Here is a 57,671-nt window from a genome sequence, read left to right on the forward strand (position 1 = left end):
CTGACCCGGTGACCGTCAGGCCGTTGTTCCGTGTCAGTGGAGGCGCATTATAGGGAGTTTCTGACGGCTGACAAGCGTTTCTGTAAAAAAAACTTCCGACCGTTTCTTTTTTCAACAAAGGAACAATAAACGTACTTTTTAAGGTTATTTAACCCGCAAATTGCCCCGAATTCTCTTTTATATCCATCACAATCACCGGCCTGCCGATGCTATTCTTTTTACTTCGCAGGATTTTCCTGTCGGTAATAACGACTGAGAAGGATGCCCAATGATAAAATCCGCGCGCAGTATGGCCGGACTTCCGTGGATTGCCGCCATGGCTTTCTTTATGCAGGCGCTTGATGCCACGATATTGAATACTGCACTTCCCGCCATCGCCTTAAGCCTTAACCGTTCGCCCCTCGCCATGCAATCTGCTGTTATCAGCTATACCCTGACCGTCGCTATGCTGATCCCGGTCAGCGGCTGGCTGGCGGATCGCTTTGGCACCCGGAAAGTTTTTATCGCTGCCGTTTCTTTATTTACGTTGGGTTCGCTGGCCTGTGCGCTTTCCGGCTCTTTAACTATGCTGGTTCTGTTCAGGATAGTGCAGGGGATTGGCGGCGCGATGATGATGCCCGTGGCCAGGCTGGCGCTGTTAAGAGCCTATCCGCGTAGCGAGCTGTTGCCCGTACTGAACTTTGTGACGATGCCAGGCCTGGTCGGTCCGGTGCTGGGCCCGCTGCTTGGCGGCGTACTGGTCACCTGGGCGAGCTGGCACTGGATCTTCCTGATTAATATTCCGGTAGGCGTTCTCGGTATCTTCTATGCCCGCAAATATATGCCGGACTTCACCACGCCGAAACGCCGCTTTGATTTTACCGGCTTTGTGCTCTTTGGGATTGGCCTGGTGATGCTCTCCAGCGGTATCGAGCTGTTCGGCGAAAAAATAGTCGCCAGCAGCATAGCGCTGGCGGTAACCAGCGGCGGCATTCTTCTGCTTCTTCTTTATATAGCTCATGCACGCCGTCATCCGACGCCGCTGATCCCGCTCCCCATGTTTAAGACGCGCACCTTCTCGGTCGGCATCTTAGGCAATATCGCTTCGCGCCTCGGTACAGGCTGTATTCCCTTCCTGATGCCGCTGATGCTCCAGGTTGGCTTTGGTTATACCGCCATTCTGGCTGGCTGCATGATGGCGCCTACCGCTCTGGGTTCAATCCTGGCGAAATCAACGGTAACGCAGGTGCTGCGCTGGTTCGGCTATCGCAAAACGCTGACGGGGATCAGCGTCATTATTGGCGTGCTGATCGCCAGCTTCGCGCTACAGTCGCCTGCGGCCAGTCTGGCGCTCCTGCTGCTGCCGTTATTTGTGCTGGGAATGGCAATGTCTACCCAGTTTACCGCGATGAATACCATTACGCTGGCAGACCTTAACGACAGCAACGCCAGCAGCGGCAACAGTATGCTGGCCGTCACCCAACAATTGGCTATCAGCTTTGGCGTGGCGGTCAGCGCGGCGGTACTGCGTTTTTATAGCAATTTTGACGGCACCACTGTCGATCACTTCCACGCCACTTTCCTGACGATGGGCGTGGTAACGGTGTTTTCCGGCCTGGTCTTTATGCTGCTGAAGCCAGGCGACGGCCGGCATCTGATTGCCGACCGGGAAAAGCGGAAAAAACGCGCCTAGCGTTCCGCCACCGAACCGCGTTCGATCAGTTCCGGCGTCAGCACCAGCAGCTGCTGGCTGGCGTCGGGATCGGCAAAACGGTGGATCAACGTATCAATAGCCAGTTCGCCCAGTTCGTCTTTGGGCTGGTGAATGGTGGTTAACGGCGGCGTCATATAACGGGCAAGCTCGATATCGTCATAGCCGATCACCGCCATATCTTCAGGCACCGACAGTCCCGCCTGATAAAGAGAATGGTAAACGCCAACGGCCATCGCATCGTTACTGGTGAATACCGCCTGCGGTCGAGGGCTCAATGCCAGCAGCTGATTCATAGCGTGATAGCCGCCCTGAAATTCAAAGTCGCCGCTGACCACATACTCCTCAGGCACGGCTAATTCCGCCTGCTGCATAGCCTGATAAAAGCCGTTAAGCCGCAAACGCGCCGGCGTCTTGTCCTGCGGCCCGGCGATACAGGCAATGCGGGTATAGCCGCGCGAAATCAGAAAACGGGTCGCCAGTTCGCCGCCCAGCAGCGAGTTGTCCTGAATAATGTCGCTGCCGCCTTCAAAGGGCGACCAGTCCATCATCACGATAGGAATAGAAGGATAGCGATTAAGGATCTCGGGAGAGGGAAGATGACTTTCGGTGCACATGATCAGTAAACCGTCGACGCGCTTTTGCAGCAGCGTTTCCAGACTGCGGTTCATTCTGTCCTCGTCGCCTTCGGTGTTGCACAGCACCAGGCTGTAGCCGCGTTCATAACAGCTTCTTTCCACGCCGCGCACCACTTCCGAATAGAAGGGGTTGCTGCTGGCGGTAAGCAGCATCCCTATCGTGTGCGTCTGATTGAGTTTAAGGCTGCGCGCCAGCGCAGAAGGGGCGTAGTTCAGCGCAGTAATCGCCGCAGTAACCTTTTCCTTCACCGCCTCGCTGACGAAGCGGTTTTTGTTGATGACATGGGAAACCGTAGACGTCGATACGCCCGCCAGACGAGCGACATCTTTCATTGTGGGCACGGGCTACTCCTGCTGCTGTAAAAAGCGATCGGTCTCTTCACGCCAAGGCACCGAAGGCTGCGCGCCGGATCGCGTGACGGCAATTGCCGCCGCCGCATGGGCAAAACGCACGGCCTGCGGTAACGGCTTGCCTTCCAGCAGCGCGGTCATCAGCGCGCCGTTAAAGGTATCGCCTGCGGCGATAGTATCGACGGCCTGCACCTTGAATCCTGAGATGCGCTCGCCTTTACCCGCTTCGCTTAGCCATACGCCACGGCTGCCCAACGTAATCAACACGCTGTGGATGCCTTTATCGTGCAGCACCGATGCCGCGCGCGCCGCGTCTTCATCGGAGGCAACGGCCACGCCGGTGAGGATTTCCGCTTCGGTTTCGTTCGGCGTAATCATATCCACCAGCGCCAGCAGCTCGTCCGGGAGCGGCATGGCCGGCGCAGGATTGAGGATGACTTTGGTCTGATGCTGACGGGCGATTTTTGCGGCGGCCAGCACGCTTTCAAGCGGAGATTCCAGCTGCATCAGCAGGGCATCCGCGTTTTCAACGATCTTCCGCTGTTTTTCGACCAGAGCGGGCGACAGCGCGGCGTTCGCGCCAGCATGGATAGCAATGCTGTTTTCGCCCTCATCATTAACGAAGATCAGCGCCACGCCGGTAGATTCGCCAGCGATGACCTCCACCGGCGCAATATCGATATGGTCTTCCGCCAGCTGCTGACGGATACGCTGGCCGATATCGTCGTCGCCCACGCAGGCGATAAAAGCGATATCCGCACCGCTGCGTCCGGCCGCGACGGCCTGATTGGCGCCCTTGCCGCCGAAAGCGATCTGGTATTGCTTACCGATCACCGTTTCACCGGGACGGGGGAAGGAGGTCAGATTAAGAATATGGTCTGCGTTGATGCTGCCGAGCACGGCCAGCCTGCCGGTTTTATTCATGGGAGCGTCCAGAAAAAGGCGCCACCTGCAAGAGGTGGCGCGTGCCATGCTTTTCTTTGATTTATTTAGTGACCAGCTTCAGGTCAACGGGATTGATAGCCTGAACCTGCTGGCCCTTCAGCACTTTATCAGCGGTTTGCACGCCGATAACGCCGATTTGCTCCGGCTGCTGCGCCACGGTGGCAGCGAGTTTGCCGCCCTGCACGGCTTTTACGCCGTCCGCAGTGCCGTCGAAGCCGACTACTACCACATCAGATTTGCCCGCCGTTTGCAATGCGCGCATCGCACCTAATGCCATTTCATCGTTCTGCGCAAACACCGCCTGCACATCCGGATGGGCCGTCAGCAGGTTCTGCATCACGTTCAGGCCCTTGGTGCGGTCAAAATCTGCGGGCTGGCTGGCAAGGATAACAAATTTATGCGCATCGGCTGCCGTTTTGAAGCCTTCGCCACGTTCGCGAGCGGCGGACGTCCCGGCAATCCCGGCCAGCTCAATGATTTTAGCCTGGTCGCCGACGCGTTTCGCAATATAGTCGCCCGCCATTTTGCCGCCCAGGCGGTTGTCGGACGCGACGTGGCTGACGACTTTGCCCTGAGCAGCCACGCGATCCAGCGTGATCACCGGGATATTGGCCTGATTCGCCATTTTTACCGCGTTGCCTACCGCATCGGAATCGGTCGGGTTAATCAGCAGCAATTTTGTGCCGCGCACCGCAAGATCCTGCACGTTGGCCAGCTCTTTTGCCGGATTGTTCTGCGAATCCAGCACCACCAGGTTGTAGCCCAGCTTGTCCGCTTCTTTCTGGGCACCCTCTTTTAACGAAACGAAAAACGGGTTGTTCAGCGTGGAAACTACCAGCGCGAGCGTCTCTTTCGCCATCGCGTTGGCGCTGAGCGTTGCGCCGAGCAGCACGGCCAGCGCCGTCATTTTAGTCATTTTCATTTTCGATTCCTGTAGGGTTATTTTTTGTTATCCACCAGCACCGCCAGCAGGATCACGACTGCTTTAACGATCATCTGGTAATAGGAAGAAACGCCAAGCAGATTCAGGCCGTTATTAAGGAAGCCCAGGATCAGCGCGCCGACCAGCGTGCCCATGATGCGTCCTTTGCCGCCTGCCAGACTGGTGCCGCCCAGCACCACCGCCGCGATGGCGTCCAGCTCGTAGCCGGTGCCCGCCGTAGGCTGAGCGGAAGAGAGTCGCGCCACCTCAATGGTGCCCGCCAGCGCCGCCAACATGCCGCTCAGCGCATAGACCGTGATTTTGACGCGGCTGACGCTGATGCCGGAAAGGCGAGTAGCCGCTTCATTGCCGCCAAGCGCATAGATATAACGGCCCAGGCGAGTATGGTGCAGCATGTACCACGCCAGCAGGAAGGTCAGCGCCATCAGCCAGACCGGCGTGGGAATACCCAGCGGCCGTCCGATACCAAACCAGCCAAACAGATCGGCATTATCGCTGAAGCCGGTATTCACCGGGCTGCCGTTGGTATAAACCATGGTCGCGCCGCGCAGCAGCAGCATCATGACCAGCGTGGCGATAAACGCCTGCACTTTGCCCTTTGCCACTATGGTGCCGGTTATCGCGCCAATCAGCGCCCCCAGCGCCAGCGAGGCCGCCACCGCGACCAGCGCGTTAACCTCTATACCAACCAGCGAAGCACCCACTGCGCCGGTCAGCGCCAGCAGCGACCCTACGGACAGATCGATGCCTGAAGTCAGGATCACCAGCGTCATGCCGACGGCCATAATGGCGTTGACGGAAGTCTGCTGCAGAATGTTGAACATATTGTTCAGGGTAAAGAAATTGGGGCTCTGACTGGCGACGACGGCAATCAGCACCACCAGCGCAATCAGCGATTTTTGTTCCAGCAGCCAGGCTTTGCCGCGGCTGGCCTGTAGGGTTTGAGTACTCATGGTGTGACCAACTCCGCGCTATGTTGCTTGCCGACCGCCGCCGCCATCAGGCGTTCCTGCGTGGCCTGTTCAATGGGGAAATCGCCGCTCAGGCGGCCTTCGTGCATGACCAGCACGCGATCGCTCATGCCCAGCACTTCCGGCATTTCTGAGGAAACAAGAATGATGCTCAGCCCCTCTTGTTTAAACTGATTGATTAACTGGTAGATCTCTTTCTTGGCGCCCACGTCCACGCCGCGCGTCGGCTCATCCAGAATCAGCACCTTAGGCCGCGTCATCAGCCCGCGCGCAATAGCGACTTTCTGCTGGTTGCCGCCGGATAAAAGCCCGATCGGCTGCATCATCGAGGGCGTTTTTACGTTGAACAGCTTGATAAAATCGCTGACCGCCAGCTGCTCTTCGGCATGTTTTAACCGCCCGCCGCCGTGGCTGAAGTAGTCGAGCGCGGTTAAAGACATGTTTTCTTTTACCGACATGCCGAGCACTAGCCCGTCGCGTTTGCGATCTTCAGAGATATAAACGATGCCGTTACGCAAGCCCTCTTCCGGCGTGCGCGTCGTTACCGTTTTACCGTCGAGCGTGACGCTGCCGCCGCTGCGTGGAAAAGCGCCGTACAGCACCTTCATCAGTTCGGTACGGCCCGCGCCCATCAGTCCCGCTACGCCCAGGATCTCGCCCTGACGCAGTGAAAAGCTGACGTGGTTTACGCCCGGCCCGCTAAGGTTTTTCACGGTTAAGCGCACGTCGCCCGGGGCTTTGTTCAGGCGCGGATACTGCTCTTCCAGCCTGCGGCCCACCATCATTTCAATCAGCGCTTCTTCGTTCAGCGTATCGACCGCTCTTTCGGCGATAAACTGCCCGTCGCGAAACACGGTGACGTCATCGCAGATTTCAAAAATCTCTTTCATGCGGTGCGAGATATAAACGATGCCGCAGCCCTGCGCTTTCAGCTCCCGGATAACGCGAAACAGCGAGGCCGTTTCGGTATCGGTCAGCGCATCGGTGGGTTCATCCATCACGATGACTTTTGACTCAAAGCTCAGCACCTTGGCGATTTCGACCATTTGCTGGTCGCCGATCGACAGGTCGCCGACCAGTTTATGGCTGTTGAAACGCAGGTTCAGCCGCTGTAACAGCTTGTCCGCTTCCGCATAAAGCTTTTTCCAGCGGATGCCGCCGAAAGCGTTAACGAATTCGCGGCCTAAAAAGATGTTCTCCGCCACGCTAAGCTGCGGGATCAGATTCAGCTCCTGATGAATGATGCCAATACCCGCTTCCTGCGACGCTTTCGGCCCGCTGAAGTTAACCTCTTCGCCCAGCCATTTAATGGAGCCGGCGTCGCGGGCATAGATGCCGGTCATCACTTTCATCATGGTAGATTTTCCGGCGCCGTTTTCGCCCACCAGCGCCATCACGCGGCCGGGATAAACCGCCAGCGAAGCGCCGGACAGCGCTTTGACGCCGGGAAAGGCTTTTTCAATGCCCTGTAGTTGCAGTAAAGGTTGCATGACGGCCTCAGAAGGTCACGCCAGCGCCAAGGATAATGTTCGCGTAGGGCGAACACTCCCCGCTGCGAATAACCGCATGGCTGCGCTGTGTTAACTGTTTGAACTGTTGATGAGAAACGTACTGAACGGCGATAGTGTTTCCCTGGCGTTGTTGCAGTAAATCGAGCAGTGCGGAAAGTTCGTCGTGGAGCCGTGGATTATGAGATTTGATCTCTTCCGCGATGATGGCGCTCTCGACCTGCATCTCTTTCGTTACGGTTTCGACTACCTGCATAAAGCCGGGAATGCCCTGGGTCAGCGCCAGGTCGATGCGCTCCGGCCCTGAAGGGATGGGCAGGCCCGCATCGCCGATAGTGACGCTGTCGGTGTGGCCCAGGCGGGAAACCAGGGAAGAGATTGCAGAATTCAGTAAGGCGCCTTTTTTCATCTTTCACTCCAGAGCGAAACGTTTCGCTGATCGGGAGTGTAAAAAAACGGCGGCGGAAAACAATCGTCATGATGCGGAACTGTGATCGCCATCGAAACGTTTCGTTAACAAGCTTTGCGCAGGATATGCAACAGGAAAGGAGGAGCGATCGGTCATCAGAACGGTATGAAAAAAGACCGCCTCGTAAGGCGGTCGGCAGGGATTAGTTAAATACCATTCCACCATCGATCAGCAGCGACTGACCGGTCATGTAGTCGGAATCAGGCCCGGCGAGGAAAGAAACGCAGGCGGAGACATCTTCTGGTTCAGACAGGCGGCCCAGCGTAATACGTTTGGCAAACTCTGCCGTACCGTAGCCCAGCGGTTTACCTGCCGCTTCTGACACCTGACGATCTATCTCGTCCCACATAGGCGTTTTAACAATGCCCGGGCAGTAAGCGTTGACGGTAATGCCCAACGGAGCCAGATCGCGGGCGGCGGTTTGCGTCAGGCCGCGTACGGCGAACTTGCTGGAACTGTAGATCGCCAGCTCCGGGTTGCCGACATGGCCCGCCTGCGAACAGGCATTAATGATTTTGCCGCCGTGGCCTTCAGCTTTAAACGCCTGAATTGCCGCCTGCATTCCCCAAATCACGCCTTTTACGTTGATATCGTAAACTTTATCCACCATTTCCGCCGTGATCTCTTCAATTGGCGTAGTTGGCGCAATCCCGGCGTTGTTGACGATGACGTCAAACCCGCCCAGCTCTTTACGAGCCTGTTCCACCGCAGCGATGACCTGGTCACGTTTTGAGACATCTACCGTTACCGCAATCGCTTTACCGCCTGCGCTGGCGATTTCGTCGGCCACCTGACGCGCGGTCTGGCTGTTATAGTCCGCGACCGCCACGGCAAAACCGTCTTTTGCCAGACGCAGCGCTATGGCTTTGCCGATCCCCTGGCCGCTACCCGTGACTAAGGCTACTTTCGTTTTCATATTATCTCCTTGAATACTAAAGAATCTGGCTCAGATGCAGCTGACCCATCAGCATTGGGTTATCGGCGTAATCCACCGGTACGGCGACCACCGCAGGCCCGTTGACGTCCATTGCTTTACGCAGCGTCGGCTCCAGCTCAGCCGCGCTTTCCACCGCAAAGCCCGCCGCGCCGAACGCCTGCGCATAGGCTTTAAAATCAACCGGCCCGAATTTCACGCCGGAAACGCGCTGATATTTCTTCTCTTCCTGCATCGCCACCATGTTGTAGGCCTCATCGACCCAGATGATGTGCAGGATATTGGCTTTCAGCCTGACCGCCGTTTCCAGCTCCATGCTGGACTGCAAGAAGCCGCCGTCGCCGGAAACCGAGATCACTTTACGACTCGGATCCACCAGCCAGGCACCGATAGCCCATGGCAGCGCCACGCCCATGGTCTGCTGCCCATTGGAGATCATGATCTGGCGGGCGCGGAAGCTATAGAGATAGCGAGCGATCCAGATATGGAAGCTGCCCATATCCACGGTCAGCGTGACGTCGTTGTTAATGATGTCCTGCATGGCGCGCACGATCCGCAGCGGATGCAGCGCGAACTGGTTGAGATTTTTGCCCTGCATTGATAACAGCTGACGCTGCTGTTGCCGATCGTCCAGAATGGCTGCCGCTTCTGCGCTGAGCTGTAAAGGCGTATCAATGCGCTCGGCCAGCTTGTCGACGGTGGCGGCAATATCGCCAATCAGTTCCGCATCAGGCAGATAGCAGTTATCGGCATCGGAGGGCAGCACGTCGATATGTACCAGCGTGGCGCCGCCGCTGTTCCACATGGCCGGTTCGTACTCAACCGGACTGTAGCCGATAGTGATAATCAGGTCGGCCTCGCGCAGCAGACGGTCGCCCGCCTGGTTGTTAAACAGCCCAACGCGGCCCGCAAAACGTGAGAAGTGTTCCTGTCTGACCGCGCCGGCGGCCTGATAAGTGCTGGTAACCGGAATGCGGCTGCGCTCCAGCAGGCGATGGATCGCATCGCTGTTTGCCGGCTGGCTGGCCATCAGGCCCAGCAGCAGTACCGGGTTTTTTGCTTTGGCAATTTGCGCGGCAACGGCGGCAATGGCCGCATCCGGCGCAGGCCCCAGCAGCAGCTGGCCTTTACTGGTCAGCAGCTGACCGCGAGCGGGCTGGTCAACGATATCCTGCGGCAGGCTGACAAAGGCGCCGCCGCCGCGACCGTGCTCGGCATGACGGAAGGCGTTGGAGACCACTTCCGCCAGCGCGTTGGAGTCGGTGACCTCGACGGCATATTTGGTGACCGGACGAAACATCGACACGGTATCCATACTCTGATGCACCTGTTTGGCGCTGTCAGCCCGCTTCACCTGTCCACCCAGCGCCACCACCGGATCGCCTTCGCTGGTAGCGGTCGCCATGCCCGTGATCAGATTCGAGCAGCCCGGTCCGGAAGTCACCAGCGCCACGCCCGCGTTGCCGGTCAGGCGGCCCACGGCGGCAGCCATAAAGGCAGCGTTGGCTTCATGACGCACCGGAATGGTCTGGATAGTCGAGTCCACCAGCGAATCAAACATTTTGTCGATCTTCGCGCCAGGAATGCCGAAGACCTGTTTTACGCCCTGCGCCTCCAGCTGTGCCACGACCAAATCGGCGCCGTGCTGCCAGAGAGCGGTTTCGGTTGGGTTTTTCATCTTAATTCCTCAGGATTAGCTTTCAACGGAGCGAATGGCGGAATCCAGATTTTCCGGATTCAGATTGGCCTGCAGAAAATCACTGTCGCCCGGCAGATCGATGACCAGCTTGCTGATCTCGCCAAAGGTCAGCTCGCCCTCTTCCAGCTGGTAATCCAGCAGATGGCCGCCGCCCTGGCGATCGTCGGTAATGAAATGTTCGTGATAGCCCGCTACGTTGATGCCCTGCATATACTGCGGGGTACGGAAACCAATCAGCACGCCGTCGCGCTGGCTGAACCGGAAGGTAGGCTGCTGGCCAAGCACTTCCGGCATAGAACGATAGGGTCGATGCTGGCAAGGTACGGTACGCGTGGAGGCCGCAGAAAAACGACCGTTGATCCGCAGCGCACAAAACTGATTGTCCGAAGTCACCTGGCTGTCGATCAGATCGTGAATAGCCTGACGGCTGGCCGGTGCAGAGAAACGATGGCGGTACTGAGGCTGGAAAAAGGTCATCACGGCAAAAGGCGTTTTCTGCTGCGGATCGGCTTCCCGTGCGCTGCCGTCGGAACGCAGCTGATAAACCTCGCTGTCGAAAGCGATCAGCTCGCCATCGAGCTGGTTAAAGGTGCCTAAACCAAAATCGCCCTTCTTCAGCAGGTCGGCTACGGTAACGTTGCCTTCGTACACGCCGCTGAGCAACGCACTCATCAGAGAGGTTTGATAGATGACGCTTTCTGGTCTTTGCTGACGGAGCCCGCTGACGGTTGAAACCAGCTGTTGCTCACATAAACAGTCGGTTACAGAATGTTTCATAACTTGCCTCTATGCTAAAACAGTTCAGGATTACTAATTGAATGTTGACTCGATTCAGTTATGAATTCCAATATAGAAAGCCCATCACTTTGAGACGAATTAGATATGGAACTCCGCCATCTGCGTTATTTTGTCGCGGTCGCGCAAACGCGCCACTTTACGCGTGCCGCAGAAATGCTGGGGATCTCGCAGCCGCCGCTCAGCCAGCAAATTCTGCGTCTGGAACGGGAAATAGGTACGCCGCTGCTGAGGAGGCTGTCACGCGGCGTGGAGCTGACGGAAGCGGGGGAAGCTTTTTATCAGGATGCCTGCCAGATCCTGGAGCTGACCGGGCATGCGCTGGAGAAAGCCAAAGGGATAGCCCGCGGCGTGACCGGCAAGCTTTCGCTGGGTGTCGCCAGCTCGGTCGCCTTTCATTCGGCGATTTTTGCGTTGATGAAGGATTTTCAGGCTCGCTATCCGTCAATGACGATACTGACACGTGAGCAAAATATGGCGTCGCTAATGCACGACTTGCAGGAGGGCTTGCTGGATGCCGCTTTCGTTCGCCTGCCCTGTGAGAGCAGCAAAGCGTTTAACCTGAAGGTGATAGCCAGCGAAAAGATGCTGGTGGCGCTGCCTGCCAGCCATGCGCTGGGCGCGCAGCCGAAAATTTCCCTGTCGCAGCTGGCTGATGACACGCTGATTATGTTTCCGCGCGAGGTTGCGCCAAGCCTGTATGAACTGGTGATCAGCGCCTGCCTGCGCGCCGGCTTTCAGCCGCATACCGGGCAGCAGTCACCGCAGATTTCCTCGTCCATCGGCATGGTGGCCGCGGGTTTCGGCTTCGCTATCGTGCCGGAATCGCTATGCTGCATCGCGCATCCCGGCGTGGTGTTTCGCCCTGTTGACGATGCGGCGTTAAATACTGATATTGCGCTGGCCTGGCGCCGTTTCGACCGCTCGCCTGCCGTTATGCACCTGTCGATGATGTCGACCTGAGCCGTAGCGAGACCTGCTCAGCCATTGTGAGGCCTGACTGGCTGCCTCAGGGCTAACTTAGCCATTACGGGGCCAGCTTAGCGGTTACGGAAGCCGTTAGCCGCAACCGGGGCAAGCTGCTAAGAACGCGGCCGCCCCGGATCCAGACGCCGCCGAAGGTCGCTTACCCGTCGGTGGCGCAGTCGGGCTGCTGGCCTCACCTTCGGCCAGCCGATCAAAGCTGAATCAGTTCAGCTTGCGGATTTTCTTCACGTCAAGCTCGACGGAATTAAAGTCCTTGTCCAGTTCGCCCTGGATTTCGACTTTGTCTTTTGGCGTGATGTTCTGGCCTTCCCAACGCTTATGATCGATATCCACTTTCATCGTGCCGGTTGCGTCACGAAAGATATAGTCATCATCGCTGACGCGCTTTTCAATGTTGCCGCGCATTGTCACCCAGGCATCGTCCTTCATATCCTGCGCCTGTTTGACCGTGACCACGGTTTCATCCCCGCTGAAACCGCCTTTCTGCACGTTGGCAGTCGGCGCGGTCGGCGCACTTGGGTCGCTGAAGCCGCCGTTCTGAGCAGCGAATACCGGGCCGGAAACCAGAGCGGCAAGGGCAAATAAAGCAGCAGTTTTTTTCATCATAGTCACCTTTATTCCATGGAGTGAGGCAGCTTTCGCTGCGCGATTCGTCGTGTTCAGGGCTCAGTTAAACAAACTTTTCTTAACAGGATCTTAAGAGACATCATCAAATACGCGGTTTGCGAGCCGTACCGAAAAATAGCCTTTTTTCCCGATTTTTGCCTGTACAGCGCCCGTTCCCTTTCGTATAAAGCCGTTAATCACAGAGGAAGTCGCCATGAAAATTTTGGTCATTGAAGACGATCGCCTGATTGGCGACGGGATTAAAGCAGGTCTGAGCAAGCTGGGTTTCAGCGTCGACTGGTTTACCGAGGGCAAAACGGGGCAGGCGGCGCTTTCCGCTACCTCTTACGATGCGGTAGTGCTGGATTTAAGCCTACCCGGCATTGACGGCCTGGATATTCTGCGCGGCTGGCGGCAGCAGGGTCGGGACGAGCCGGTACTGATCCTGACCGCGCGGGATGCCCTGGAGCAGCGGCTTGCCGGGCTGCAGCAGGGCGCCGACGACTACCTTTGCAAACCTTTCGCCCTCAGCGAAGTCGCCGCCCGGCTACAGGCATTAATTCGACGACGTCACGGTCAGCTACAGCCCGTGCTCCGCCACGGCGCGGTTGCGATGGCCTCCGGTTCGCATACGGCCACCCTGAACGACGAGCCGCTCCCCCTGAAGCCGCGCGAACTGGCCCTGCTGGAGCTGTTCTTGCTTAACCCTGGTCGCGTATTGACCCGCGCGCAGCTGGAGGAAAAATTGTATGGCTGGGATGACGACGTCTCCAGCAATGCCGTTGAAGTTCATATCCACTACCTGCGCAAAAAGCTGGGCAGCACGTTTATCCGTACCGTTCATGGCGTCGGCTATACGCTGGGAGATGCGTAATGCATCGACTAAGCCTGCGCCTGCGCCTGATGTTGGGTTTTCTGCTGCTGACGCTTATCTGCTGGGGTGCTGCCAGCATCGGCTCGTGGTGGCAGACGCGGCACAACATCAATCAGCTGTTTGATACCCAGCAGATGCTGTTTGCCAAACGGCTGGCGACCATGAATCCCGAGCAGCTGAGCCACGAACCGTTAACGCTGCCAAAAACTAAAAAGCTGCTGAAGCATCATCGCGGCGAACAGGAGGATGACGCGCTGGCATTTGCCGTTTTCACTGCGGATGGCCGCATGGTGATGAACGATGGCGACAACGGCAAGGATTTTCTCTTTAGTCACAGGCGCGACGGTTTTACCGATGGCAAGCTCCGGGGGGATGACGATTTATGGCGTATGGTCTGGCTACCCACGCCGGACAAACAATATGTGGTGGTGGTAGGTCAGGAGTGGGAATACCGCGACGACATGACCCGCGATATCGTCCAGACCAACCTGATCCCCTGGCTGATCGCGCTGCCGATTATGCTGCTGCTGCTGCTGTGGCTGGTCACGCACGAGCTGGCGCCGTTAAAAAGAATTGCCCGCCAGCTGCGTCTGCGTACGCCCGATGACGGCACGCCGCTGGTGGAAAAGCGGATGCCGAACGAGGTGAAGCCCTTGCTGACGGAGCTGAACGCGCTGTTCTCACGCGTCAGCGAAATGCTGCTGCGCGAACGGCGTTTTACTTCCGACGCCGCGCATGAGTTAAGAAGCCCGCTGGCCGCGCTCAAGGTTCAGGCGGAGGTCGCGCAGCTGGCTCACGATGACGAAACGGTGCGCCGCCACGCGCTGCAAAACCTGGATCTTGGTATCGATCGCGCGACTCGTCTGGTGGATCAGCTGCTTACGCTCTCAAGGCTGGACAGCAAAGCCGATCTGGCAACGGAAAGCCTGGATCTGCGTCAGCTGCTCCAGCAGGCCGTGATCAACCATTACTCACAGGCGCAGGCCGTCGGAATGGAGATAGCGCTGGAAGCACCGCCTTCGCCCGTTATCCGTAACGGTAACGCTTTGCTGCTGTCGCTAATGATGCGTAACCTGGTAGAAAACGCCCTGCGTTACGGCCAGTCAGGAAACCTGGTGCAGCTGAGCATTAATGAAAACGGCCTGGCCGTCACGGATAACGGGCCAGGCGTCAGCAAAGAAGATTTGTGCCGCCTGGGACAGCGTTTTTATCGGCCGCCGGGGCAGGAAAAATCGGGCAGCGGCCTTGGGCTGTCTATCGTTAACCGTATTGCCCGCCTGCATGGGATGCAGATGCGTTGCGCCAATCGTGACGGCGGCGGCTTTGCAGTTATGCTGACATGGTGACGTAGTGGCAAAGTGACATGCTGGTATGTGGTGACACCCTGGCCCGGTTAGATGCCGACAGAACCCGCTAAGCCGCGCCGGAACACGCAGCTCAGTAAGCCGCCGGTTTAGAAATCCGACGTTTCTTTCAGGAGTCGGGATGAGGATATGCCTGGCGGTAAGCAAAACAAAAGGCCGACGATTGTCGGCCTTGCAGGGTCAGGTTTCGGCTTGGGTACCCGGTGCAATAACCCGGCTTGTCAGATTTCGACCTGGGTGCCCAGTACAGTAGCCCGGCTTGTCAGATTTCGACCTGGGTGCCCAGTTCAATAACCCGGTTTGGCGGGATCTCAAACTGGTCAGGGGCGCGCAGGGCGTTGCGCTGTAGCGCCATAAACAGCTTGCCGCGCAGACGCAAATACCATGGCCGCTTGCCGATAATCAGCGATTCATGCGACATAAAGAACGAGGTTTCCATCATCCGGCAGTTCAGGCCTTCCAGCCCGCAGCGGTGGAAAATCTCTTCCATATTAGGCGTTTCCCGCCAGCCGTAGCTCGCCACCACGCGCCAGAAAGTGGGGGAAAGCTGTTCAATAGACACGCGACGCACGTTATGGACGTAAGGCGCATCTTCCGTCCGCAGCGTCAGCAGCACAACACGTTCATGTAACACTTTGTTGTGCTTGAGATTATGCAGCATGGCAAAAGGAATAACGTTCAGCGCGCGCGACATATAGACGGCGGTGCCCGGCACGCGTACCGGTGGCGACTTCTCCAGCGAAACAATCATCGCTTCCAGCGAGTTGCCGTGTTCATGCATCCGGCGCAGCAGACGGAAACGCTCGCTTTTCCAGGTGGTCATAATCACAAACATCACCAGCGCCAGGCTTAACGGCAGCCAGCCGCCGGAGAACACTTTCACCAGGTTGGCCGAAAAGAGCGAAACGTCGATGCACAACATGCAAAGCAGGATAAACAGCACCAGATAGCGGTTCCATTGCCAGTTTTTTATCGCCACGGTGGTGCAAAGGATGGAGGTCAGCACCATCGTACCGGTTACGGCGATACCGTAGGCGGCTGCCAGGTTGCTGGAGTGTTTAAAGCCGACAATCACGATCACCACGGAGAAAAAGAGTATCCAGTTAATGACCGGAATGTAGATTTGACCGGATTCCTCTTCAGAAGTATGCACGATGCGCATAGGCGGTAAATAGCCCAGACGAACCGCCTGGCGAGTCAGTGAGAAAACGCCGGAAATCACCGCCTGAGAAGCGATAACCGTCGCCAGCGTCGCCAGGATCAGCATAGGGATCAGCGCCCAGTCCGGCGCCAGCAGAAAGAACGGGTTCTTGATCGCTTCGGGATTTTTCAGCAGCAGCGCGCCCTGGCCGAAGTAGTTCAGCACCAGCGACGGCAGCACCGCCAGGAACCAGGCCAGACGGATCGGCAGCTTGCCGAAATGGCCCATATCCGCATACAGCGCTTCCACGCCGGTAATAGCCAGCACCACGGCGCCCAGCGCAAAAAACGAGACGGTTTTATATTCAAAAAAGAAGTGCATTGCCCAATAGGGGTTCAACGCGTGCAGCACGTCGGGATTAGCCATAATGCCCCGAGCGCCCAGTATGGCCAGAATGATGAACCATGCCAGCATGACCGGCGCGAACAGTTTACCGACAATACCCGTGCCGTGTTTCTGGATCATAAACAGCAGCGTCAGCACCGCTATCGCCAGCGGCACAATCCAGGCATCAAGGTTAGGCGCGGCGATTTCCAGCCCTTCAATAGCGGAAAGTACCGAAACGGCCGGCGTGATCACCACTTCGCCATAGAAGAAACTGCCGCCAATCAGCCCCATAATGACCAAAACCGCCGTGGCTCTGGCACCGGTATGACGGCCCGCCAGGGACATCAGGGTCAGAATCCCCCCTTCGCCGGCGTTGTCAGCGCGCATCACGTAGCTGATATATTTTAACGAGACCACCAGCACTAATAGCCAGAAAATCAGCGAGAGGAAGCCGAATACCGCATCGCGCTCAACGCCGAAACCGAACTGGCCGGAGAGACACTCCCGCAGCGTATAGAGAGGGCTGGTGCCGATATCGCCATAGACGACGCCTATTGCCGCTAAGGTCACGGCGCCAAGGGACTGCTTTTTATCAGAACTCATAGGAAGATCTTTTGTTGGAGCTGATTGCTGAAACGCGCCCAGCTTATCAAGCCATCAAAAAACGCACAGTATGCACGAATCATTCTGAATGCCTATCCTTAATTGGAGTATGGAAAGCGACTTCAATGGCCTGTGTCACCCTTTGACAAGAAAAAAGCTGACGTATATCAACTCTTTCAAGCATCATAGCCAGTAGTGTTTGCGCTCGCCAGTCGCCCGCTGGCAAGAACGTAGAAAAGGATACTGTTTGATGATGTCCCAGCCTCACCTCCTGGCGGAAAGAATCGCACGCCTCAGCAACGCGTTAGAAAAGGGACTTTACGAACGCCATCACGCTATTCGCCTTTGCCTGCTGGCGGCATTAAGCGGCGAAAGCGTTTTTTTGCTTGGCCCGCCAGGTATTGCCAAAAGCCTGATAGCCCGTCGGCTGAAGTATGCCTTTCAGCATGCCCGCGCCTTTGAATATCTGATGACCCGCTTCTCCACCCCGGAAGAAGTTTTCGGGCCGCTTTCCATTCAGGCGCTGAAAGATGAAGGCCGCTATCAGCGCCTGATCAAAGGCTACCTGCCCGATGCCGAAATCGTCTTTCTGGATGAAATCTGGAAAGCCGGGCCGGCTATCCTCAATACGCTGCTGACCGCCATCAACGAGCGCCGCTTTCGCAACGGCGATTGTGAAGAAGCCATCCCGATGCGGCTGCTGGTGACCGCCTCCAACGAACTGCCCGAAGCCGACAGCGGGCTGGAAGCGCTGTATGACCGGATGCTGATCCGGCTGTGGCTTGATAACGTGCATGAAAAGCAGAACTTTCGCAGCATGTTGACCCATCAGCAGGATGAGAACAGCAATCCCGTCGCGGAGTCGCTCTGCATTACTGATGAAGAGTATAGCGAATGGCAAAAAGGCATTGCGCAGGTTGCGCTGCCGGAAGAGGTGTTTGAGCTGATTTTTATGCTGCGCCAGCAGCTGGAGAACCAGCCGGAAGCGCCTTATATTTCCGATCGCCGCTGGAAAAAAGCGATCCATCTTTTACAGGCCTGCGCTTTTTACAGCGGTCGTAAAGCGATCGCGCCGGTAGATCTGATTTTGCTGAAAGATTGTCTGTGGCACGACGTTGCCTCAATGGCGCTGCTGGATCGCGAGATAGACAACCTGATTACCCAGCAGGCCTGGCAGCAGCAGCCGATGCTGATCAAACTGCAGCAAATCGCCTCACGCCGGCTGAGCCTGCAGCAGGAAAAAAGCGTAGAGCAGGCGATAAGGCTGGAGAAGCACGGCGGCATATTCAGCCGTAAACCCCATTATGAGCTGCCCGAGGCGCTGTCCGCCGACACGCTGACGCTGATGCTGCAAAAGCCGCTGATGCTGCACGACATGCAGGTCAGCCATATCGTGATTGGCCGCGAACCGCTGTACCACTGGCTGCAAAAAGGCGGCGAAGTGCGCGGCAAGCTTAACGGTATTGGTTTTGCCCAGACGCTGGATCTGCATATCGACGGCGCCGACTGCCTGACAGTGCGCGATGTCAGCCTCCAGACTTCGCGGCTGATGCTGCCGGGCCAGCCGCTGGAACACGGGCTGCCGCAGGAGATTGTCGAGGCGCTTGATGAGGTAGAGGCACAGCTGCATGCCCAACGTACGTTGTTCAGTCAGCATCATCGCTGCCTGTTTATCAGCGACGACTGGCTGGCGAAGATCGAAGAGAGCCTGCAACAGGTCGCTGAGCAGCTGAAACAGGTGCGTCGTTGATATCGCTGGATACGCTCAGCGCCTTTCTGGCGGTCAGCGAAGGCGACCTGATTGAAGAGCTGGTGGTGACGCTGTTGGCCAGCCCGCAGCTCGCCCTTTTTTTTGAAAAATTTCCCGGCATGAAAAAGGCGCTGCTGCACGATTTGCCGCGCTGGAAATCGGAGCTCCTGGCGCAGCTGAAACAAACAGCGGTGCCGGAAGCGCTTGCCGGTGAATTTACGCTTTTCCAACAGTGCCAGCCGCTCGCCCATCAGGCATTTTGCCTGAAAATTCCGTCTATCCTGCTTTACCTGGATTCGCATCAGTCGCCGTTTAAAGACAAAGCCCGCGAGCTGGTGGCGCATAGCGTCGCGGGCCAGAGCATGAGCGAGCCGCAGCATACGCTGTTTTTACAGCGCTGGCGACTGAGCCTGACGCTGCAAACCCTGGCGCTGAATCAGCAGCTGCTCGACAGCGAGCGGGAAAAGCTGCTGGCGGAGCTACAGCAAAGGCTGGCGATGAGCGGCCAGCTGGCGCCGGTGCTGTCGGATAACAGCGATGCCGCCGCCAGCCGCCTGTGGGATTTGAGTAAAAGCCCGCTACAGCGCGGCGATTATCAGCTGATGGTCGATTACGGCGATTTCCTGGCGCAGCAGCCGATGCTGCAAAAACTGGCGGAACAGCTGGGCCGCAGCCGCGAAGCCAAAGCGGTACTGAGCGAGCAGGCGCCGCTGGAGGCGTTCCACCAGCTGGTCAGGGAACCTGCCAGCGTGCCGGAAGAGGTCAACGGCATTCACCAAAGCGACGACGTGCTGCGCCTGCTGCCGCCGGAGCTGGCGGCGCTGGGCATCAGCGAGCTGGAACTGGAGTTCTATCGCAGGCTGGTGGAGAAACGGCTGCTGACCTATCGGCTGCAGGGCGAAGCCTGGCATGACAGGGTTTCGCAGCGCCCGGTCAGCCACCAGCAGCATGAAGAACAGCCGCGCGGGCCTTTTATCGTCTGCGTGGATACTTCCGGCTCGATGGGCGGCTTTAACGAACGCTGCGCCAAGGCCTTTTGCCTGGCCCTGTTGAAGGTGGCGCTGGCCGATAACCGTCGCTGCTACATAATGCTGTTCGCGCATGAAGTGGTGGGCTACGAGCTGACCGCAGACGACGGCATTGCTCAGGCGATCCGCTTTCTCAGCCAGCGCTTTCGCGGCGGCACCGATCTGGCAGCCTGTTTGCAGTCGGTGCTGGGCAGGCTCGCCACACCGGAGTGGAACGATGCCGACGCCGTCATTATTTCCGATTTTATCGCCCAGCGGCTGCCGGAAGATCTGGTTAAAACCGTCAAAAAGCACCAGCTCCTCCAGCAGCAGCGCTTTCACGCCGTTGCGCTGTCCGATCATGGAAAACCGGGTATTATGCGCATTTTCGACCATATCTGGCGTTTTGATACCGGCCTGAAGAGCCGTCTGCTGCGCCGCTGGCAGCGCTGATTTTCCCTTTGCCGCTGCCCGACAATCCTCTCCTGCTATAGTCATAGCTACGCTTTATCCCGCCTACGGTTCTCAGGAGTATTACGTGGCACAACATCACCAGGCTTTTTCCCCAGAGTTACCTGCCCCAACTCACACGTTGTTGCTTAGCGGCAGCGACGCAGAACAAAAACGACAGGAGCTTCTTGGCTATTTCCAACAAACGTGGGCGCTCTACGAGAGCCTGTTCGACTGCCTTGCCGATGAGCAGGCTTATTACACTAAGGCGATTTCGCTGCGCCATCCGCTGGTGTTCTATTTCGGCCATACCGCGACTTTCTATATTAATAAGCTGGTAGCGGCCGGCCTGCTCGACAACCGCGTGGACGACCATATCGAAGCGATGATGGCTATCGGCGTGGATGAGATGAGCTGGGACGATCTGGACGCAACCCACTACGCGTGGCCGACGCTTGCCGAGCTGCGCGACTATCGCGGCAAGGTGCGTCATCTTGTCGAAAGCGTCATTAAAGAGATGCCGTTGACGCTGCCGATCGGCTGGGACAGCCCGGCCTGGGTGATCCTGATGGGGATCGAGCATGAACGGATCCATCTGGAAACCTCCAGCGTGCTGATCCGCCAGCTGCCGCTCGCCTGGGTTAAACCGCAGCCGTACTGGCCAGCCTGTCCCGACGCCCGTCACGATCGCCACGCCGTGCCGCAGAACAGACTGATAGCCGTTGCCGGCGCACGCGTCACGCAGGGGAAAACCGACGATACCTACGGCTGGGATAATGAATACGGCACGCTGTCCACCGAGGTGAAGCCTTTTGAAGCCAGCCAGATGCTGGCAAGCAACGCGGAGTTTTTTGCATTTATCACGGCGGGCGGCTATCGGGACGATCGCTGGTGGGATGAGGAAGGTCTGGGCTGGCGCAATTTCGCGCAGGCAACCATGCCGACTTTCTGGGTGGGATCGCCTGAGGAACCTGACCAGTTACGGCTGCGTTTGATGACTGAAGAAGTCGCGATGCCGTGGGACTGGCCGGTCGAAGTCAATCAGCTGGAGGCGGCCGCCTTTTGCCGCTGGAAAGCCGATAAAACCGGCAAGTCCGTTCAGCTCCCCAGCGAGGCCGAATGGCTGCTGCTGCGTGAGCAGGTTGAAGGCGATCGCTGGCTGCAGGCGCCGGGCAACCTGAATCTGGCCTGGTGGGCTTCTTCCTGTCCGGTCGATCGCTTTGCCCAGGGCGAATTCTTTGACGTGGTGGGGAACGTCTGGCAGTGGACGACCACGCCGATAAACGGGCTGGAAGGTTTTAAAGTCCATCCGCTTTATGACGACTTTTCGACGCCGACCTTCGACGGCAAACATGCGCTAATCAAAGGCGGCAGCTGGATTTCCACCGGCAACGAAGCGATTAAATCTTCCCGCTATGCGTTCCGCCGCCACTTTTTCCAGCACGCGGGCTTTCGCTACGTCGTGTCCAACCATCAGGAAAAGAAAATGCTGAATCCGTATGAAACCGACAGCATGGTGTCGCAATACCTGGACTTCCAGTACGGGCCGGGCTACTTCGGTACAGAAAACTATGCGAAGGCGCTGGTGGATATCGCCTGTCGCATGACCGACAAACGAGGCCGCGCGCTGGATATCGGCTGCGCCACCGGTCGCGCCAGCTTTGAGCTGGCCCGCTATTTTGAGCAAGTGGTGGGGATGGATTACTCCGCGCGCTTTATCGACGTGGCGCTCCAGCTGACCAGCGGCGAGGATTTCCGTTATGTGACCCAGGAAGAGGGCGACCTGGTGGAGTATCACCAGGTGCGGCTGAAAGATTTCGGCCTCGCCGCAGAGCAGGCCAGCCGCATTCAGTTTATGCAGGGCGACGCCTGCAACCTGAAGCCGCAAAAGGCGGGTTACGACCTGGTGCTGGCCGCTAACCTGATCGACAGGCTGCGTCAGCCGAAGCGCTTTTTGCAGGACGTCACGAGGATGATCAATACCGGCGGCGTATTGATGCTGTCGTCGCCGTACACCTGGCTGGAAGAGTACACGCCAAAAGAGAACTGGCTGGGCGGCATCCGCGAAAACGGCGAGGCGCTGACCACCTACCAGGCGTTGCAGCGTTTGCTGGCGGCAGATTTCGAAGAGATCGCCGCGCCGCAGGACGTGCCGTTTGTGATCCGCGAAACGGCGCGTAAATATCAGCATTCCGTCGCCCAGCTAACCGTCTGGCGCAAGCGCTAACATCAGATAACCCTCTGGCTATGACCAGGCGGTTGTGTTTTCCTTATAGCGGGTAACGTAAGTTATCCGCTATTTTATTGCCTGCATTTTCACTTTCCTGCACATTATTCCCTGACAAATTATCAAATCCTTAATGACGGAGCCTTTATGCCCGATAATCTGCAACCCGACGATCTCGATCGCGGCATCCTCAATGCGCTGTTGGCCAACGCACGTACCGCCTATGCCGAGCTGGCCAAGCAGTTCAACGTCAGCCCCGGCACTATCCACGTCCGGGTAGAGAAGATGAAGCAGGCAGGCATCATTAAAGGCACGCGGGTGGAAATCGATCCTCGCCAGCTTGGCTATGACGTGTGCTGCTTTATTGGCATCATTTTAAAAAGCGCCAGAGACTATCCGGCCGCGCTGGCGAAGCTGGACGCGCTTGATGAAGTGGTGGAGGCCTGGTACACCACCGGGCACTACAGCATCTTTATTAAGGTGATGTGCCGATCTATCGACGCGCTGCAACAGGTGCTGATCAACAAGATCCAGACCATTGACGAGATCCAGTCCACCGAGACGTTAATTTCCCTGCAAAACCCGATCATGCGGACGATCAAGCCCTGATCTGTGCACAATATTATCCACAAAAGATCGGCGCCTCATTTTTGTTGAAATATCTTATATCGGGTCAGGAACGTTCCCATCCGTCCGGCACGTGGCGCTCGCGGCGTGCTTTCACTTATTTGCCCGCGAAACAAAAGCAGCAGGTAAGCCCGCTCCTGCATTTATTAACCTTACTTACCCACAGGTAGATCCCAGACTGATCACAGCGTACAATAGCCGCCTTTAGCAAACAGGGATCTCACATGGCGGACGTAACCTTAATCACTGGCAGCACCCTGGGCAGTGCGGAATATGTTGCCGAACTTCTGGCCGAGAAGCTGGAAGAAGCGGGCTTTTCTACCGAATTACTGCACGGGCCAGAGCTGAACGAGCTTTCGACAGCAGGAACGTGGCTGGTAGTGACCTCTACCCATGGAGCCGGCGATCTGCCCGATAACCTGCAGCCGCTGTTTGATGAAATAGAAGAGAAGCGTCCGGATCTGAGCCAGCTGCGCTACGGCGCCGTAGGTATCGGCAACCGTGAATACGATCTTTTCTGCGGTGCGATCGATAAAATGGACAAATTATTGACGGCATGTGGTGCACAGCGCATCGGCGACCGTCTGGATATTGACGTGCTCGAACATGAGATCCCCGAAGATCCCGCCGAGGTGTGGATCGAGAGCTGGAAAACGCTGATCGGCTGACGATCGGGCGTCGGATCGCAGCAATTTGTGCGATCGACGCCTGAAAAACAGGCGAAGTTTTGTAAATTTCTCCCCGATTTGCCTATTTAAATAGCGATCAACTGTGGATAACTATGCTGATCCAGCGGTAATAACCGGTGGTTATCCAAAGAACAACCGTACGGTCGGATCGAGCCTGTGCATAACATGCCTTTTTGATCCCAGCTTATACGCCGCAGGATCACCGATCTTTCACAGCAAACGATCCCGCTTAAGCTGATGATCCTGGAAAGGAAAAAAGGCTTATCCACAGAGATCGTCGATCCTAATAGAAGATCCAGTAAAGAGATCTCTAAATAAAAAAGATCTTCTTTTTAATACGTGTCTGGCCCTGCGCTTTCACCTTCGGCCAAAGTTGAGTAGAATTCACGCCCCGGGCATCCCCCACTCTTTTAAATCGCACAACCGCGAGGTTCAGTACCATGTTTTATCCAGATCCTTTTGACGTCATCGTGATCGGTGGTGGTCATGCGGGCACGGAAGCCGCTATGGCGGCAGCCCGGATGGGTCAGCAAACCCTGCTTTTAACGCATAACATTGATACGCTTGGACAAATGTCCTGCAATCCGGCGATCGGTGGCATCGGAAAAGGACATCTGGTTAAAGAAGTGGACGCGCTGGGCGGCCTGATGGCACACGCTATTGACCAGGCCGGTATCCAGTTCAGGATACTAAACGCCAGCAAAGGGCCCGCCGTCAGGGCTACCCGTGCTCAGGCGGATCGCGTGCTCTATCGTCAGGCCGTACGCACCGCGCTGGAGAACCAGCCGAACCTGATGATCTTCCAGCAGGCGGTTGACGATCTGATTGTGGAAAACGATCGCGTCGTTGGCGCTGTGACCCAGATGGGGCTCAAATTCCGCGCCAAAGCGGTTGTGCTGACCGTAGGCACCTTCCTGGACGGTAAGATCCACATCGGGCTGGATAACTACAGCGGCGGCCGTGCTGGCGATCCGCCTTCGATCCCGCTGGCTCGTCGCCTGCGTGAACTGCCTTTGCGCGTCAGCCGTCTGAAAACCGGTACGCCACCGCGTATCGATGCGCGCACGATTGATTTCAGCGTGCTGGCTCCGCAGCATGGCGATACGCCGCTGCCGGTCTTCTCGTTTATGGGCAACGTGGCGCAGCACCCACAGCAGGTGCCTTGCTACATCACCTATACCAACGAGAAAACGCACGACGTCATCCGCAGCAACCTGGATCGCAGCCCAATGTACGCTGGCGTGATCGAAGGCGTTGGCCCACGCTACTGTCCTTCCATCGAAGACAAGGTGATGCGCTTTGCCGATCGCAACGCGCACCAGATCTTCCTGGAGCCGGAAGGGCTGACCAGCAATGAAATTTATCCAAACGGCATCTCCACCAGCCTGCCGTTTGATGTCCAGATGCAGATTGTTCGCTCTATGCAGGGCCTGGAAAACGCGAAGATCGTCCGTCCGGGCTATGCCATCGAATATGACTTCTTCGATCCGCGCGATCTGAAGCCAACGCTGGAAAGCAAATTTATCGAAGGTCTGTTCTTTGCCGGTCAGATCAACGGCACGACAGGCTATGAAGAAGCCGCGGCGCAAGGTTTGCTGGCTGGGCTGAATGCCGGTCGCCTCTCTGCGGACAAAGAGACCTGGGCGCCGCGTCGCGATCAGGCCTATCTGGGCGTGCTGGTTGACGATCTCTGCACGCTGGGCACCAAAGAGCCGTACCGCATGTTCACCTCCAGGGCGGAATACCGTCTGATGCTGCGTGAAGACAACGCCGATCTGCGTCTGACCGCCGAAGGCCGCGAGCTGGGTCTGGTAGACGATGCCCGCTGGGCGCGCTTTAACGAGAAGCTGGAGAGCATTGAGCAGGAGCGTCAGCGTCTGCGCGACATCTGGGTGCATCCTAAATCTGAAGCCGTGGATGAAGTGAATGGCGTACTGAGCGCCGCGCTGACCAAAGAAGCCAACGGCGAAGATCTGCTGCGTCGTCCAGAGATGACCTATCAGCAGCTGATGACGCTCAGCACCTTTGCGCCCGCCTTAAGCGACGCTCAGGCCGCCGAGCAGGTTGAAATTCAGGTGAAATACGAAGGCTATATCGCCCGCCAGCAGGAAGAGATCGATCGCCAGCTGCGCAACGAGAACACGCTGCTGCCGGTGGAGCTGGATTACCGTCAGGTCAGCGGCCTCTCTAACGAGGCGATCGCCAAGCTGAACGATCACAAGCCGGGATCGATAGGTCAGGCTTCGCGTATTTCAGGGATCACGCCTGCGGCTATTTCCATTCTTCTGATCTACCTGAAAAAACAGGGGCTGCTGCGCAAAAGCGCCTGATGCTTCGCGGGGCGGCTACGGTCGCCCCTTTAACTGATTTGGATGTAATCGTGATTAATAAACTTTCCGCGCTGCTGAAAGCCGCCAATATTTCCCTGACCGATCGACAAAAAGAGCAGCTGACAGGCTATGTTGAGCTGCTGCATAAATGGAACAAGGCTTATAACCTGACGTCGGTGCGTGACCCGCAGCAGATGCTGGTACGGCATATCATGGACAGCATCGTGGTTGAGCCTTATCTGGAAGGAAGCCGTTTTATCGATGTGGGCACGGGACCAGGGCTGCCGGGCGTACCGCTCGCTATCGTCCGTCCTGAAGCGCACTTCACGCTGCTGGATAGCCTGGGCAAACGCATACGCTTTCTTAAGCAGGTACAGCATGAACTGAAACTGGAAAATATCGATCCGGTACAGAGCAGGGTAGAGGTGTTTCCTGCCGAGCCGCCTTTTGATGGCGTGATCAGTCGGGCCTTCGCTTCTCTGAACGATATGCTGAGCTGGTGCCATCATCTGCCTGGCGAAAAAGGGCGATTTTATGCGCTGAAAGGCGTCGTGCCGCAGGATGAGATCGACGCGCTGCCGGCAGGTTTTACCCATCACAAGACGGTGAAGCTTCTCGTTCCTGAACTGGAAGGCGAACGTCACCTGGTGGTAATTAATCCGCAAAATCTGGCAGCAAGCAGCGCTGATTGAACGTGATTTGCCTGAAAATAACGCTGAAAAGCCGAATTTTTTACCGTATTATCGCCTGATTATTCAGCAAAGCGGCTGAACGGCACAGGCTTACCAAACCCGATTTTAGTTAAGTCAGCCCTGCAGGGCAGGGGAGAGGAAGGCGCAGGTAACGCGAAAGGTTAAAAAGCCCGACGAAAATTTAGCCTTTCGGGCGATACGCGGTGATTTTTTTTCAGGTGGGAATGTTTCAGTAAGGTTAAAATGACGCGCAGAAATTATCGTTCACACCTGGTTACATTTAACGTTAATTTCACAAAGTGTTATCAAGGATATTACCTCGTCGGGACGAGATCCGCCTTTTTCAGCGCGAAGTGAAAAATAATGTGGTGATATTTATTTTGCTTGCCTGGCGGATTAGCCTGAAATTTTGGCTGCAATGACTGTCAATTAACACTTTTAATCCGGCTGGCAGGCTGGTTTTACGGTAAAAAATAGTAAGTAGTTGAATGTTATTGATATAATTATATTTTTCTGAGCGATATTAAGAATATTCCTTAACGGAATGCGGATAAAATATTACTGAATTGTGATCTTCCGCACGCTTTATGAGCGATATTTGGCCTTTATCGTATGCATTTTCCGCCTGTCGGCCATTCCTGACAGTTTTGAAAAAGCGCGCCCGCGAAAGAAATTTAAATAATTGTTCACCATTTCGCTACTTATCCATTGAAATCGCAGGGGCGCGCCGTATAATTTGCTCGTTTTTTGCTGCTTGACTCAAAGCGGCAAAGGCAGTTTTATACGACACGCGACATACCCCCGACGGGGCAGGAGAGTTTCAGCGTCATGTCAGTGTCCCTTTACAGAGTGAAATTTGCCCGAACCGTGCTGCTTCTTCAGCTGGTGATTTTTGTCATAATCGGCGCGCTGTTCGCCCTGAAAGAGTTGACCTGGGGCCTGTCCGCGCTTGCGGGTGGACTGGCGGCCTGGCTACCGAACGTATTGTTTATGATTTTTGCCTGGCGTCATCAGGCAGGAGACCCGGTTAAAGGACGCGTGGCCTGGAGCTTCGCTCTGGGTGAAGTGCTGAAGGTTCTGGCAACCATTCTTCTGCTTGTCGTGGCGCTGGCGGTGTTTGGGGCGGCATTTACGCCGCTCGGACTGACCTGGTTATCGGTGCTGATTGTGCAAATCGTCGCACCGGCTGTAATTAACAACAAAGGGTAAGAGGCATCATGGCTGCAGGAGAAATCTCTACGCCGCAGGAATACATAGGTCACCACCTGAATAACCTTCAGCTGGACCTGCGTACCTTCGAGCTAGTGAATCCGCACGACGCACCGTCGTTCTGGGTATTAAATATTGACTCCATGTTTTTCTCTGTGGTGCTGGGACTGGTATTCCTGGTGCTGTTTCGCAAAGTTGCGAAATCAGCCACCAGCGGCGTTCCGGGAAAACTGCAGGCGGCGATTGAACTGGTTGTTGGCTTCGTCGACAACAACGTCCGCGACATGTACCACGGTAAAAGCAAAGTAATCGCACCGCTGGCTCTGACGATTTTCGTCTGGGTCTTCCTGATGAACTTCATGGACCTGCTGCCTATCGATCTGCTGCCGTATATCGGCGAGCACGTTCTGGGTCTGCCAGCGTTGCGTGTTGTGCCTTCAGCCGACGTGAACATCACGCTGTCTATGGCGCTGGGCGTATTTATTTTGATTCTGTTCTACAGCGTCAAGATGAAAGGCATTGGGGGCTTTACTAAAGAGCTGACATTGCAACCCTTCAATCATCCTGTCTTCATTCCGATCAACCTGATCCTTGAAGGCGTGAGCCTGCTGTCCAAACCGGTTTCTCTCGGTCTGCGACTGTTCGGCAACATGTATGCGGGTGAATTGATTTTTATCCTGATTGCCGGCCTGTTGCCGTGGTGGTCACAGTGGGTTCTGAGTGTGCCATGGGCCATTTTCCACATCCTGATCATTTCGTTACAGGCTTTCATTTTCATGGTACTGACGATTGTCTATCTGTCGATGGCATCTGAAGAACACTGATTTTTTTATCAACACTACTGCGTTTTAACTGAAACAAACTGGAGACTGTCATGGAAAACCTGAATATGGATCTGCTGTACATGGCTGCCGCTGTGATGATGGGCTTAGCGGCAATCGGTGCTGCGATCGGTATCGGCATCCTCGGAGGTAAATTCCTGGAAGGCGCCGCGCGTCAACCGGATCTGATCCCTCTGCTGCGTACGCAGTTCTTTGTTGTAATGGGTCTGGTGGATGCAATCCCAATGATCGCTGTTGGTCTGGGTCTGTATGTGATGTTCGCCGTCGCCTAACCCTGATGTTCATCGTTGGACGCGAGTTCGACGATGAACGGCTTCTGCCGGTCGTCAGACCGGAGAAAAAAGTTAACTTAACAAGAGGCATTGTGCAGTGAACTTAAACGCAACAATCCTCGGCCAGGCCATCGCGTTCATCCTGTTTGTAGTGTTCTGCATGAAGTACGTATGGCCGCCGCTGATGGCTGCTATCGAAAAGCGCCAGAAAGAAGTTGCTGACGGCCTTGCTTCCGCAGAACGTGCCAAAAAAGATTTGGATCTCGCGCAGGCTGATGCGTCCGACCAGCTGAAAAAAGCGAAAGAAGAAGCTCAGGTTATCATCGAACAGGCTAACAAACGTCGTTCGCAGATCCTGGACGAAGCGAAAGCCGAAGCTGAGCAGGAACGTAACAAGATCGTCACCCAGGCGCAGGCTGAAATTGACGCCGAACGCAAACGTGCACGTGAAGAGTTGCGTAAGCAGGTCGCGATGCTGGCTATCGCCGGCGCCGAGAAAATCATTGAACGTTCCGTGGATGAAGCTGCTAACAGCGACATCGTTGATAAACTGGTCGCTGAACTGTAAGGAGGAAGGGGCTGATGTCTGAATTTACTACTGTAGCTCGCCCCTACGCCAAAGCAGCTTTTGACTTTGCTGTTGAGCATCAGAATGTCGATCGCTGGCAGCAGATGCTGGCGTTCGCTACCGAAGTAGCCAGCAATGAACAAGTGGCAGAACTCCTTTCCGGCGCATTAGCGCCGGAAGCGTTGTCTGCACGGTTCATCGCTATCTGTGGTGATCAACTCGATGAAGCCGGCCAGAACCTGATTAAGGTCATGGCTGAGAACAAACGTTTACCAGCGCTTCCCGATGTACTGGCTCAGTTTATCCAGCTACGCGCCGCATACGATGCGACCGCGGACGTTGAGGTGATCTCTTCCACTACACTGAGTGACGAACAGCTGACCAAAATCAGCGCCGCTATGGAAAAACGTCTGTCACGCAAAGTTAAGCTGAATTGCAAAATTGATAAGTCTGTAATGGCAGGTGTAATCATCCGTGCGGGTGATATGGTCATTGATGGCAGCGTACGCGGCCGTCTTGAGCGCCTTGCAGACGACTTGCAGTCTTAAGGGGACTGGAGCATATGCAACTGAATTCCACCGAAATCAGCGAACTGATCAAGCAGCGCATTGCTCAGTTCAATGTCGTGAGCGAAGCTCACAATGAAGGTACTATCGTTTCCGTCAGCGACGGCATCATCCGCGTAAACGGCCTGGCCGATGTTATGCAGGGTGAGATGATCGCACTGCCGGGCAACCGCTTCGCTATCGCACTGAACCTGGAGCGCGACTCCGTAGGTGCCGTAGTAATGGGCCCATACGCTGACCTCGCCGAAGGCATGAAGGTTAAGTGTACCGGTCGTATCCTGGAAGTTCCGGTAGGCCGTGGCCTGCTGGGTCGTGTGGTGAACACCCTGGGTGCACCTATCGATGGCAAAGGCGCCATTGATAACGACGGCTTCTCGCCAATCGAAGTGATTGCGCCAGGCGTTATCGACCGTCAGTCGGTCGACCAGCCTGTACAGACTGGTTATAAGTCTGTGGATGCGATGATCCCAATCGGCCGTGGCCAGCGTGAGCTGATCATCGGCGACCGTCAGACCGGTAAAACCGCGATGGCGATCGATGCGATCATCAACCAGCGCGATTCCGGCATCAAGTGCGTGTACGTGGCTATCGGCCAGAAGGCTTCTACCATCGCTAACGTGGTACGTAAGCTGGAAGAACACAACGCGCTGGCTAACACTATCGTGGTTGTGGCTACCGCTTCCGAGTCTGCTGCGCTGCAGTACCTGGCACCGTATGCAGGTTGCGCCATGGGCGAATACTTCCGTGACCGCGGTGAAGACGCGCTGATCGTATATGATGACCTGTCCAAGCAGGCCGTTGCATACCGTCAGGTTTCTCTGCTGCTGCGCCGTCCACCAGGTCGTGAAGCTTTCCCTGGCGACGTGTTCTACCTCCACTCCCGTCTGCTGGAACGTGCTTCCCGCGTGAGCGCCGACTACGTTGAGCGCTTCACTAACGGTGCAGTAAAAGGTAAAACCGGTTCTCTGACCGCGCTGCCGATCATCGAAACTCAGGCTGGCGACGTTTCCGCGTTCGTTCCGACCAACGTAATCTCGATTACCGATGGTCAGATCTTCCTGGAAACTAACCTGTTCAACTCCGGTATTCGTCCGGCAGTTAACCCAGGGATCTCCGTATCCCGTGTGGGTGGCGCTGCGCAGACCAAGATCATCAAGAAACTGTCCGGTGGTATTCGTACCGCGCTGGCGCAGTATCGTGAACTGGCAGCGTTCTCTCAGTTCGCTTCCGATCTGGACGAAGCAACCCGTAAACAGCTGAGCCACGGTCAGAAAGTGACCGAGCTGCTGAAACAGAAACAGTATGCGCCGATGTCCGTAGCGCAGCAGGGTCTGGTGCTGTTTGCCGCCGAGCGTGGCTTCCTGAACGACGTTGAGCTGGCGAAAATCGGCAGCTTCGAAGCAGCGCTTCTGGCTTATGCAGATCGCGACCACAGCGAGCTGATGGCGGAAATCAACCAGGCTGGTAACTACAACAACGATATCGAAGCGAAGCTGAAAGCTCTGCTCGAAACGTTCAAGAAAACCCAGTCCTGGTAATGTCTGGCGGCTTGTCCCTTCCGGGGCAGGCCGCAAGGCTTTGAGGAGAAGCTTATGGCCGGCGCAAAAGAGATACGTAGTAAGATCGGAAGCGTTCAAAATACGCAAAAGATCACCAAAGCGATGGAAATGGTCGCCGCCTCCAAAATGCGTAAATCGCAGGAACGCATGGCGGCCAGCCGTCCTTATGCAGAGACCATGCGCAAAGTGATTGGTCACATTGCGTTAGGCAATCTGGAATACAAGCACCCTTACCTGGAGGAGCGCGACGTTAAGCGCGTCGGCTACCTGGTCGTGTCTACCGACCGCGGGCTTTGTGGTGGTTTGAACATTAACCTGTTCAAAAGAGTGCTGGCTGATATGAAAGGCTGGGCGGATAAAGGCGTCGAGAGCGATCTGGCGATTATCGGCTCTAAAGGTGTTTCATTTTTCGGCGCTGTCGGCGGCAACGTGGTTGCTCAGGTGACGGGCATGGGCGACAAGCCTTCCCTGTCCGATCTGATCGGCCCGGTAAAAGTCATGCTGCAGGCTTACGACGAAGGTCGTATCGACAAGCTCTATGTTGTCAGCAACAAATTTATCAACACCATGTCCCAGTCACCGCAAATCATCCAGCTGCTGCCGTTACCGCCAGCAGATCCGGAAGAAGGCGTAGTGAAGAAGAGTACCTGGGATTATCTGTATGAACCGGATCCGAAAGCGCTGCTGGACACGTTACTGCGTCGCTACGTCGAGTCTCAGGTTTACCAGGGTGTTGTAGAAAACCTGGCCAGCGAGCAGGCCGCGCGTATGGTGGCGATGAAAGCTGCGACCGACAACGGCGGAAACCTGATCAAAGAGCTGCAGTTGGTATACAACAAAGCTCGTCAGGCCAGCATCACCCAGGAACTTACCGAGATTGTCGGTGGAGCCTCCGCGGTTTAACCAGGTTTAATGAATTAGGTAGAGGATTCAAGATGGCTACTGGAAAAATTGTCCAGGTAATCGGCGCCGTTGTTGACGTCGAATTTCCTCAGGACGCAGTACCACAAGTGTACAGCGCGCTTGAGACTAAAAATGGTGATACCCGTCTGGTGCTGGAAGTACAGCAGCAGCTGGGTGGTGGCGTGGTTCGCGCCATCGCAATGGGTTCTTCCGACGGCCTGAAGCGCGGTCTGGAAGTCGCTGACCTTGCGCACCCAATCGAAGTACCGGTAGGTACCGCAACGCTTGGCCGTATCATGAACGTGCTGGGCGAGCCAATCGACATGAAAGGCGACATCGGCGAAGAAGAGCGTTGGGCGATCCACCGTTCTGCACCTTCATACGAAGACCAGTCCAACTCTCAGGAGCTGCTGGAAACCGGTATCAAGGTAATCGACCTGATGTGTCCGTTCGCGAAGGGCGGTAAAGTTGGTCTGTTCGGCGGCGCGGGTGTAGGTAAAACCGTAAACATGATGGAGCTGATCCGTAACATTGCGGCTGAGCACTCAGGTTTCTCCGTATTTGCCGGCGTGGGCGAGCGTACCCGTGAGGGTAACGACTTCTATCACGAGATGACCGACTCCAACGTTATCGACAAAGTATCTCTGGTCTACGGCCAGATGAACGAGCCACCAGGAAACCGTCTGCGCGTTGCCCTGACTGGCCTGACCATGGCGGAAAAATTCCGTGATGAAGGTCGTGACGTACTGCTGTTCATCGATAACATCTACCGTTACACCCTGGCCGGTACCGAAGTGTCCGCGCTGCTGGGTCGTATGCCATCAGCGGTAGGCTACCAGCCAACGCTGGCGGAAGAGATGGGCGTTCTGCAGGAACGTATCACCTCAACCAAAACCGGTTCTATCACCTCCGTACAGGCCGTTTACGTGCCTGCGGATGACTTGACTGACCCATCGCCAGCCACCACCTTTGCTCACTTAGACGCAACCGTGGTACTGAGCCGTCAGATCGCGTCTCTGGGTATCTACCCGGCGGTTGATCCACTGGATTCTACCAGCCGTCAGCTGGATCCGCTGGTTGTTGGTCAGGAACACTACGACGTGGCTCGTGGCGTGCAGTCTCTGCTGCAGCGTTACCAGGAACTGAAAGACATCATCGCTATCCTCGGGATGGACGAGCTGTCTGAAGACGACAAGCTGGTTGTTGCTCGCTCTCGTAAGATGCAGCGCTTCCTGTCTCAGCCGTTCTTCGTGGCAGAAGTCTTCACCGGTTCTCCGGGCAAGTATGTGTCGCTGAAAGATACCATCCGTGGCTTTAAAGGCATCATGGACGGTGAATTCGACCATCTGCCAGAGCAGGCTTTCTACATGGTTGGTTCCATCGAAGAAGCCGTGGAAAAAGCGAAGAAACTGTAATAACGGTTTCCCGGGAGGTTAATTATGGCTATGACTTTTCACCTGGACGTGGTCAGTGCAGAACAGCAGATGTTCTCCGGCACTGTGCAGCGTATTCAGGTGTCAGGTAGCGAAGGCGAGCTGGGGATCCATCCTGGCCACGCCCCGCTGCTGACCGCCATTAAACCTGGTATGGTTCGCATCGTTAAAGAACAGGGCGACGAAGAGTATATCTATCTCTCCGGCGGCATGTTGGAAGTACAGCCAGGCGCGGCTACCGTGCTGGCTGATACGGCGATCCGCGGCACCGACCTCGACGAGGCCCGCGCGATGGAAGCGAAACGCAAAGCCGAGGAGCACATGAGTGGCTCTCACGGCGATGTGGACTTTGCTGCCGCGTCGGCTGAACTGGCTAAAGCGATCGCCAAACTGCGCGTGATCGAGTTGACCAAAAAAGCGATGTAATTCAGGTTTAAGCAGAAAGGCCAGACAGGAAACTGCCTGGCCTTTTTTTATTGTCGAAGGGGCGGCACAGGGCGCGCTGCAGGAAATCCCGATCGGATAAAACACTATATTTAATGTTGTAATTAAACTGAGCGTTAAACGTTCAGCTACGCCAGAAGAAAAAGCAAAGCGTGCACAACGCCATAACGGTGGCGATGATAGTAAGCGCTGAACAGATAAGGCATTCCGTCTTGCTGCTGCCAGCGTCCGCCATCACAGGTTCCTGCACTGCTTTCTTTTTCTCCGGAATATAGATATAGCCTTTGCCCGGTATCGTTTTAATACAGTTTCTGAGGTTCACCGCAGCTAAATCGCGGCGTATTTTATAAACCAGCTGAGTCAGGTTGGCGTCATCGATAGTCGCAGCCCGGCTTTCCCAGATTGCCGTAATCAAATGGCTTTTTGTCAGCTCTTTTTCCGGGTTGCGAAGGAAATAGCTCAGCAATCGTTTCTCTTTTTCGCTGATGGTTAATGTAATGTTGCCATTGATCAGATGATTTCTCTCCTCTGAGAGATAAATATTGTTACCAAGATAAATTTCTTCGTTCATGACTGTGACCTGTTAAGTGGGGAAACCAGTAATAGATTAAAAAAAACAGCGATGGTAAAAGGCTTTGTATAGCCTCTGCAAATCCTTATTAATGTTTGCTTTAATATTCTTTTTATTTTTTAGCAGATATCGCTCTGCTTAACTGCTTCGCTCTGTTGGTGGCAGGAATATACCAGCAGAAAAGATAAAGACGGGTTGTAATTATTAGCACAGGCATTGCAGAAAGTGCACGCCAGAAGGCGGTAATCCGCGCCGGTCAAGGGTCTGTAGCGGTTTTGCCGCGCGCAATGTTAAGCGAGGTTCTAATTATTGTTTATCCGTCATTGATAAAAGAGAACAGAGTCTTGTTATTCGAAGGTCGTTTATCCGGTCTGGGGTTATTTATCCTGCCTGTCCCCAGACTCACGCACGCAGTCTGGCCGATAGCTGGCTTATTAATGTTATTTCGGGGCGGGCAGGAGTGAGCTGATAATTATTCTTTATTTGTAACTGGTATGCTTTTCCGTATCGGGTAAAAGTTTGTCGGCCAGCTTAATCGATGGCGCTGAGTACACTAACTTTTATCATATAAGGATTTGCAATGAGCAAGTTGATTCAACAAGACATTCTTACAGAACAGTCTTATGCCGCAGATGGATTTAACCCGGTAACGAACACTTCAGAATTTAGTTACACTTCAGGTCGCGTAGCAAAACGTGTATACAACAAATATAACACCGCCAATAAACCTAAAATCTTTGGCTATTACACTGACTGGGCGCATTACGATCAGCGTCAGGTTGATAATAATGGCAACATTCTTAAAGCCAATCGCGGCCGTGGGATTGATATCACTAAGTTAGACCCAACCGCCTACGATAAAATCATTTTTGGTTTTACCGGTATCGTCGGTGATAAAGGCGCTAATAAAGAAAAAATCGATCAGGCTGCGGCCTGGACCGGCAAGAAAGCCAACGAAATGACCATCCTGGATCCGTGGGCCGATTGCCAGTCTTATATCAACTGCGGCTTCAGCGGCTGGAAAGCATTTGGTTTTGGCCCGGGCACCACCTATCCGTCCGATGGCGAAGGCGACTGTTTCTATCAGGATCACCCTAACCTGCAGGGCGTGCTGGGCGCGATGCGTAAATTGCAGATTGATGCAAAAGCTCAGGGTCACGATCTGGCGCTTTCCTTCAGCCTCGGCGGCTGGACGATGAGCGAAGCCTTCCACGAGCTGGCGAAAAGCCAGAGCGCGATTGATACGCTGGTAGCCAGCATTATCTGGTTCTTCGACCGCTTCCCGATGTTTTCTGAAATCGATATCGACTGGGAATATCCAAATGCTGCAGGCGCGGGTAACCCACACGGCCCGGAAGATGGTGAGAACTACGTGGCGCTGATCTCCAGCCTGCGTAAGGCGCTTGATGCTAACAGCATGAAACACGTGAAAATCAGTATCGCGTCTTCCGCTAACGTGGATGTGTTGCAGCATTCTAATATCAAAGGCCTGCTGGAAGTGGGTTTGTACGGCATCAACCTGATGACCTATGACTTCTTCGGTACGCCGTGGGCGGACGGCCTGGCCCATCACGCCAACCTGTATAAAACCAAAAACAGCACCTACAGTCTGGAAGAAGCGGTTGAGTATCTGCTGAACCTGGGTGTGGATCCTGAAGCCATCAACATCGGTTATGCAGGCTATTCACGTAGCGCCAAGGGCGGCAACATTGAATCCTTCTCTCCGCTGAAGGGTTCTTACGATGGTAGCGGTACTACCGTGGGGACTTTTGAGTCCGGCTGTGTTGAATACTATGACATTATCAACAACTACCTGGATCTGGAAAACCAGTCTGGCCGTAACGGTTACAACGTGTATACCGATGACGACGCCTGCGCAGATTATCTGTACAGCCCGACGTCTAAAGTTTTCCACTCTATCGATACGCCACGTACCGTACGTGAAAAAGCGCGTTATGTGATCGAAAAAGGCCTGGGCGGTCTGTTCACCTGGACTATCGATAACGATAACGGCCTGCTGGTTAACGCCGGTCGTGAAGGTATGGGCTGCCCGATTGTGCAGCAGAATATCGATATGTCCCCTTTCTACTTCAAAGGGATCAATATCAACGGTGAAAACCCGATTGACCCTGTAGACCCTGTAGACCCTGTAGACCCAATTGACCCGGTAGACCCGGTAGACCCGGTAGACCCGGTAGACCCGGTAGACCCGGTAGACCCGGTAGACCCGGTAGACCCGGTAGACCCGGTAGACCCGGTAGACCCGGTAGACCCGGTAGACCCAATCGATCCAGTTGACCCGGAAGATAACACCGCGCCAACTGCTGTTATCACTATGAAAGCGCTGGGCGGCAGCACGCTGGTCTTCTCTGCGGATAAATCCGTTAAAGCCGCCAGCTACAAATGGTCAGGCAGCGGTAACGTGCAGATCGTTTCTCCGCAGGCCAGCGAAACGAAAGTTGCGCTGCCGGCTGTTACCTCTGAAAAGGTGGTAGAGCTGCTGCTGACCGTCACCGCGGCCAATAGCAAAACCGATATGGCCTCTTACAAAGTGGTTATCGTGCCTGCATCCGAAGTTACTCCGGATGAGCCAGTGGTGCCGGATGTGCCTGCTGAATATCCCCTGTGGAGTGCAACCGCAGTCTACGTGGAAGGCAGTAAAGTGACGCATAAAGGCGTTAACTTTATCGGTAAATTCTGGTCACAGGGCTCTGAACCTGGTCTGGAAGAAACTACCGGCCAGTTCGGTAAACCATGGGATTACCTTCGTTAATTTGAAATAAATAATGCTCCTTCGGGAGCATTATTTCCCGTCTGCCAGAGTGAAAAAAATGAATATTTCAGAGAGGGGCATTGATTTTATCAAGGCTCAGGAAAAACTTCGTTTAACCGCAGAGAAGAATGACGCGGGCATCTGGACGCTGGGCTATGGCCATGCGGAAAGCGTCCGTGAAGGCGACAGCGTTACGCCTGAACAGGCGGAGGTGCTGCTTGTCAGCGACCTGAACAAATGCGCCGAACTCTTGCGGCAGAAAGTTGAAGTGCCCGTCACGCAGGATCAGTTTGACGCGCTCTGCTCCATTCTGCACAGCGTCGGCGCCGGGCAGCAGGGCGTAAAAGCTGGCCTGATCGAGCTAAAAAGCGGTCAGCCTTCCACGCTGCTGATGTTTTTAAACCAGGGCTGCTATGCCGCCGCCGCCGAACAGTTCGGCTCGTGGATTTACGCCGGAAATGGCGTGGTTAAAACGTTAATTACTCGCAGGGAACGCGAAAAAAATCTTTTTCTTCGCCATAAATAGCCATGGTCTTTGCCGATCGCTATTTATCTTTCTGAGGTATTACCGTGTTATATAATGATGAAACTATGTTGCTGATGAAGTTTTTAAGTGAACATCATCTTTTGGATGCCATGATAGTTGCCAGCGCCGGAGGAGTGGTTAATTACTTTATCCACGGCGAGCTGATAAAAGAAAATAAAGGGAAACTGAGCTTTTTCCTGAAACACATATTTATTTCAATGTTTACTGGCTTTGTGGTTGGCTTACTCTGTATTGATTTCAACATGACTACGTCCCAAACGCTTTTTTTCTCTGCTATCGCCGGCACCAGCGGCAGCGAAGTCGTGGTCGTGCTGCAGCAAAAAATCTCTGAATGGTTAAAGAGCAAAACCGTTTGATCGACAGCGGTGGAAAGTCATAGACGACTCTATTTTGGTGGTATCATGCTCCGGCTGAGGGACGCATACCGGCTTTTCCCGGCGTGGTGCCCTTGTTCGGCCCGGCGGAAAGTATTGTTGAAGGGTAAAAGAAGTAGTATTTTTCCCGCAATCCAGCTTTACTTTTCGCCAGGAAAGCGATTTCAACATCAAGCAGGATGTCTATGTCAAACAGCGCGCTGAGCGTGGTGATCCTTGCCGCAGGCAAGGGAACCCGTATGTACTCCGATCTTCCCAAAGTTCTTCATCTTTTGGCCGGTAAGCCAATGGTACAACACGTCATTGACGCCGCGCAGGGCGTGGGCGCTGATAAAGTCCATCTGGTTTACGGACACGGCGGCGAACGCTTACAGTCGACCTTGCAGGATCCCTCGCTGAACTGGGTATTGCAGGCCGAGCAGCTGGGCACCGGTCACGCTATGCAGCAGGCCGCGCCCTGGTTTGCCGATGACGAAGATATCCTGATGCTGTACGGCGACGTGCCGTTGATTTCTATCGAAACGCTACAGCGACTGCGCCAGGCAAAACCGCAGGGCGGCATCGCGCTGCTAACGGTCATCCTTGATAATCCCACCGGCTATGGTCGCATCCTCCGTGAGCAGGGCCAGGTCGTGGGCATCGTAGAGCAGAAAGACGCCACGCCGGAACAGCTGGCGATCCGCGAAATCAATACCGGTATTCTGCTGGCCAACGGCGGCGACCTGAAGCGCTGGCTGAGCAAGCTCACCAATGACAACGCTCAGGGCGAATATTACATCACGGATATTATCGCGCTGGCTCATCAGGAAGGCCGGGTGACGGAAACGACGCAGCCTTTGCACAGTTCGGAAACCGACGGCGTTAACAACCGGCTACAGCTGGCGACGCTGGAACGCGTCTGGCAGGCACAGCAGGCGGAAAAACTGCTGCTGGCGGGCGTGATGCTGAAAGATCCGGCGCGTTTCGACCTGCGGGGCGAGCTTAAACATGGCCGCGACGTAGAAATAGACACCAACGTGATTATCGAAGGTAAGGTGCAGCTCGGCAACCGCGTGAAAATCGGTAGCGGCTGCGTGCTGAAAAACTGCGTGATTGGCGACGACTGCGAAATCAGTCCTTACAGCGTGCTGGAAAACGCCGAGCTGGCGGCAGACTGCACCGTCGGCCCGTTCGCCCGGCTTCGTCCCGGCAGCTCGCTTGCCGCTGGCGCACACGTCGGCAACTTTGTCGAAATGAAAAAGGCGACGCTGGGCAAAGGCTCTAAAGCCGGTCACCTGAGCTACCTGGGCGATGCTTCGATCGGCGCTAACGTCAATATCGGCGCGGGCACCATCACCTGTAATTACGATGGCGTGAACAAATCGCTGACGATCATCGGCGACGATGTCTTTGTCGGCTCCGATACCCAGCTGGTGGCGCCGGTATCGGTAGCGGCGGGCACGACCATCGCCGCAGGCACCACGGTGATGAAAGATATCTCCGCGCCAGGTTTGGCCTACAATCGTAAAGAACAGAATCTGAAAACCGACTGGCAGCGTCCGGCGAAGAAAAAATAATTTTACGGGCGGCGAAGATCGCCCGATTGCAGTAAGGGGTGCATGGCACCCATATAACTCTAATCCCCACTCTCTACAAGGCTCGGGGAACCGGAACATACCGGAACAAACAGGCAGAAGACAAAGTTAATGGCAAACGCCATGACGTCAGGAAAACTACTATGTGTGGAATTGTTGGTGCAGTAGCGCAACGTGATATCGCAGAAATCCTGTTAGAAGGGTTACGCCGCCTGGAATATCGGGGCTATGACTCCGCGGGTCTGGCCGTCGTTACCGCCGAAGGGCAGATCACGCGCCTTCGTCGTTTAGGCAAGGTGCAAAAACTGGCGGAAGCGGCGGAAACCACGCCGCTGGCTGGCGGCACCGGTATCGCGCACACGCGCTGGGCAACCCACGGCGAGCCGTCGGAGGCCAATGCGCATCCTCATATCTCAGAACATATCGTTATCGTGCATAACGGCATTATCGAAAACCACGAGCCGCTGCGTGAGCGGTTAAAAGAGCTGGGCTATCGCTTTGCGTCCGAAACGGATACGGAAGTGGTCGCGCACCTGGTGCACTGGGAGCAGAAGCAGAGCGGCGGCACGCTGCGTGAAGTGGTACAGCGCGTGATCCCGCAGCTGCGCGGCGCTTACGGCATGGTCATTATGGACAGCCGCGATCCGTCCGTGCTGGTGGCCGCCCGTTCCGGCAGCCCGCTGGTGATTGGCCGTGGCGTGGGTGAAAACTTTATCGCTTCCGATCAGCTGGCGCTGCTGCCGGTGACGCGTCGCTTTATGTACCTGGAAGAAGGCGATATCGCAGAGGTTAGCCGTCGCGACGTGGTTATCTTCGATCGCCTGGGCGAGCGCGTGGAGCGTGCCGAAATCGAATCCAACGTGCAGTACGACGCGGGCGACAAAGGCCTGTATCGTCACTATATGCAGAAAGAGATTTACGAACAGCCGATGGCGATCAAAAACACCCTGACCGGGCGTTTCAGCCATGGCGAAGTGGATCTCTCCGAGCTGGGGCCAAACGCCAACGCGCTGCTGGCGCAGGTTGAGCATATTCAAATCGTGGCCTGCGGCACCTCGTACAACTCCGGCATGGTGTCCCGCTACTGGTTTGAAGCGCTGGCTAACGTGCCGTGCGACGTGGAGATCGCTTCTGAATTCCGCTATCGCAAATCGGCGGTGCGCAAAAACAGCCTGATGATCACGCTGTCGCAGTCCGGTGAAACGGCGGACACGCTGGCGGCGCTGCGCCTGTCGAAAGAGCTGGGCTATCTCGGCTCGCTGGCGATCTGCAACGTGGCCGGCTCTTCGCTGGTACGCGAATCCGATCTGGCGCTGATGACCAAAGCCGGGACGGAAATCGGCGTGGCCTCGACCAAAGCCTTCACCACGCAGCTGACCGTGCTGCTGATGCTGGTGGCAAAAATCGGCCGCCTGAAGGGTATGGACGCGCAGATCGAGCACGATATCGTGCACGGTTTGCAGGCGCTGCCGAGCCGTATCGAACAGATGCTGTCGCAGGACAAGCAGATTGAAGCGCTGGCGGAAGAGTTCTCCGATAAGCATCACGCGCTGTTCCTGGGCCGTGGCGATCAGTATCCAATAGCGATGGAAGGCGCGCTGAAGCTGAAGGAGATCTCCTATATCCACGCTGAAGCCTATGCGGCGGGTGAGCTGAAGCACGGGCCGCTGGCGCTGATCGATGCCGATATGCCGGTGATTGTGGTGGCGCCAAACAACGAGCTGCTGGAAAAACTGAAGTCGAACATCGAAGAGGTGCGCGCGCGCGGCGGCCTGCTGTACGTGTTCGCCGATCGGGATGCGGGCTTTGCCAACAGCGAAGGGATGCGTATTATCCCGCTGCCGCACGTGGAAGAGATTATCGCGCCAATCTTTTACACCGTGCCGCTACAGCTGCTCTCTTACCACGTCGCGCTGATTAAAGGCACCGACGTTGACCAGCCGCGCAATCTGGCGAAATCGGTCACGGTGGAGTAACCGACTACCGCGCCGATCCTGCAGAGGATCGGCGCGTTATCTTTGCTCTAACGCCTGGAAGTTATCAGGGGGATTCAAGCCGGTAGAAAGGATTGTTTTGTCGCTGCTTCTCTGCGAAAGACGCAATCCTAATCGGAACCGACTTTTATAATGTCGCCATTCTGGCCTAAGCGATAATTATCGCCATCGTATGCTGTGAAAGTCGTACCAAAATTCCTGCTTTTATCCACGGAAAAAACAGCATCCTTTTCGATGCAATTTATTCTTATTTTCATATCATCAAAACAAAGCCTGTCATATTTTCCTTCTTCTTTATAACCCTCACCGAAATTCCAAAAAATAACAGTAAAATAGCCAGAGGATGAGGGGTTAGGAATGTTATACTTTTCTTTCAGTGTATCTTTATTTTTTAGCCACCACTTTATTTTCCCCATATCGGTCTGCGGGAAATTCCTGACTAAAACATAGCTATGATTACCATTATCATGAACTGCGATAACTTCCACCGGACGCAGTGATAGACAAAGCCAGTAACCAGGAAATACGCAGACAGCCAGAGCGAGCAAGGCAATAAGACTCCTTTTCTTTACTCTCATTTGCGGTCTCCAGTAATTTCTATGACGGCTTCCATGTTGGTCATAAAAGGCTTAAAACCAAACTGGTTGTATCGCTGCAACACAAACCAGATACGAAAGAAGCGGAACAGGTTGAAGCTGAATTTTGATATATCGTCAACATCCAGGCCAAAGTGATCCTGGATTCTGTAATGCAGCACCGCCCGATAACTACCATCATCAACCTGTAGCGATTTGATAGTGATGTGTGTTGCCCAGGTGTCGTGGACAGTTATGCCCATACCATTAAAATTATCCTGAATGCGGTCGAATTTGGGGAGTTTTCCTTCAAGAATAGCTTTTCGCAACTCCTCTTTATCTTTTGCCGGATAACATTTATTTTTCCAGTCAATATATTTTTCAATAGCCTCACCTAACCGTAAGCGAGTGCTGTTTGGTGTGTTATCGGACAAAATATGCTCCTTCAGCGCCCTGTTCAGGCTCACACTGCTGAAAGGTGAACCTTTGCCGTGTTGCATGTGGGTAATCATCTCTTCGGCCAAATGGCGGTAAGGCCCATATACCGAGAACAAGGGGGAACGCTCCCGAAACTCATCAAACAGGATCGCCGCGCACTGCTGGCGGGTAATTTTCTCGCCAGCTCCACGGGAGCCGTAAAACATAGACTGTGGCTGATTAAACGGGGTGATTTTCGTCAGGGTATAAGGATTGGCTTTGGCAGACACATCTACCAGCCCGTAATAGGATTTTAACCGTGCTTCGGTCAGATCGCCGCAGCGCATATCACTGGCGCTGTAATCGTCCATCCGCTTTTGGGTTTTGAATAGAGTGCAGGGGAATTGCAGTCCGGCCATCGTGGCACACTCCTTGTGTTAGCGTCCGTTGCATTCTTTACAGGGGATAATACGCGGTGAAAAGCCAGAGAATAAACGCTGTGCGGCTTCCCTGTCTGAATTCGGATTTTTGGCCGTTTCGGGCAGAGAAAATAACGGATGTTCTAATCTACTCTTTGTCCGTTGACGGCACATGCTTCAGCCGGGAAGCTGAAGTGGAACATTGAAAAGGGGCGCGCGCGGCGGCCTGCTGTACGTGTTCGCCGATCGGGATGCGGGCTTTGCCAACAGCGAAGGGATGCGTATTATCCCGCTGCCGCACGTGGAAGAGATTATCGCGCCAATCTTCTACACCGTGCCGCTACAGCTGCTCTCTTACCACGTCGCGCTGATTAAAGGCACCGATGTTGACCAGCCGCGCAATCTGGCGAAATCGGTCACGGTAGAGTAACCGACTACCGCGCCGATCCTGCAGAGGATCGGCGCGTTTTTAAAGCTATTTCACTTTGTTGTTAACCTCATCCAGCGTCCTTTTCAGATCGCTGATTTGATCCTTAAGGCTCTGCACGGTGGCTTGCGTTTCCCTGTTTGCCCGGTCTTTTTCCTCTACGCTTTTTTTCAGCTCCTGGAGCTGTTTATCCAGTTTCTTCGTTTCTTCCTGCTGCTCAAGCTTTTCAAGCCTCTCCTGCTGCTGCGTTACCTTCTCCTGCAACGTCTTGTTAGCGTCAATAAGAGCTTTTATGTCACCAATCTGAAAAGAGCGGGAAAAACCTTTACTGTAATCGGAATAGGCAACCAGGTTATCTCTGTCTGACAGGTAACCATCGCCTGATAATAATGGTGGTTGCTCATTTGCCTGCGCCAGCCCAGCTGTGGCGGCCAGCAGCAGGCTGCCAATAATCACTTTTGCTGTGTATTTCATAAAAATTTCCCTTAATAACGTATTTCATTCCATAAACGAGAGCGAAAATTAATCGTCCTCCATCGCGTTTTCGGCTTTGATATTAGCCCACTCAGGGCCACTAAATATTGGATAAAAAATGAATTTTATGCAGAGAAAAGTCAGCGCAACGACTGAACGGCGCTTCCGGAAGATACACGACGTCGATTCGGAAGCCGGGTCACGCAACTGCCGCGCGCGTTGCTGGCGTAGCGAAGTAACAACAGGGCGATTGCAAAGGCGATCCACTCTTTTCTGGGATGTCTGTATAAAAGATGTTCGTCACAAAACTGTCATATTGTGTACATTTTACTGTCATCAAACTGTCCTATTTTGCCTCCAGCAGCAATCATTAATCATACTAAAACAGTATAAAGACTGACTTTATCCCCTGGAGGGAATATGACACTGATGCAAAAAAACCTGGCTCGTTTGGTGGCTGTTACGCTGTCGCTGAGCGCGGTTTCCGCTTTTGCCGCCGACAACCTGACGGGCGCGGGCGGGACTTTCCCGGCGCCGGTCTATAACAAATGGGCGGCCGAGTACAACAAAGCAACAGGCGCGCAGATTAACTACCAGGGGATCGGTTCTTCCGGCGGCGTAAAACAGATTATTGCTAAGACCGTCGACTTCGGCGCGTCCGACGCGCCGATGAAAGAAGAAGATTTGCAGAAAAACGGCCTGTTCCAGTTTCCAACCGTGATTGGCGGCGTGGTGCTGGCGGTGAACATTCCCGGCGTAAAATCCGGCGAACTGACGCTGGATGGCAAAACCGTTGGCGATATCTATCTCGGTAACGTAAAGAAATGGAACGACCCGGCCATCACTAAGCTGAACCCTGGCGTCAAGCTGCCGGATGCCAATATCAACGTGGTGCGCCGCGCTGACGGTTCCGGTACCTCCTTTGTATTCACCAGCTATCTGGCGAAGGTGAACAGCGACTGGAACAGCAAAGTTGGCAAAGGCAACACCGTTAACTGGCCAACTGGCCTGGGCGGCAAAGGCAACGACGGCGTAGCCGCTTTCGTGCAGCGTCTGCCTGGCTCAATTGGCTATGTGGAATACGCCTACGCCAAACAAAACAGCCTGGCCTATACCAAACTGCTGGATGCCGACGGCAAAGCCGTTGCGCCAGGCGAACAGAGCTTCAGCGACGCGGCGAAAGGCGCGGACTGGAGCAAATCCTTCGCGCAGGATCTGACCTACCAGAAAGGCGATAACGCCTGGCCAATCACCTCCACCACTTTTATTTTGATGCAGAAAGATCAGGCCAACGCGGAGAAGGGCGCAGCCGTGCTGAAGTTCTTTGACTGGGCCTATAAAAACGGCGCCCAGGTCACCACCAGCCTGGACTATGCCGCGCTGCCGGACTCCGTCGTAGAGCAGATCCGCGCCGCATGGAAAACCAATATTAAAGACAGCTCGGGCAAAGCGCTGTACTAAGCTGACTAAACGGCTATAAGTTTCGGGCGGCCGCTGTGCCGCCCAAAAACGTTCACTATCGGGAATTTTATGGCTACATCCAGGCCGACATTCAAGGCTCCCGGCAAGCAGGGTGACCTCATTTTTGGCGCGCTGGTCAAGCTGGCCGCGCTGATTGTCTTACTGCTGCTCGGCGGCATTATTGTCTCGCTCATCGTCTCTTCCTGGCCCAGCATTCAGAAATTTGGCCTCTCCTTTCTGTGGACCAAAACCTGGGATGCGCCTAATGAACAGTTCGGCGCGCTGGTGCCGATTTACGGCACGCTGGTGACCTCTGCTATCGCGCTGGTTATCGCCGTGCCGGTCAGCTTTGGCATCGCGCTGTTTCTCACCGAACTGGCACCAAACTGGCTGCGTCGTCCTTTAGGCGTGGCGATCGAGCTGCTGGCCGCCATCCCCAGCATCGTTTACGGCATGTGGGGGCTGTTTATCTTCGCTCCGCTGTTTGCCACTTATTTTCAGACGCCGCTGGGCGAGCTGATGGCCAACGTGCCTATTGTCGGCTCGCTGTTCTCCGGCCCGGCTTTTGGCATCGGCATTCTGGCTGCCGGGATTATCCTGGCGATCATGATCATTCCTTATATCGCCTCGGTGATGCGTGACGTTTTCGAGCAGACCCCGGTGATGATGAAAGAGTCCGCTTACGGCATCGGCTGCACCACCTGGGAAGTGATCTGGCGCATCGTGCTGCCGTTTACCAAAAACGGCGTGATCGGCGGCATTATGCTGGGGCTGGGGCGCGCGCTGGGCGAAACCATGGCGGTGACCTTTATTATCGGTAATACCTACCAGCTGGACAGCGCTTCGCTGTTTATGCCGGGCAACAGCATCACCTCCGCGCTGGCAAACGAATTCGCCGAAGCGGAATCGGGCGTGCATACCGCCGCGTTGATGGAGCTGGGGCTGATCCTGTTTGTGATTACCTTTATCGTGCTGGCCTGTTCAAAGCTGATGATTATCCGCCTGGCGAAAAGTGAAGGAGCGCGCTCATGAGCATGATAGCCATGCAGTCCCGCGCGGAGCTGGAAGCCTCCCGCCGTAAAATGCAGGCGTGGCGGCGGATGAAAAACCGCATCGCGTTGACCCTTTCCCTGCTGACGATGGCGTTTGGCCTGTTCTGGCTGATTTGGATCCTTTGGGCGACTATCGCGCGCGGCGTGGACGGCATGACGCTGGCGCTGTTTACGGAAAACACGCCGCCGCCCAATACGGCAGGCGGCGGTCTGGCTAACGCCATTATGGGCAGCGGCCTGCTGATTTTCTGGTCGACCATCGTGGGGACGCCGCTGGGCATCATGGCCGGTATCTATCTGGCGGAATATGGCCGTAAAGGCTGGCTGGCGGAAACGATCCGCTTTATCAACGATATCCTGCTTTCTGCTCCCTCCATCGTGGTCGGCCTGTTCGTCTACACGCTGGTGGTAGCGCAGATGCAGCACTTTTCGGGCCTGGCGGGCGCGGTGGCGCTGGCGCTGTTGCAGATCCCCGTGGTTATTCGCACCACGGAAAATATGCTGAAGCTGGTGCCGGACAGCCTGCGCGAAGCGGCATACGCGCTGGGTACGCCGAAATGGAAAATGATTTCGGCCATTACGCTGAAGGCTTCGATATCGGGCATTCTTACCGGCATCCTGCTGGCGATAGCGCGTATCGCCGGGGAAACGGCGCCGCTGCTGTTTACCTCGCTCTCCAACCAGTTCTGGAGCACCGATATGCTGCAGCCGCTGGCTAACCTGCCGGTGACGATTTTTAAATTCGCCATGAGCCCGTTTGCCGAATGGCAAAGCCTGGCCTGGGCAGGCGTGCTGCTGATTACCGTCTGCGTGCTGATTTTAAATATTCTGGCGCGCGTGATTTTTGCCAAAAGCAAACACTGATCTAACGCGCGGCTGCGGCGGCGCGTATAAGCGAGAAAAAGAATGGCTGACAACACTTCCGGCAATATGATCCAGGTTCGTGATTTGAACTTTTACTATGGAAAATTTCATGCGCTGAAGAATATCAATCTGGATATTGCTAAAAACCAGGTCACCGCTTTTATCGGCCCGTCGGGCTGCGGTAAATCGACGCTGCTGCGCACGTTTAACAAGATGTTTTCGCTCTATCCGGAACAGCGCGCGGAAGGCGAGATCCTGCTGGATGGCGAAAACATCCTGACCGCCAGCCAGGATATCGCCCTGCTGCGCGCGCGCGTCGGCATGGTGTTCCAGAAACCGACGCCGTTCCCGATGTCGATTTACGATAACATCGCTTTCGGCGTGCGCCTGTTCGAAAAACTTTCCCGTGCCGAAATGGATGAGCGCGTACAATGGGCGCTGACCAAAGCAGCGCTGTGGACGGAAACCAAAGACAAGCTGCAGCAGAGCGGCTACAGCCTTTCCGGCGGCCAGCAGCAGCGCCTCTGCATTGCTCGCGGCATTGCCATTCGCCCGGAGGTGCTGCTGCTGGACGAGCCGTGCTCCGCGCTGGATCCTATTTCCACTGGCCGTATCGAAGAGCTGATCACCGAGCTGAAGCAGGATTACACCGTGGTGATCGTCACGCATAACATGCAGCAGGCCGCGCGCTGTTCCGACCATACGGCCTTTATGTATCTGGGCGAGCTGATTGAGTTCAGCGATACGGATACGCTGTTTACCAAACCGCACCAAAAACAAACCGAAGACTATATCACTGGCCGCTATGGTTAAGTTGACTGGAGAAACGCATGGATAATCTCAATCTGAATAAACATATCTCCGGGCAGTTCAACGCCGAGCTGGAGCACATCCGCACCCAGGTGATGACGATGGGCGGCATGGTGGAAAAACAGCTGACGGACGCCATCGTCGCGATGCACAACCAGGATGCCGAGCTGGCGCAGCGGGTGATCGATGGCGATCAGAAGGTCAACATGATGGAGGTGTCGATTGACGAGGCGTGCGTGCGCATTATCGCCAAGCGCCAGCCGACCGCCAGCGACCTGCGTCTGGTGATGGCGATCATCAAAACCATTTCCGAGCTGGAGCGCATTGGCGACGTGGCGGAAAAAATCAGCCGCACGGCGCTGGAAAAATTTGGCCAGCAGCACCAGTCGCTGCTGGTAAATCTGGAATCGCTGGGCTATCACACCATCCAGATGCTGCACGACGTGCTGGATGCTTTTGCGCGCATGGATCTCAATGCGGCTATTGAAATCTATCGGGAAGATAAAAAGGTCGACCAGGAATATGAGGGCATCGTGCGTCAGCTGATGACCTATATGATGGAAGATCCGCGCACCATTCCCAGCGTGCTGACCGCGCTGTTCTGCGCGCGCGCTATCGAGCGTATTGGCGATCGCTGCCAGAATATCTGTGAAATCATCTTCTATTTCGTGAAAGGTCAGGACTTCCGTCACGTTGGCGGCGACAAGCTGGACGAGCTGCTCACCGGCGAAAGCGACGACAAGCCAGTCTGACCATCGCGCTTCCGGCCTGACGCTTTAAGTTGGTCTGGCGGCGCTCGTAATTTATACTTGCCGCACTTCACACCGGCAAGGAACTCCCGTGATGCAACAAAAAAAAGGCGTAACGCCAGGCAAAGCGATGCTGGCGGCGATCAGCGGCTACGCAATGGACGGCTTCGATCTGCTGATCCTCGGGTTTATGCTGCCCGCCATCAGCCTTTCTCTGGCGCTCGATCCTTCACAGGCAGGCTCGCTGGTCACCTGGACGCTGATTGGCGCGGTGATCGGCGGCGTCGTGTTCGGCCATCTCAGCGACAAGCTGGGCCGGATCCGCGTGCTGACCTTTACCATCCTGATGTTTTCCGTGTTTACCGGGCTTTGCGCCTTTGCGCAGGGCTACTGGGATCTGCTGGCGTACCGCACGCTGGCGGGCGTGGGGCTGGGCGGCGAGTTTGGCATCGGCATGGCGCTGATTGCCGAAGCCTGGCCCGCCAACAAGCGTAACCGTGCTTCCGCCTGGGTCGGCATCGGCTGGCAGCTTGGCGTGCTGCTGGCCGCTTTTATTACCCCGCTGCTGTTAACCTACATCGGCTGGCGCGGCATGTTCCTGGTCGGGCTGCTGCCTGCCGCCGCATCGTTTTTTATCCGGCGCGGCCTGGGCGAGCCGGAAGGCTTTACGCGGCATGTGGATGTTCATCAGGGCTTATCGTTCGCCGCCAGGCTGAAGCTGCTGTGTAAAGATGCCGCCACGACTAAGGCCAGCCTGGGGATTTTTATCCTGTGCTCGGTACAGAACTTTGGCTACTACGGCTTGATGATTTGGATGCCGGCTTACCTTTCCAGCCGCTTTGGCTTCTCGCTGACCAAATCGGGGCTGTGGACGGCGGTCACGGTCGTGGGCATGACTTTGGGTATCTGGCTGTTCGGCATGCTGGCCGATCGCTTTGCCCGCTGGAAGATTTTCCTGCTTTATCAGGCTGGTGCGGTCGTGATGGTGGTGGCATACGCCCAGCTACGCGATCCGATGATGATGCTGTTTGCGGGCGCCGTGATGGGGATGTTCGTCAACGGCATGATCGGCGGCTACGGCGCGCTGATCTCAGACACCTATCCCGTGCAGGTCAGAGCTACGGCGCAAAACGTCTTATTTAACCTGGGCCGCGGCGTCGGCGGTTTTGGCCCGCTGGTTATCGGACTGCTGGCGATGCAGTTCTCCTTTACGGCAGCGATTACGCTGCTGGCGCTGATTTACCTGCTGGATATCTTCGCCACGCTGTTTTTACTGCCGAAAAAGCAGGGCAGCGAAGATACGCTGGGCGCGATCGGCTAAACGGTGTCCGCGCCGCCTGGCGCGGAGTGCCTGCTCAGCGCGTCAGTTGCCAGCCTTTTTGCCGCCACAGCTCCGGCAGCTGCGCCATATCGTCAAAAGGCGTCACCAGCGGATGATCCAGCGGCCTGTTGTGGGCGTCCGCGCAGTAATAGAACACCGGGATACCCGCCGCGATGCCTGCTTTGGCGCCCGCTTCGGAATCATCCACCAGGATGCACTGCGCCAGCGGGATCGCCATCTGTTCCGCCGCGTATGCCATCAGCGCGGGATCGGGCTTCCAGCGTGAAATCGTATAGCCGCTGTACAATCGGTCATCAAAATAGTCGAGCATCCCGGTTAATCCCAGCGAATGCTGCATTTTCGGCACGGTGCCGTTCGATACCACGCACATCGGCACGCTAATCTGCGCCAGCAGGGCTTTCGCGCCCGCAATCGGCTGTAGCTGTTGCTCAAAAAGGCGCGCCACTTCCTGACGGTAAGCCGGCTCCAGCTCCGTGACATCGGCGCTGAGATGATGTTCAGCGGTCACGTCGGCAATAATGTCATAGAGCTTTACGCCCTTATATTTTTCAAACATCTCCTGCAGCGACAGCTCGACGCCGTAGCGCGCAAACGTATTGACATAGGCCTGGGTACAAAGCAGCTCGCTGTCCACCAGCGTGCCGTCGCAATCAAAAAAGATACAGCTAACAGACATCGGTTCATCCTTAACGAAGGGGCGTGCTTTTACTTTACGCGTGGAAAGGTAAAACGCGACCGGAAAAGATGAATTTTACGTTAACGGCGCTGAAGTCAGGGCTAACAAGGCGCAATCGGTTGCGAAAAAACTCTGGCGCCGTCTGGCAAATTAAAATTTATCGTTTAGGATAGCCGACGATAACTTTTCTCCGTTTTGGAATCTTATATGAACAACTCAGGTCTACTGCAGCGGATCTTCAAACTACAGGAACACGGCACGACGGTGCGTACGGAAGTGATTGCCGGTTTTACCACCTTCCTGACCATGGTCTATATCGTGTTCGTGAATCCGCAGATCCTCGGCGTGGCGGGCATGAATACCCAGGCGGTATTCGTGACGACCTGCCTGATCGCCGCCGGAGGCAGTATTCTGATGGGGCTGGTCGCCAACCTGCCGGTAGCGCTTGCGCCCGCAATGGGCCTGAACGCCTTTTTTGCTTTCGTGGTCGTCGGCGCGATGGGCGTCTCCTGGCAGACCGGCATGGGCGCCATCTTCTGGGGCGCCGTAGGGCTGCTGTTGCTGACCCTTTTCCGCATTCGCTACTGGATGATTTCCAATATCCCGGTCAGCCTGCGCGTGGGTATTACTGCCGGTATTGGCCTGTTTATCGCGATGATCGGCCTGAAAAACGCCGGGATCGTGGTGCCCAATAAAGAAACGCTGGTGGCGGTAGGCGATCTGACCTCCCACAGCGTCCTGCTGGGCGCGCTGGGCTTCTTTATTATTGCCGTGCTGGCTTCCCGCAATATTCATATTGCAGTGCTGGTTTCCATTGTGGTGACTACGCTGATCGGCCTGGCGCTGGGCGACGTGAAGTATGGCGGCGTGTTCTCTATGCCTACGGGCATTACGTCCATTCTGGGCGAAGTCGATCTGAAAGGGTCGCTGAACGTCGGCATGGCGGGGATCATCTTCTCCTTTATGCTGGTAAACCTGTTTGACTCTTCCGGCACGCTGATTGGCGTAACGGATAAAGCGGGCCTGACCGATGAAAAAGGCACGTTTCCGCGCATGAAGCAGGCGCTTTACGTCGACAGCATCAGTTCGGTAGCGGGCGCTTACATCGGTACTTCTTCCGTTACCGCCTATATCGAAAGCTCCTCCGGCGTTTCTATTGGCGGACGCACGGGCCTGGTGGCCGTGGTGACGGGCGTGCTGTTTCTACTGGTGATGTTCCTGTCGCCGCTGGCGGGCATGGTGCCGGCTTACGCTGCCGCAGGCGCACTGATCTACGTAGGCGTGCTGATGACCTCCAGCCTGGCGCGCGTCAAGTGGGACGACCTGACCGAAGCGGTGCCGGCCTTTGTTACCACCGTGATGATGCCGTTCAGTTTTTCTATTACCGAAGGGATTGCGCTGGGCTTTATTTCTTACTGCGTGATGAAGCTGGGCACGGGCCGCTGGCGTGAAATTTCGCCGTGCGTCATCGTCGTGGCGATCCTGTTTGTGTTAAAAATTGTCTTTATCGACGCGCACTAATCTGAACGGGCCGCTGGCCCGTTTTTTTTTGGCCGCGCTAAAGCGCGATTGCTTTTTCCGGCGGCAGGCTCACCAGCCGCAGCGCGCGCGGCCCCATCTTCTGTCCCGTGGCTGGAATATCCTGCAGGCCTTTCCAGCGCGCGTTGTCCACTTCCCACAGCGAGAGCCGCTCACAGCCCGATGAATGGGCGCAAGACCAGATAATCAGCGGCTCAACGTCGGAAAAGGCTTCTGTTTGCGGCTGCAACAGCGAGCGTAGGCGCCCGGACGCGGGATGCAGTCTCAGCGAATCTTTTTCCGGGTTATCGGACAGCTTTAGTATGCTTTGCCGCATCGTCCAGAGCTGGGTGGCCGCCTCATCGGGATCGGTCTGGGCCAGTATCCAGGCTTTTTCGGCCGGAGAAATTTCACGTGAATATCGCTCCAGCGTCTGGCGGCTGTGGGCGCGGACGATTTCCATATCCAGCCCGACGCTGCCGTCTTCTCCGGCCAGCAGTACGCCAACGATATTGCCTGCGTAGGCGATGCTGAAATCGGGCAGCTGCGGATCGGCAAAGTGGGGACGTCCGTTTGGTGAGAGCCGGATTTCAGGCAGCGGCGAAATGCCATAAAGGCGCAGCAGCATTTCCGCCAGCAGCATACGGGCCACCAGAAAGCGCGTCCGCCGTCTTTCCGGTAGGTTACTGGCGCTTTCTGTTATCTGTTGAGAAAGTTGGTGTACCGGGACGCGGGTATCCGTCAGGATCCAGCGTGCGAAATGGCTGGCCATCTGTCGCTCCGTGAAAATGGGTGAAAACGCGTTATTATTGTAAGAATTTTCTTAGCGCGTGACACGTAACTTTCCCGTTTTACCTCTAAATTAGGATTAATATTAACGAATGCGCGTGTGGTTCTCATCGTCAATATTCTTTTTACATGGCTTTTTAATATCTTCATTGTCTTATTTAAGTTTAATAATTTCCTGTAATGCCAATATATAATTGCTAAAGGGAGTGCAGAAGAATTCCAATAAATTAGTGTAGTAGAATTAAATATTGTTGTTATTTTCAATTTTAAATTGAAGTTGATTGTCGTACGGGAAATAGTGTACTTTCCTCTGCCAGGCACGGAAGGCCGGATTTTATTCACTTCATCAGTAAGTGCTAATAAATCTTTTATAATCAAACGCTAAGAATGTTATGGAAAACAAACCTTTATTTCGCATGGAAGCGGTGCAGCATCTGAAGACGAAATGGCTGGGTAAGGCGTTGTTAACCTCCGGCTATCCCGCCTGGGCCGTCGCTCTGGCGTCAATGCTGTTCTTTATTTTGCTGCTGATGTTTATTCTTTACGGCACCTTTACCCGCCGAATTAACGTCAACGGCGAGGTGATCTCGTTGCCGCACGCCATCACCATCCTTGCACCACAGCAAGGGTTTATTACCAAAACCTGGGCTGAAACCGGGCAGCGCGTAAAAAAGGGCGATCGGCTTTATCAAATCGACGTCAGCCGGATTACCTTGACCGGCAACGTCAGCGTCCGTTCGAGCGCTGCGATTAATCAACAGATTGCGCTATCGGAAACGATTATCGCCCGGCTTCAGAAAAACAAAGCGGCCACGCTGAAGAATTTGCAGCATCAGCTGGCGCAGTACCAGGCGGCGCATCAAAAATCGCAGACGCTGATTTTTGAAGCCGGAAACGGCCTGAGCGAAATGCGGAAAAGCATGACGAGTTACGGTGATTACTTACGTAAGGGTTTGATTAACAAAGAGCAGTTTGCCAATCAGCGCTATCTTTTTTATCAGCAGCAGAATGCCTGGCAGAGCCTGAATACGCAGGTTATTCAGGAAGCTTTGCAGATTAGCAGCCTGGAGAGCGAGCTGCTGACCAGGGGGATCGAATATGACAACCAGATTTCGCAATATCAGGCGCAGCGCAGCGATCTGATGCGCCAGCTGGCGGAGGTGGACGCCAGCGGCACGCTGTTTATTACCGCGCCGAGCGACGGCAAAATTGAAAATATGAGCGTGACGGAAGGGCAAATGGTCAGCCCTGGCGACAGCCTGGCCCAGCTGACGCCCGCCAGCAGCAACCGTTATTACCTGATGCTGTGGCTGCCCAACACCAGCATGCCCTATGTCCATCCTGGCGACGCCATCAACCTGCGTTATGAAGCGTTCCCCTTCGAGAAATATGGCCAGTTTCCGGGCCGCATCCTGTCCATTTCCAACGTGCCGGCTTCCTATCAGGAAATGGGCAAGTACAACACGCTTCCGCGCACCGACGGCGTCATCGAACCCTATTACAAGGTAATCGTGTCGCTTGAAGAGAGCCGCTTCAGCTATCAGGGCAAGCCCCTGGCGCTCTCCAGCGGCATGAAAGCGCAGGCCACGCTGTTTCTGGAAAAACGGCCTCTCTGGCAGTGGATGCTGTCGCCTTACTATGACCTCAAAAAAAGCATTAGCGGGCCTGTAAATGAACGATCCTCTGTTTGACACTCTCCTGCGTCGGCTGAATTTCAGCTTTCGGCGCAAAGTGCCGGTCGTGTTGCAAACCGAAGCGGCAGAATGCGGCCTGGCCTGTCTGGTCATGGCCTGCCGCTATCACGGCATGGATATTGACCTGTTTAATTTGCGCAGCCGATTTGGCATCTCTTCACATGGCGCTACGCTGGCCGTGCTGATCGACATCGGCAGGCAGCTGAAGCTGAAAACGCGACCGCTGGCGCTGGATCTGGACGAGCTGAAACAGCTGAAAACGCCCTGTCTGCTGCACTGGGATATGAGCCACTTCGTGGTGCTGGTTGCCGTTAAAGGCTCGCGCTTTATCCTGCACGATCCGGCCTTTGGCCGGCGTGTTGTCGGGCTGGCGGAAATGTCCCAGCACTTTTCCGGCGTGGCGCTGGAAGTTTGGCCAGACAGCGAGTTCTCCCGCATTAAACAACGCAGCAGCCTGAGCTTTACCACGATGATGAAAAACGTCAGCGGGCTGCCGGGCTTCCTGGCCAAAATCTTCTGCCTTTCGCTGGTGATAGAAGCGGTTAACCTGCTGATGCCGGTAGGCACGCAGCTGGTGATGGATCATGTGATTATCGCGGAAGACCACGATTTGCTGTCGCTGATCTGTATCGGGCTACTGGGCTTTATCCTGTTCCGCGCCTTCGTCAGTATGCTGCGCGCCTGGACATCGCTGGTGATGGGATCGCTGATCGACGTACAGTGGAAAGCGGGCATGTTCGATCATTTGCTTAATCTGCCGCTCAACTATTTTGAGAAGCGCAAGCTTGGCGATATTCAGTCCCGCTTTGGCTCGCTGGACGTGATCCGCAACACGTTAACCAGCAGCCTGGTGAACGGCATTATCGACTCGCTGATGTCGATTGGCGTGTTTATCATGATGTTCCTGTACGGCGGCTGGCTGGTATGGGTCGTGCTGGGCTTTACGGCGCTGTATATGCTGCTGCGCCTGGCGACCTGGCAGCGCTATCGGCAGGCGCAGGAAGAGCAGATTGTGAAGGGCGCGCGGGCCAGCTCGCATTTTATGGAAAGCCTTTACGGCATCGGCACGTTAAAAGCGTTGGGCATAACCGCCAAGCGAGCGCAGTTCTGGCTAAATCTGAATATCGACACCACCAACGCCAATATTCGCCTGACCCGACTCGATCTGCTGTTTGGCGGCGTAAACACGTTTATCAGCACCATCGACCAGGTTGTGATCCTGTGGCTTGGCGCCTCAATGGTGATCGATGGTCAAATGACGCTGGGTATGTTTGTCGCCTTCAACGCCTATCGCGGCCAGTTTTCCGACCGGGCCGCCAGCCTGATCAATATGGTGCTACAGCTGAAAATGCTGACGCTGCACAGCGACAGGGTAGCGGACATCGTCTTTACCGACGCCGAAGAAAGCCAGCCGGGCCGGGCGCTGGTCGCCTCGGGCGAACCGGCCAGCTTTGAGGCGCGCGGCGTCACCTATCAGTATGACAAACTGTCGAAACCGATTTTCAGCGGGCTGAATATCATCGTCGAGGCCGGCGAGAGCGTGGCGATTGTCGGGCCTTCCGGCATTGGCAAAACCACGCTGATGAAGGTCATGTCCGGCCTGCTGGCGCCTGCCGAGGGCGAAATCCTGATCAACGGCCTGAATATCAACAATATCGGGCTGAATAACTATCGGGAATGTATCGCCTGCGTATTGCAGGAAGACAAGCTGTTTGCCGGATCCATCGCTGAGAACATCGCCAGCTTTGACGGCGAGAAGGATATGGAGCGTATTATCCGCTGCGCCATGGACTGCAATATTCATGAGGAAATTAGCGCGATGCCGATGGGCTACGAGACGCTGATTAGCGAGCTGGGCGGCAGCCTGTCGGGCGGACAGAAGCAGCGCTTGCTGATTGCCCGAGCCTTATATCGACGGCCCAACATCCTGTTTCTGGATGAGGCGACCAGCCATCTGGATCTGGCTAACGAGGCGCATATCAATGCTTCCGTGGCGGCGCTGAAAATCACCCGGATCTTTATCGCGCACCGGCCTTCGACTATCGCCAGCGCGGACAGGGTGATTGAGCTGTAAGCTTTAGCAAAAAACGCCTGTAAT

The 57,671-nt window shown here is 55.3% G+C and carries 51 protein-coding genes and 1 pseudogene; 35 read left to right on the forward strand and 17 right to left on the reverse strand.

The window, feature by feature from the left end; all coding sequences use genetic code 11:
* Positions 1–268: 268 nt before the first annotated feature.
* Positions 269–1,672 carry a multidrug transporter subunit MdtD gene (mdtD, locus tag AB6T85_RS08605; RefSeq protein ID WP_301251609.1) on the forward strand — a complete coding sequence of 468 codons (1,404 nt, stop codon included), beginning with the start codon at positions 269–271 and terminating at the stop codon, positions 1,670–1,672.
* On the opposite strand, the gene rbsR is transcribed toward mdtD, so the two are convergent.
* The 9 genes from rbsR to budA all read right to left on the reverse strand — a co-directional run bounded on the left by rbsR (position 1,669) and on the right by budA (position 10,925).
* Positions 1,669–2,670, reverse strand: a complete 1,002-nt coding sequence (rbsR, locus tag AB6T85_RS08610) for a ribose operon transcriptional repressor RbsR (protein ID WP_369895303.1) — start codon at positions 2,668–2,670, stop codon at positions 1,669–1,671. The genes mdtD and rbsR overlap by 4 nt on opposite strands.
* Before the next feature lie 3 nt (positions 2,671–2,673).
* Positions 2,674–3,603, reverse strand: a complete 930-nt coding sequence (gene rbsK, locus AB6T85_RS08615) for a ribokinase (RefSeq protein ID WP_253456907.1) — start codon at positions 3,601–3,603, stop codon at positions 2,674–2,676.
* 61 nt (positions 3,604–3,664) lie between these two features.
* Positions 3,665–4,546 (reverse strand): ribose ABC transporter substrate-binding protein RbsB, encoded by an 882-nt coding sequence (rbsB, locus tag AB6T85_RS08620; protein ID WP_369895305.1) that lies wholly within the window; start codon positions 4,544–4,546, stop codon positions 3,665–3,667.
* 17 nt (positions 4,547–4,563) lie between these two features.
* Positions 4,564–5,520 (reverse strand): ribose ABC transporter permease, encoded by a 957-nt coding sequence (gene rbsC / locus AB6T85_RS08625; RefSeq protein ID WP_125289154.1) that lies wholly within the window; start codon positions 5,518–5,520, stop codon positions 4,564–4,566.
* A complete protein-coding gene (rbsA, locus tag AB6T85_RS08630) occupies positions 5,517–7,028 on the reverse strand; it encodes a ribose ABC transporter ATP-binding protein RbsA (RefSeq protein WP_369895307.1) in 1,512 nt (503 codons plus the stop codon). Before rbsA ends, rbsC begins: the two co-directional genes overlap by 4 nt.
* Positions 7,029–7,035: 7 nt before the next feature.
* Complete coding sequence (gene rbsD / locus AB6T85_RS08635) at positions 7,036–7,455, reverse strand: D-ribose pyranase (protein WP_125289156.1); 420 nt, start codon at positions 7,453–7,455, stop codon at positions 7,036–7,038.
* A gap of 202 nt (positions 7,456–7,657) precedes the next feature.
* Positions 7,658–8,431: a (S)-acetoin forming diacetyl reductase gene (locus tag AB6T85_RS08640; protein ID WP_253456895.1), complete on the reverse strand. Its 774-nt coding sequence runs from the start codon at positions 8,429–8,431 to the stop codon at positions 7,658–7,660.
* A gap of 16 nt (positions 8,432–8,447) precedes the next feature.
* Positions 8,448–10,127, reverse strand: a complete 1,680-nt coding sequence (gene alsS / locus AB6T85_RS08645) for an acetolactate synthase AlsS (protein WP_253456890.1) — start codon at positions 10,125–10,127, stop codon at positions 8,448–8,450.
* Positions 10,128–10,142: 15 nt separating this feature from the next.
* Positions 10,143–10,925 carry an acetolactate decarboxylase gene (budA, locus tag AB6T85_RS08650; RefSeq protein ID WP_125289159.1) on the reverse strand — a complete coding sequence of 261 codons (783 nt, stop codon included), beginning with the start codon at positions 10,923–10,925 and terminating at the stop codon, positions 10,143–10,145.
* 105 nt (positions 10,926–11,030) lie between these two features.
* On the opposite strand from budA, the gene AB6T85_RS08655 reads away from it, so the two are divergent.
* Complete coding sequence (locus AB6T85_RS08655) at positions 11,031–11,906, forward strand: LysR family transcriptional regulator (RefSeq protein WP_253456883.1); 876 nt, start codon at positions 11,031–11,033, stop codon at positions 11,904–11,906.
* 225 nt (positions 11,907–12,131) lie between these two features.
* On the opposite strand, the gene AB6T85_RS08660 is transcribed toward AB6T85_RS08655, so the two are convergent.
* Positions 12,132–12,533, reverse strand: coding sequence for a YgiW/YdeI family stress tolerance OB fold protein (locus AB6T85_RS08660; protein WP_253456880.1), 402 nt, complete (start codon positions 12,531–12,533; stop codon positions 12,132–12,134).
* Between the two features lie 217 nt (positions 12,534–12,750).
* On the opposite strand from AB6T85_RS08660, the gene qseB reads away from it, so the two are divergent.
* Together qseB and qseC are read left to right on the forward strand one after the other, a co-directional pair.
* The gene (qseB, locus tag AB6T85_RS08665; RefSeq protein WP_301730560.1) at positions 12,751–13,410 is read left to right on the forward strand and encodes a quorum sensing response regulator transcription factor QseB; all 660 of its coding nucleotides are present in this window, start codon (positions 12,751–12,753) and stop codon (positions 13,408–13,410) included.
* The gene (gene qseC, locus AB6T85_RS08670) at positions 13,410–14,756 is read left to right on the forward strand and encodes a quorum sensing histidine kinase QseC (protein ID WP_369895311.1); all 1,347 of its coding nucleotides are present in this window, start codon (positions 13,410–13,412) and stop codon (positions 14,754–14,756) included. Before qseB ends, qseC begins: the two co-directional genes overlap by 1 nt.
* A gap of 280 nt (positions 14,757–15,036) precedes the next feature.
* Here the strand turns inward: qseC and kup are convergent, their stop codons facing one another.
* Positions 15,037–16,905, reverse strand: coding sequence for a low affinity potassium transporter Kup (gene kup, locus AB6T85_RS08675; RefSeq protein ID WP_369895312.1), 1,869 nt, complete (start codon positions 16,903–16,905; stop codon positions 15,037–15,039).
* A gap of 253 nt (positions 16,906–17,158) precedes the next feature.
* On the opposite strand from kup, the gene ravA reads away from it, so the two are divergent.
* The 16 genes from ravA to AB6T85_RS08755 all read left to right on the forward strand — a co-directional run bounded on the left by ravA (position 17,159) and on the right by AB6T85_RS08755 (position 34,455).
* A complete protein-coding gene (ravA, locus tag AB6T85_RS08680) occupies positions 17,159–18,655 on the forward strand; it encodes an ATPase RavA (RefSeq protein ID WP_253461173.1) in 1,497 nt (498 codons plus the stop codon).
* Positions 18,652–20,115: an ATPase RavA stimulator ViaA gene (gene viaA, locus AB6T85_RS08685; protein WP_369895313.1), complete on the forward strand. Its 1,464-nt coding sequence runs from the start codon at positions 18,652–18,654 to the stop codon at positions 20,113–20,115. The genes ravA and viaA overlap by 4 nt, the downstream gene beginning before the upstream one ends.
* An 85-nt stretch (positions 20,116–20,200) precedes the next feature.
* Positions 20,201–22,339 (forward strand): 5-histidylcysteine sulfoxide synthase, encoded by a 2,139-nt coding sequence (gene ovoA / locus AB6T85_RS08690; RefSeq protein ID WP_369895314.1) that lies wholly within the window; start codon positions 20,201–20,203, stop codon positions 22,337–22,339.
* Positions 22,340–22,486: 147 nt separating this feature from the next.
* Positions 22,487–22,948: a transcriptional regulator AsnC gene (gene asnC / locus AB6T85_RS08695; RefSeq protein ID WP_125289166.1), complete on the forward strand. Its 462-nt coding sequence runs from the start codon at positions 22,487–22,489 to the stop codon at positions 22,946–22,948.
* A 242-nt stretch (positions 22,949–23,190) separates the two neighbouring features.
* The gene (gene mioC, locus AB6T85_RS08700; protein WP_253456861.1) at positions 23,191–23,634 is read left to right on the forward strand and encodes an FMN-binding protein MioC; all 444 of its coding nucleotides are present in this window, start codon (positions 23,191–23,193) and stop codon (positions 23,632–23,634) included.
* Between the two features lie 461 nt (positions 23,635–24,095).
* Complete coding sequence (gene mnmG / locus AB6T85_RS08705) at positions 24,096–25,985, forward strand: tRNA uridine-5-carboxymethylaminomethyl(34) synthesis enzyme MnmG (protein ID WP_253456858.1); 1,890 nt, start codon at positions 24,096–24,098, stop codon at positions 25,983–25,985.
* Between the two features lie 50 nt (positions 25,986–26,035).
* Entirely contained in the window at positions 26,036–26,677 is a 642-nt protein-coding gene (gene rsmG, locus AB6T85_RS08710; protein ID WP_301251599.1) for a 16S rRNA (guanine(527)-N(7))-methyltransferase RsmG, read from the forward strand.
* Between the two features lie 828 nt (positions 26,678–27,505).
* Entirely contained in the window at positions 27,506–27,886 is a 381-nt protein-coding gene (atpI, locus tag AB6T85_RS08715; RefSeq protein ID WP_125289170.1) for a F0F1 ATP synthase subunit I, read from the forward strand.
* 8 nt (positions 27,887–27,894) lie between these two features.
* The gene (gene atpB / locus AB6T85_RS08720) at positions 27,895–28,710 is read left to right on the forward strand and encodes a F0F1 ATP synthase subunit A (RefSeq protein WP_125289171.1); all 816 of its coding nucleotides are present in this window, start codon (positions 27,895–27,897) and stop codon (positions 28,708–28,710) included.
* Between the two features lie 50 nt (positions 28,711–28,760).
* Positions 28,761–29,000, forward strand: a complete 240-nt coding sequence (atpE, locus tag AB6T85_RS08725) for a F0F1 ATP synthase subunit C (RefSeq protein WP_003849523.1) — start codon at positions 28,761–28,763, stop codon at positions 28,998–29,000.
* Positions 29,001–29,097: 97 nt separating this feature from the next.
* A complete protein-coding gene (gene atpF / locus AB6T85_RS08730) occupies positions 29,098–29,568 on the forward strand; it encodes a F0F1 ATP synthase subunit B (protein WP_253456852.1) in 471 nt (156 codons plus the stop codon).
* A gap of 14 nt (positions 29,569–29,582) precedes the next feature.
* Positions 29,583–30,116 (forward strand): F0F1 ATP synthase subunit delta, encoded by a 534-nt coding sequence (atpH, locus tag AB6T85_RS08735; protein WP_125289173.1) that lies wholly within the window; start codon positions 29,583–29,585, stop codon positions 30,114–30,116.
* Positions 30,117–30,130: 14 nt separating this feature from the next.
* Entirely contained in the window at positions 30,131–31,672 is a 1,542-nt protein-coding gene (atpA, locus tag AB6T85_RS08740; protein ID WP_125289174.1) for a F0F1 ATP synthase subunit alpha, read from the forward strand.
* Positions 31,673–31,726: 54 nt separating this feature from the next.
* Complete coding sequence (atpG, locus tag AB6T85_RS08745; RefSeq protein WP_253456849.1) at positions 31,727–32,596, forward strand: F0F1 ATP synthase subunit gamma; 870 nt, start codon at positions 31,727–31,729, stop codon at positions 32,594–32,596.
* A 32-nt stretch (positions 32,597–32,628) separates the two neighbouring features.
* Positions 32,629–34,011, forward strand: coding sequence for a F0F1 ATP synthase subunit beta (atpD, locus tag AB6T85_RS08750; RefSeq protein WP_253456846.1), 1,383 nt, complete (start codon positions 32,629–32,631; stop codon positions 34,009–34,011).
* Between the two features lie 24 nt (positions 34,012–34,035).
* Positions 34,036–34,455, forward strand: a complete 420-nt coding sequence (locus AB6T85_RS08755) for a F0F1 ATP synthase subunit epsilon (RefSeq protein WP_125289177.1) — start codon at positions 34,036–34,038, stop codon at positions 34,453–34,455.
* 142 nt (positions 34,456–34,597) lie between these two features.
* On the opposite strand, the gene AB6T85_RS08760 is transcribed toward AB6T85_RS08755, so the two are convergent.
* Positions 34,598–35,044, reverse strand: coding sequence for a winged helix-turn-helix domain-containing protein (locus AB6T85_RS08760; RefSeq protein ID WP_253456843.1), 447 nt, complete (start codon positions 35,042–35,044; stop codon positions 34,598–34,600).
* 580 nt (positions 35,045–35,624) lie between these two features.
* Here AB6T85_RS08760 and AB6T85_RS08765 point away from each other — a divergent pair.
* The 5 genes from AB6T85_RS08765 to glmS all read left to right on the forward strand — a co-directional run bounded on the left by AB6T85_RS08765 (position 35,625) and on the right by glmS (position 42,288).
* The gene (locus AB6T85_RS08765) at positions 35,625–37,817 is read left to right on the forward strand and encodes a glycoside hydrolase family 18 protein (RefSeq protein WP_369895316.1); all 2,193 of its coding nucleotides are present in this window, start codon (positions 35,625–35,627) and stop codon (positions 37,815–37,817) included.
* Between the two features lie 58 nt (positions 37,818–37,875).
* Positions 37,876–38,343: a lysozyme gene (locus AB6T85_RS08770; protein ID WP_253456837.1), complete on the forward strand. Its 468-nt coding sequence runs from the start codon at positions 37,876–37,878 to the stop codon at positions 38,341–38,343.
* Between the two features lie 65 nt (positions 38,344–38,408).
* A complete protein-coding gene (locus AB6T85_RS08775; protein WP_301251592.1) occupies positions 38,409–38,720 on the forward strand; it encodes a phage holin family protein in 312 nt (103 codons plus the stop codon).
* A gap of 203 nt (positions 38,721–38,923) precedes the next feature.
* Complete coding sequence (gene glmU, locus AB6T85_RS08780; RefSeq protein WP_369895317.1) at positions 38,924–40,294, forward strand: bifunctional UDP-N-acetylglucosamine diphosphorylase/glucosamine-1-phosphate N-acetyltransferase GlmU; 1,371 nt, start codon at positions 38,924–38,926, stop codon at positions 40,292–40,294.
* 161 nt (positions 40,295–40,455) lie between these two features.
* Positions 40,456–42,288: a glutamine--fructose-6-phosphate transaminase (isomerizing) gene (gene glmS, locus AB6T85_RS08785; RefSeq protein ID WP_369895319.1), complete on the forward strand. Its 1,833-nt coding sequence runs from the start codon at positions 40,456–40,458 to the stop codon at positions 42,286–42,288.
* Between the two features lie 128 nt (positions 42,289–42,416).
* Here glmS and AB6T85_RS08790 read toward each other — a convergent pair whose 3' ends face one another.
* Both AB6T85_RS08790 and AB6T85_RS08795 read right to left on the reverse strand, forming a co-directional pair.
* The gene (locus tag AB6T85_RS08790; RefSeq protein ID WP_369895320.1) at positions 42,417–42,884 is read right to left on the reverse strand and encodes a DUF943 family protein; all 468 of its coding nucleotides are present in this window, start codon (positions 42,882–42,884) and stop codon (positions 42,417–42,419) included.
* Complete coding sequence (locus tag AB6T85_RS08795; RefSeq protein WP_369895322.1) at positions 42,881–43,717, reverse strand: YPO3983 family protein; 837 nt, start codon at positions 43,715–43,717, stop codon at positions 42,881–42,883. The genes AB6T85_RS08790 and AB6T85_RS08795 overlap by 4 nt, the downstream gene beginning before the upstream one ends.
* A gap of 186 nt (positions 43,718–43,903) precedes the next feature.
* Between AB6T85_RS08795 and AB6T85_RS08800 the strand changes: the two are divergent.
* A pseudogene (locus AB6T85_RS08800) lies at positions 43,904–44,147 on the forward strand (glutamine--fructose-6-phosphate transaminase (isomerizing)); the annotation flags it as partial.
* Positions 44,148–44,192: 45 nt separating this feature from the next.
* On the opposite strand, the gene AB6T85_RS08805 reads toward AB6T85_RS08800, so the two are convergent.
* A complete protein-coding gene (locus tag AB6T85_RS08805) occupies positions 44,193–44,618 on the reverse strand; it encodes a PilN family protein (protein ID WP_253456821.1) in 426 nt (141 codons plus the stop codon).
* A 420-nt stretch (positions 44,619–45,038) separates the two neighbouring features.
* On the opposite strand from AB6T85_RS08805, the gene pstS reads away from it, so the two are divergent.
* The 6 genes from pstS (at position 45,039) to AB6T85_RS08835 (ending at position 50,875) form a co-directional block, all read left to right on the forward strand.
* Positions 45,039–46,079: a phosphate ABC transporter substrate-binding protein PstS gene (gene pstS / locus AB6T85_RS08810; RefSeq protein ID WP_369895324.1), complete on the forward strand. Its 1,041-nt coding sequence runs from the start codon at positions 45,039–45,041 to the stop codon at positions 46,077–46,079.
* A gap of 69 nt (positions 46,080–46,148) precedes the next feature.
* Positions 46,149–47,111: a phosphate ABC transporter permease PstC gene (gene pstC, locus AB6T85_RS08815; protein ID WP_253456815.1), complete on the forward strand. Its 963-nt coding sequence runs from the start codon at positions 46,149–46,151 to the stop codon at positions 47,109–47,111.
* Positions 47,108–47,995: a phosphate ABC transporter permease PstA gene (pstA, locus tag AB6T85_RS08820; RefSeq protein WP_253456812.1), complete on the forward strand. Its 888-nt coding sequence runs from the start codon at positions 47,108–47,110 to the stop codon at positions 47,993–47,995. Before pstC ends, pstA begins: the two co-directional genes overlap by 4 nt.
* 42 nt (positions 47,996–48,037) lie before the next feature.
* Positions 48,038–48,808, forward strand: a complete 771-nt coding sequence (gene pstB / locus AB6T85_RS08825; protein ID WP_125289188.1) for a phosphate ABC transporter ATP-binding protein PstB — start codon at positions 48,038–48,040, stop codon at positions 48,806–48,808.
* 17 nt (positions 48,809–48,825) lie between these two features.
* Positions 48,826–49,557, forward strand: a complete 732-nt coding sequence (phoU, locus tag AB6T85_RS08830) for a phosphate signaling complex protein PhoU (RefSeq protein WP_253456809.1) — start codon at positions 48,826–48,828, stop codon at positions 49,555–49,557.
* A gap of 91 nt (positions 49,558–49,648) precedes the next feature.
* Positions 49,649–50,875, forward strand: coding sequence for an MFS transporter (locus tag AB6T85_RS08835; RefSeq protein ID WP_301251615.1), 1,227 nt, complete (start codon positions 49,649–49,651; stop codon positions 50,873–50,875).
* Positions 50,876–50,909: 34 nt separating this feature from the next.
* Here AB6T85_RS08835 and yieH read toward each other — a convergent pair whose 3' ends face one another.
* Positions 50,910–51,572 carry a 6-phosphogluconate phosphatase gene (gene yieH / locus AB6T85_RS08840; protein WP_253456803.1) on the reverse strand — a complete coding sequence of 221 codons (663 nt, stop codon included), beginning with the start codon at positions 51,570–51,572 and terminating at the stop codon, positions 50,910–50,912.
* A gap of 207 nt (positions 51,573–51,779) precedes the next feature.
* On the opposite strand from yieH, the gene AB6T85_RS08845 reads away from it, so the two are divergent.
* Positions 51,780–53,093, forward strand: a complete 1,314-nt coding sequence (locus AB6T85_RS08845; RefSeq protein WP_125289191.1) for an NCS2 family permease — start codon at positions 51,780–51,782, stop codon at positions 53,091–53,093.
* Between the two features lie 37 nt (positions 53,094–53,130).
* Here the strand turns inward: AB6T85_RS08845 and AB6T85_RS08850 are convergent, their stop codons facing one another.
* A complete protein-coding gene (locus AB6T85_RS08850) occupies positions 53,131–53,862 on the reverse strand; it encodes a 4'-phosphopantetheinyl transferase family protein (RefSeq protein WP_301251585.1) in 732 nt (243 codons plus the stop codon).
* 409 nt (positions 53,863–54,271) lie between these two features.
* On the opposite strand from AB6T85_RS08850, the gene AB6T85_RS08855 reads away from it, so the two are divergent.
* Both AB6T85_RS08855 and AB6T85_RS08860 read left to right on the forward strand, forming a co-directional pair.
* Entirely contained in the window at positions 54,272–55,570 is a 1,299-nt protein-coding gene (locus tag AB6T85_RS08855) for an HlyD family secretion protein (RefSeq protein ID WP_369895326.1), read from the forward strand.
* Positions 55,551–57,647 (forward strand): peptidase domain-containing ABC transporter, encoded by a 2,097-nt coding sequence (locus AB6T85_RS08860; RefSeq protein ID WP_301730564.1) that lies wholly within the window; start codon positions 55,551–55,553, stop codon positions 57,645–57,647. Before AB6T85_RS08855 ends, AB6T85_RS08860 begins: the two co-directional genes overlap by 20 nt.
* The last annotated feature ends 24 nt before the right edge of the window (positions 57,648–57,671 follow it).

The sequence above is a fragment of the Erwinia aeris genome, assembly GCF_041224955.1.
GTDB classification, from domain to species: domain Bacteria; phylum Pseudomonadota; class Gammaproteobacteria; order Enterobacterales; family Enterobacteriaceae; genus Erwinia; species Erwinia aeris.

Coding starts and splice junctions, on each gene's coding strand:
- AB6T85_RS08770 (WP_253456837.1), top strand. CDS start 37,876: ATGAATATTTCAGAGAGGGGCATTGATTTTATCAAGGCTCAGGAAAAA.
- yieH (WP_253456803.1), bottom strand. CDS start 51,572: ATGTCTGTTAGCTGTATCTTTTTTGATTGCGACGGCACGCTGGTGGAC.
- atpD (WP_253456846.1), top strand. CDS start 32,629: ATGGCTACTGGAAAAATTGTCCAGGTAATCGGCGCCGTTGTTGACGTC.
- AB6T85_RS08795 (WP_369895322.1), bottom strand. CDS start 43,717: ATGGCCGGACTGCAATTCCCCTGCACTCTATTCAAAACCCAAAAGCGG.
- AB6T85_RS08855 (WP_369895326.1), top strand. CDS start 54,272: ATGGAAAACAAACCTTTATTTCGCATGGAAGCGGTGCAGCATCTGAAG.
- AB6T85_RS08765 (WP_369895316.1), top strand. CDS start 35,625: ATGAGCAAGTTGATTCAACAAGACATTCTTACAGAACAGTCTTATGCC.
- glmS (WP_369895319.1), top strand. CDS start 40,456: ATGTGTGGAATTGTTGGTGCAGTAGCGCAACGTGATATCGCAGAAATC.
- AB6T85_RS08860 (WP_301730564.1), top strand. CDS start 55,551: ATGAACGATCCTCTGTTTGACACTCTCCTGCGTCGGCTGAATTTCAGC.
- atpB (WP_125289171.1), top strand. CDS start 27,895: ATGGCTGCAGGAGAAATCTCTACGCCGCAGGAATACATAGGTCACCAC.
- atpE (WP_003849523.1), top strand. CDS start 28,761: ATGGAAAACCTGAATATGGATCTGCTGTACATGGCTGCCGCTGTGATG.
- alsS (WP_253456890.1), bottom strand. CDS start 10,127: ATGAAAAACCCAACCGAAACCGCTCTCTGGCAGCACGGCGCCGATTTG.
- AB6T85_RS08755 (WP_125289177.1), top strand. CDS start 34,036: ATGGCTATGACTTTTCACCTGGACGTGGTCAGTGCAGAACAGCAGATG.
- atpA (WP_125289174.1), top strand. CDS start 30,131: ATGCAACTGAATTCCACCGAAATCAGCGAACTGATCAAGCAGCGCATT.
- AB6T85_RS08760 (WP_253456843.1), bottom strand. CDS start 35,044: ATGAACGAAGAAATTTATCTTGGTAACAATATTTATCTCTCAGAGGAG.
- pstC (WP_253456815.1), top strand. CDS start 46,149: ATGGCTACATCCAGGCCGACATTCAAGGCTCCCGGCAAGCAGGGTGAC.
- rbsD (WP_125289156.1), bottom strand. CDS start 7,455: ATGAAAAAAGGCGCCTTACTGAATTCTGCAATCTCTTCCCTGGTTTCC.
- pstS (WP_369895324.1), top strand. CDS start 45,039: ATGACACTGATGCAAAAAAACCTGGCTCGTTTGGTGGCTGTTACGCTG.
- AB6T85_RS08660 (WP_253456880.1), bottom strand. CDS start 12,533: ATGAAAAAAACTGCTGCTTTATTTGCCCTTGCCGCTCTGGTTTCCGGC.
- asnC (WP_125289166.1), top strand. CDS start 22,487: ATGCCCGATAATCTGCAACCCGACGATCTCGATCGCGGCATCCTCAAT.
- AB6T85_RS08805 (WP_253456821.1), bottom strand. CDS start 44,618: ATGAAATACACAGCAAAAGTGATTATTGGCAGCCTGCTGCTGGCCGCC.
- AB6T85_RS08655 (WP_253456883.1), top strand. CDS start 11,031: ATGGAACTCCGCCATCTGCGTTATTTTGTCGCGGTCGCGCAAACGCGC.
- qseB (WP_301730560.1), top strand. CDS start 12,751: ATGAAAATTTTGGTCATTGAAGACGATCGCCTGATTGGCGACGGGATT.
- AB6T85_RS08845 (WP_125289191.1), top strand. CDS start 51,780: ATGAACAACTCAGGTCTACTGCAGCGGATCTTCAAACTACAGGAACAC.
- rbsB (WP_369895305.1), bottom strand. CDS start 4,546: ATGAAAATGACTAAAATGACGGCGCTGGCCGTGCTGCTCGGCGCAACG.
- AB6T85_RS08640 (WP_253456895.1), bottom strand. CDS start 8,431: ATGAAAACGAAAGTAGCCTTAGTCACGGGTAGCGGCCAGGGGATCGGC.
- AB6T85_RS08835 (WP_301251615.1), top strand. CDS start 49,649: ATGCAACAAAAAAAAGGCGTAACGCCAGGCAAAGCGATGCTGGCGGCG.
- AB6T85_RS08790 (WP_369895320.1), bottom strand. CDS start 42,884: ATGAGAGTAAAGAAAAGGAGTCTTATTGCCTTGCTCGCTCTGGCTGTC.
- mnmG (WP_253456858.1), top strand. CDS start 24,096: ATGTTTTATCCAGATCCTTTTGACGTCATCGTGATCGGTGGTGGTCAT.
- kup (WP_369895312.1), bottom strand. CDS start 16,905: ATGAGTTCTGATAAAAAGCAGTCCCTTGGCGCCGTGACCTTAGCGGCA.
- rbsA (WP_369895307.1), bottom strand. CDS start 7,028: ATGCAACCTTTACTGCAACTACAGGGCATTGAAAAAGCCTTTCCCGGC.
- AB6T85_RS08775 (WP_301251592.1), top strand. CDS start 38,409: ATGTTGCTGATGAAGTTTTTAAGTGAACATCATCTTTTGGATGCCATG.
- pstB (WP_125289188.1), top strand. CDS start 48,038: ATGGCTGACAACACTTCCGGCAATATGATCCAGGTTCGTGATTTGAAC.
- atpI (WP_125289170.1), top strand. CDS start 27,506: ATGTCAGTGTCCCTTTACAGAGTGAAATTTGCCCGAACCGTGCTGCTT.
- AB6T85_RS08850 (WP_301251585.1), bottom strand. CDS start 53,862: ATGGCCAGCCATTTCGCACGCTGGATCCTGACGGATACCCGCGTCCCG.
- atpG (WP_253456849.1), top strand. CDS start 31,727: ATGGCCGGCGCAAAAGAGATACGTAGTAAGATCGGAAGCGTTCAAAAT.
- rbsK (WP_253456907.1), bottom strand. CDS start 3,603: ATGAATAAAACCGGCAGGCTGGCCGTGCTCGGCAGCATCAACGCAGAC.
- mdtD (WP_301251609.1), top strand. CDS start 269: ATGATAAAATCCGCGCGCAGTATGGCCGGACTTCCGTGGATTGCCGCC.
- ravA (WP_253461173.1), top strand. CDS start 17,159: ATGTCCCAGCCTCACCTCCTGGCGGAAAGAATCGCACGCCTCAGCAAC.
- pstA (WP_253456812.1), top strand. CDS start 47,108: ATGAGCATGATAGCCATGCAGTCCCGCGCGGAGCTGGAAGCCTCCCGC.
- phoU (WP_253456809.1), top strand. CDS start 48,826: ATGGATAATCTCAATCTGAATAAACATATCTCCGGGCAGTTCAACGCC.
- qseC (WP_369895311.1), top strand. CDS start 13,410: ATGCATCGACTAAGCCTGCGCCTGCGCCTGATGTTGGGTTTTCTGCTG.
- mioC (WP_253456861.1), top strand. CDS start 23,191: ATGGCGGACGTAACCTTAATCACTGGCAGCACCCTGGGCAGTGCGGAA.
- glmU (WP_369895317.1), top strand. CDS start 38,924: ATGTCAAACAGCGCGCTGAGCGTGGTGATCCTTGCCGCAGGCAAGGGA.
- rbsC (WP_125289154.1), bottom strand. CDS start 5,520: ATGAGTACTCAAACCCTACAGGCCAGCCGCGGCAAAGCCTGGCTGCTG.
- budA (WP_125289159.1), bottom strand. CDS start 10,925: ATGAAACATTCTGTAACCGACTGTTTATGTGAGCAACAGCTGGTTTCA.
- atpH (WP_125289173.1), top strand. CDS start 29,583: ATGTCTGAATTTACTACTGTAGCTCGCCCCTACGCCAAAGCAGCTTTT.